This window comes from Neobacillus terrae, from assembly GCF_011393025.1.
Classification (GTDB): domain Bacteria; phylum Bacillota; class Bacilli; order Bacillales; family Cytobacillaceae; genus Neobacillus_A; species Neobacillus_A terrae.
In genome coordinates, this window is record NZ_JAAOEO010000025.1 from 1 (window position 1) to 56,485 (window position 56,485).

The window sequence follows — 56,485 nt, forward strand, 5'->3', positions numbered from 1 at the left end:
TAGTTGGGACATGCGTCCCTGTGAGAGTAGGACGTTGCCAGGCAAACGAAAGACAACCTGTATGGGTTGTCTTTTTTTGTGGTTAAAGATAACTGCGTGGGCATGGAATAACGGTAAATTTTGATAAATGTAGAAGCTTGCCTGAAATATGCAGAAGTTTTATCTAAAAGTGTAAAAGTGTAATCAAAAAATGTAGAACATAGGTTGAAATTTGTAGAAAATCAGTTGGAAATTGTAGAAGCAAGAAATAGACAAGAAGATTTCCTTTAATTTGAAGAAACTGTGAACAAAAATAGGCGACACTCCCCGAAAGTGCATTCTCATTTCCTCCGTGCGGTGTTTATTCGAGGTGTAAGTTCAATGTCCTGCAGAAAAACGGGCTGACAAGAACCCCCAGTGAGGAACAAACGAGGAGGCATTGCTAGTTCGTCCCCGGAAAGGTAGTAAATTCCCCTGATCCTTATTAAAATTTAAGAATTAATATATATCCGCCAATTGTCTCCTTCTAATCGCCATCAGTCTTCCATTCTTGAAAAAAACCCCCCGTAAATTTATTAATGTTTCCAATTAATTTCAAAAGGGTAGAAATTAAAGCCCATTTCCCTAAAAAAGAGGTTTCACGTTGGATAGATTTGGAGAAAATATCATAATACCAGATCGTTGCAACTACATAAGAATATCATGTATAATTTATGTCAAATATAGTCAAAGTCAGAAGGGGGTGGGCAGATGAGAAACATCTCCGATATTATCGAGAATTACTTAAAAAAGGTTTTGGAAATGAGCGACGAAGATCTGGTTGAGATTAAAAGGAGCCAAATTGCGGACAAATTTCAGTGTGTTCCTTCTCAAATTAATTATGTTATCAATACCCGCTTTACTGTGGAAAGAGGATATATTGTTGAAAGCAAAAGAGGCGGTGGTGGATATATAAGGATTATAAAGGTCCAGGCTCATGATCTTGCTGATGTAATTGACCAATTAATGTCTCTTTTCCAAAACCGTATCAGCCAGTCAAGTGCCGAAGATGTGATATACAGACTTGTACAGGAGGAGATTATTACTACTAGGGAAGCTAAAATTATGTTGAGTGTAATAGACCGCTCGGTTTTATATATTGATCTTCCTTATAGGGATGAATTAAGGGCGCGGATGTTAAAAGCAATGTTAACTGCTTTGAAATATAAATAATGATAGAGGAGCAGGAGAGGTGAGAAAATGATTTGCCAGGAATGCAATCTAAGGCCTGCAACGATGCATTTCACCAAAATAATAAATGGAGAAAAAACCGAAGTCCATTTGTGTGAAAAATGCGCTAATGAAAAAGGGGAAATGTTCATGGGCAGTTCTCCTACAGGATTTTCAATTAATAACCTGCTGGCAGGGCTGCTTAATATCAATCCTTCCTTCCAGCAAACTCCCCAGAAAACATTTCAACAGGAAAATGTTTTGCAGTGTGAACACTGCTCCATGACGTACCAGCAATTTGCCAAGATAGGAAGATTTGGCTGTGCTCACTGTTATGAAACATTTAAAGAACAGCTTACACCTATTTTAAGACGCCTACACGGAGGAAATTCGGCCCATAATGGGAAAATTCCAAAGCGAATTGGAGGCACGATCCACCTTCGAAAAAAACGGGATGAGCTAAAAGGGGAATTAAAGGAATTAATCAATAATGAGAAGTTTGAGCAAGCTGCTGAGGTTCGGGATGAGATTCGTTCCCTTAATAAAAGATTGAACAAGGATCAAGAGGGAGGGGAATAACGTGTCTCTGGAGAAATTTATAAACCAGGCAATTAGTTCTTGGATGAACGAAGATGGCCCCGATTCGGATATTGTATTAAGCTCCCGTATCAGACTGGCTAGAAATATACAGGATTATAAATTTCCTACAATTTTTTCACATGATGAGGCAAAAATGATTATTGTGAAAATGGAGGAAATAATTAATAAAGGCGAAATAACAAAATTTGGCCAACTGGAACTTTTAAAAATGGATGAACTTCAGCCCCTGCAAAAGCGTGTCTTGATGGAAAAACATCTCATAAGTCCAAACTTAGCAGAGGATTCCTCGCATGGTGCCTGTATTTTGACTGAAAATGAAGAGGTTAGCATCATGCTGAACGAAGAAGACCACATACGTATACAGTGTCTTTTTCCCGGGCTGCAGCTTACAGAGGCCCTGGAAGCCGCAGGGGAAATTGATGACTGGCTTGAAGAGCATGTTCAATATGCTTTTCATGAGGATTTTGGATATTTAACAAGCTGCCCAACCAACGTAGGAACCGGATTAAGGGCCTCAGTCATGATGCATTTACCGGGCCTCGTTCTTACTCAGCAAATAAATAGTATTATCCCGGCGATTAATCAGCTTGGTCTTGTGGTAAGAGGTATCTACGGAGAAGGAAGCGAGGCACTTGGCAACATCTTTCAAATCTCCAATCAAATGACACTTGGAAAGTCTGAAGAGGATATCACCGAGGATATAAAAAGTGTTGTAAGCCAGCTTATCGCACAGGAAAGGTCCGCCCGTGAAGCATTAGTAAAAACTTCTAACATACAATTAGAAGACAGAGTGTTTCGTTCATATGGAATCTTATCCAATAGCCGTATCATCGAAACGAAGGAAGCTGCACGCTGCCTCTCGGATGTTCGGCTTGGTATAGATATAGGTTATTTTAAAAACATGTCCAGGAGTATACTGAATGAATTAATGATACTCACCCAGCCAGGATTTTTGCAGCAATATGCAGGTGGGCCTTTGCGCCCTCATGAAAGGGATATAAGAAGGGCTGCTCTAATTCGAGAAAGATTAAGAATGGAAAAAGAAAAAGAAGAATGAGGAGGAAGAGACTATGATGTTCGGCCGATTTACAGAGAGGGCACAAAAAGTATTGGCATTGGCTCAGGAAGAAGCAATTCGCCTGGGACATAATAATATAGGAACAGAGCATATTTTACTGGGGTTGGTTCGTGAAGGCGAAGGGATTGCTGCTAAAGCATTGTATGGTCTTGGCCTTGGGGCTGAGAAAATCCAAAAAGAGGTTGAGAACCTGATTGGAAAAGGCCAGGACACTCCACAGTCCATTCATTATACACCTCGTGCCAAAAAAGTAATTGAGCTTTCCATGGATGAAGCGAGAAAACTCGGTCATTCTTATGTGGGAACTGAACATATTTTATTAGGCTTAATTCGTGAAGGTGAAGGCGTAGCAGCGAGAGTTTTAAATAATCTTGGTGTCAGCCTTAACAAGGCACGCCAGCAGGTACTTCAACTGCTTGGAAGCAATGAGTCAGGGGGACATCAAGGCGGATCATCTGCAACTGCCAATACTCCTACCCTTGATAGCCTTGCCCGCGACCTAACAGCAATTGCACGGGAAGGCAGTCTTGATCCAGTGATTGGACGCAGTAAGGAGATCCAGCGCGTTATTGAAGTTTTAAGCCGCCGTACAAAAAACAACCCTGTTCTCATTGGGGAACCTGGTGTAGGTAAAACCGCAATTGCTGAAGGCCTTGCCCAGCAGATTGTAAGTAATGAAGTTCCTGAGATTCTCCGTGACAAGCGGGTAATGACACTTGATATGGGTACTGTGGTTGCAGGAACTAAATACCGCGGTGAATTTGAAGACCGCTTAAAGAAAGTAATGGACGAAATTCGTCAAGCGGGAAATATCATTCTTTTCATCGATGAGCTGCATACACTTATTGGTGCAGGAGGAGCTGAAGGCGCAATCGATGCCTCCAATATCCTAAAGCCATCACTTGCCCGCGGAGAGCTGCAGTGTATCGGTGCCACCACACTTGATGAATATAGAAAATATATTGAAAAGGATGCAGCATTAGAGCGCCGTTTCCAGCCAATTCGTGTGGATGAACCGACTGCTGAAGAATCCGTTCAAATTTTAAAAGGATTGCGTGACCGCTATGAGGCTCACCATCGTGTAACAATTGGCGATGATGCGATTGATGCGGCAGTTAAATTATCAGACCGATATATTTCTGACCGTTTCCTTCCGGATAAAGCAATTGATCTTATTGACGAAGCAGGTTCAAAAGTACGCCTGCGCTCTTACACTACTCCTCCTAACTTAAAAGAGCTTGAAATAAAGCTGGAGGATGTTAGAAAAGAGAAGGATGCGGCAGTTCAAAGCCAGGAATTCGAAAAGGCAGCATCCTTGAGGGATACTGAACAGCGCCTGCGTGAACAACTCGAAGAAACTAAGAAGAATTGGAAAGAAAGACAAGGAAAAGAAAACAGTGAAGTAACAGTTGAAGATATTGCCAGTGTCGTATCCAGCTGGACTGGAATTCCTGTTTCAAAGCTTGCACAGACTGAAACTGAAAAACTTCTAAATCTAGAAGAGCTGCTTCATTCTCGTGTAATTGGCCAGGAAGAGGCAGTTAAAGCAGTTTCCAAGGCAGTTAGACGTGCAAGAGCGGGGCTTAAAGACCCTAAACGTCCAATTGGCTCCTTTATCTTCCTGGGACCTACAGGTGTAGGTAAAACAGAGCTTGCTCGTGCCTTAGCTGAAGCTATGTTCGGCGATGAAGATGCAATGATCCGTATTGATATGTCAGAGTATATGGAAAAGCACTCAACCTCCCGCCTAGTCGGTTCACCTCCAGGATATGTAGGTTTTGAAGAAGGCGGACAATTAACAGAGAAGGTCCGCCGCAAGCCATATTCTGTCATTCTTTTGGATGAAATTGAAAAAGCACATCCGGACGTATTTAATATTCTTCTTCAGGTGCTTGAAGATGGACGCCTTACAGATTCGAAAGGCCGTACGGTGGACTTCCGCAATACTGTCTTAATTATGACATCTAACGTAGGTGCTGAGGCGCTGAAACGAAATAAGTATGTCGGCTTTAATATTCAGGATGGAGAACATGATTATAAAGACATGAAAGGCAAAGTCATGGAGGAACTGAAAAAAGCATTCCGACCTGAGTTCCTTAACAGGATTGATGAAATCATTGTCTTCCATGCTCTTGAAAGGAAGCATCTTCAGGAAATTGTTACCCTTATGTCGGATGCCCTCATTAAGCGTCTTAATGAGCAAGACATCAAACTTGAGCTTACTGAGGCAGCAAAAGACAAAATTTCCAAAGAGGGCTATGACCCAGAATACGGAGCACGGCCACTTCGCAGGGCCATCCAAAGACATATTGAAGATCGTCTGTCTGAAGAACTGCTTAAAGGCACCATTTTAACCGGGCAGCATGTTATAATAGATATAGAAAATGATGACTTCGTTGTAAAAACAGAAAAAACAGCTGAAAAAACTGAATTAGCTAAGTAATGCTTTCAATGTATAGAACATAAACAAGGAGGAGGTACACAAAAGGAAAAACGTGTACCTCCTTTTTAGGTAAGTAATTTTATAGGGACAAGCGCCCCATCCACTAGTAATTCCTTAGTTCCTTTCCGCACTGCTCCACTTAAATGTTCCTTTTTTATGTACTTGTAGATTGTCGGATAGGTTACTGTTAATACGATGTCACTAATTGGGCCTTGCGCTTTTCTAATGAAAGGGAGAAAGAGATGGCTAAGAGAAAAACAAAGTTTATGTGCCAGGAATGCGGCTATGAATCTGCCAAATGGATGGGTAAATGCCCTGGTTGTGGTGCATGGAACACGATGGTAGAGGAAGTGGAGGCTACAGGGACAAAACGCCGAGGGGCATTTGCTCACTCAGAGGGCGGTGCAGCCATCCTGTCTAAGCCTGCTCCGATTACATCAATTGAAACAGTCAGTGAACCGAGAATATACACAGATCTGAATGAACTGAACCGGGTTTTAGGGGGAGGAGTTGTCAAAGGATCTTTAGTGTTAATTGGCGGAGATCCGGGTATCGGTAAATCTACTTTGCTTTTACAGGTTTCATCCCAGCTTGCCAATAAAAACCATTCTGTTCTGTATATATCTGGAGAGGAATCTATAAGGCAGACCAAGCTCCGTGCGGACCGCCTCGGTGTCTCATCTGAAAACCTGATGGTCTACTCAGAAACGAACCTTGAGGAAATAAGCCGTACGATTGAAACAGTTAATCCTGCTTTTGTTATTATCGACTCCATACAGACAGTGTTTCATCCAGAGGTAACATCTGCACCAGGAAGTGTTTCACAGGTTCGGGAATGTACAGCGGAGTTAATGCGTATAGGAAAAACAAAGGGTATAGCCATTTTTATCGTAGGGCATGTCACAAAGGAAGGCAATATAGCAGGCCCAAGGCTGCTCGAACATATGGTAGATACGGTTCTTTATTTTGAAGGAGAGCGTCATCATACGTATAGGATTTTAAGGGCTGTCAAAAATCGCTTCGGTTCCACTAATGAGATGGGAATTTTCGAAATGAAGGAATTTGGATTGGAAGAGGTAGAAAATCCATCGGAAATTTTCCTTGAGGAAAGGTCTCAGGGGGCCGCAGGGTCCACTGTAGTTGCATCAATGGAGGGAACCCGCCCGGTGCTTGTAGAAATCCAGGCGCTGATATCCCCCACCAGCTTTGGGAACCCAAGAAGAATGGCAACTGGTATAGATCATAATCGAGTACCTTTGCTAATGGCAGTTTTAGAAAAACGGGTTGGCATGCTTTTGCAAAATCAGGATGCCTACTTAAAGGTGGCTGGTGGAGTAAAATTGGATGAGCCTGCAATTGACCTTGCCATTGCGGTGAGCATTGCCTCAAGTTTCCGTGATAAGCCAACAAGGGCTACTGACTGCATTATCGGTGAGGTGGGCCTTACAGGGGAGATTAGAAGGGTTTCGAGGATTGAACAGCGTGTGCAGGAAGCCGCAAAGCTTGGTTTTGAAAGGGTCATCCTCCCTGCTAATAATTTAAGCGGATGGACCGGACCTAAAGGGATTGAATTGATCGGAGTTTCCTCTGTAAGTGAGGCTCTAAAAGCTGCATTAGGAGGGTAATGGATGGAAAATAAGAAGCCTGTCGAGCACAATATCAGTGATATTCTAAAATTAGTTGCACCAGGTACGCCGCTCAGGGAAGGGATTGATAATGTCCTCAGGGCAAAGACGGGCGGACTTATTGTCGTCGGATATAACGAAAAAACGAAAACAATCATTGATGGTGGATTTCAAATTAATTGTCCCTTTAGTCCCAGTTTTCTGTATGAACTGGCAAAAATGGACGGGGCAATTATCTTAAATGAATCCGGGACTAAAATCATAATTGCCAATGCACAGCTTGCTCCGGACCAGGGTGTTCCTTCTGCGGAAACAGGAATGCGCCATCGGACAGCTGAGAGGGTTGCCCGTCAGACAAAGTCACTTGTAATTGCTATTTCACAGAGAAGAAATGTTATAACCCTTTATCAGGGAAATTTTCGTTACGCACTCAGGGAAATTGGCGTCATTTTGGCAAAAGCAAATCAGGCAGTCCAAACCCTTGAAAAATATAAGACTGTTCTTGAGCAAAGTATCTCCTATCTGGGAATCCTGGAATTTGAAGAGTCTGTAACCTATAACGATATCCTCCAGGTTCTTCACAGATTTGAATTGATTTTTAAGGTTAAGAATGAGCTGCTTGCTTATCTAAGTGAGATGGGAACAGAAGGAAGATTAATCCGGATGCAAATGGAGGAAATCCTAACAGATCTTGAAGAGGAAGTCACTTTTATCATTAAGGACTATTCTATTAACCGGGAAATAAAGCCGCAGGATGTCATTAACCGCCTTCAGGCGATTTCAGGAAGCGAAGTTATTGAAGATATAGTTATTTTAAAGATGCTTGGTTATCAGGGGTATGTTCCATTGGATGAATTTAAAAGCCCCCGTGGATATAGGATTTTAAACAAAATTCCCCGGCTTCCTGCGGTCATAATAGAAAACCTTGTAAAAAGGTTCGAAGAGCTCCCGAATATTTTAGCAGCAACTGTGGAAGATCTTGATGATGTTGAAGGAATTGGAGAAGTAAGGGCCAGAAAAATAAAGGAAGGCTTTAAGCTGATTAAAGAAAGACTTTTTACCGGGCGTCTCCTTTAAATCAGGGGAACACCTATATGTTTGACAACTCATTTTTAGCGGTGCTAACCTAGAAGAGACTGCAAAACACTTTTTTGTCTGTTTTAACGAAAAATATATAAAATAGTCAGGTTTCAATTCTGCAATTTTGTTTATAATGATTAAAAGGAGGTGAAGGAATGTTAAGACGTATTGTTCAAGTTTGTTTTCTTATTATAGGAGGCACGCTTGGGATATTCTTGATTCCGGATTTATTAACATTGTTGAAGCTGAATGACATCTCAATAATTAGTAACTCATATGTCACGGCTATTGCTGGTGCAATTATATTTTATCTTATTACTTTTTGGGCAGTGGATTATGTTACTGACTTTATTAAGTGGCTGGAGGATTCACTTGTTAGAATTCCGGTTACGGACGTAATCTTTGGAAGTGTAGGCCTCATTGTAGGTTTATTCGTCGCTTTTTTAATTGGGTATGCCCTAAGTGGTTTGAAGGTCCCTGTTGTTAATACTGTTGCACCAATATTGCTGACTTTGTTGTTTGGCTATCTTGGTTTCCAGGTTGGATTTAAGAAAAGGGATGAAATGCTTGGCCTTTTTACAAGCCGCAAAAAGAAATCTGGGGAAGATGAAGGAGAAAAAGCTGAAGGGAAATCTCTGAAAATCCTGGATACAAGTGTTATTATTGATGGCCGTATAGCGGACATTTGCCAGACTGGGTTTTTGGAAGGAACGATTATTATTCCTCAATTTGTTCTGGAAGAATTGCAGCATATTGCCGACTCTTCTGATGTTTTGAAGCGAAACCGCGGCCGCCGCGGTCTTGATATTTTAAATCGAATTCAAAAAGATCTCCCTATTAAAGTTGAAATGTATGAAGGAGATTTTGATGATATACAGGAAGTAGACAGCAAGCTTGTAAAACTTGCTAAATTGATGAATGGGATTCTTGTAACAAACGATTTTAATTTAAATAAAGTTTGTGAGTTCCAAAATGTATCGGTGTTAAATATTAATGATTTGGCTAATGCGGTGAAACCGGTTGTTCTTCCTGGTGAAGAAATGAATATCCAGGTAATTAAAGAAGGAAAAGACCACCACCAAGGTGTAGCTTATCTGGACGATGGCACTATGATTGTTGTGGAAGAAGGCAGGGAGTATATCGGCAAGAGAATTGACGTACTGGTCACAAGTGTTCTTCAGACATCTGCCGGCAGAATGATTTTTGCTAAACCTAAACTATTAGAAAAAGCACTGTAAACAGATAGGAGTCAAATTATGTCTTACCAGGTTATCCTTCCTGCTGCAGGCCAGGGGAAGAGAATGGGAGCGGGGAAGAATAAGCTCTTATTAGAGCTGGATGGTATTCCTTTATTAATCCATACACTGAAGGTATTCGAAAAGGACCCGGATTGTGAGAAAATCATTCTTGCTATAAATCCCCAGGATGAAATTGAATTCAAAGGATTGATTGAACAGTTCGGTCTTAAAAAAATAGATGACCTTGTTCCCGGTGGAAAAGAGCGCCAGCAAAGCATTCATAATGCATTGAAGACTGTGGAAAAAGGGGAAATGATCCTTGTCCACGATGCAGCGCGCCCCTTCATCCAAACAGATGCTATTAGCAGGCTGACTGAAAAAGCGGGACAAACCGGGGCCGCTATTTTAGCTGTACCCGTAAAGGATACGATAAAAAAAGCGGAAAACGGCGAAGTTACAGAAACAGTCGATCGCTCAAGCTTGTGGGCCGTACAAACCCCACAGGCTTTTCGTATTTCGATCCTCCAGAGAGCTTATGAACTCGCTGAAGAGGATGATTTTCTGGGTACAGATGATGCAAGCTTGGTAGAACGGCTTCCTCATCCTGTTTCAGTTTTAGAAGGCGATTATGATAATATAAAATTAACGACGCCCGAAGACTTATTTTTTGCAGAAGCAATCCTAAAAAAGAGAGAAGCAGCAAAATAAAGGGCAGTTATCGAGGTAAATACCATGTTATTTTTAAAAAAGGAGAATGTTAAATGTTTCGGATAGGTCAAGGATTTGATGTCCACCAATTAACGGAGGGGCGGCCGCTTATTATTGGGGGAATTGAAATCCCTTATGAAAAAGGATTGCTGGGACACTCTGATGCAGATGTACTCTTGCATACAGTTGCGGATGCATGCCTGGGAGCTATTGGTGCAGGAGACATTGGCAAACATTTTCCTGATACAGATGAGAAATTTAAAGATGCAGATTCTTCAAAGCTATTGGCTCATGTATGGAAGCTTGTCCGAGAACAGGGATATGAGCTCATGAATGCAGACTGTACAATTATTGCTCAGAAGCCAAAGATGGCTCCATATATTGAACAAATGAAGGAACGTATAGCACAGCTGCTTGAAGCTTCTCCTGGCCAAATCAATGTGAAGGCAACAACTACTGAAAAACTTGGATTTGCCGGCAGGGGAGAGGGAATCGCATCCCAAGCAGTCGTTCTGCTGAAAAAGGCGGAAGGGTAATAGTCTTTTAAAAACGGCAGTGGTAAAATAGGAAAAGCGGAAAATGATTCCGATGCTATTACAGGAGGCACTTTGTATGTCAAAAGAAGTTAGAGTTCGATATGCTCCAAGTCCAACGGGACATTTACATATTGGTAACGCCCGTACGGCACTTTTTAACTATTTGTTTGCCCGCAGTCAGGGTGGAAAATTTATCATCCGTATAGAAGATACCGATAAAAAGCGGAATATTGAAGGCGGAGAACAAAGCCAGCTGAAGTACCTAAATTGGCTTGGCATGGACTGGGATGAAGGTGTGGATGTCGGAGGAGAGTACGGTCCTTACAGACAGTCTGAAAGAAATGATATTTATAAAAAATATTATACTCAGATGCTTGAAGAAGGCCATGCTTATAAATGCTATTGTACAGAAGAAGAGCTTGAAGCGGAGCGAGAAGCACAGCTTGAACGCGGAGAAACTCCAAAGTACTCTGGAAAATGCCGCCATCTGAGCAAAGAAGACCAGCAGCGCCTCGAAAGTGAAGGGCTTAAGCCGAGCATCCGGATTGTTGTACCGGAAGGAAAAGTATACACCTTTCATGATATGGTTAAGGGCGAAGTATCCTTTGAATCAGAAGGCATGGGCGACTATGTCATGATTAAAAAGGATGGAACTCCAACTTATAACTTCGCTGTTTCTATTGACGATCATTTAATGGAAATCTCACATGTATTGCGCGGGGACGACCATATTTCCAATACACCCAAGCAATTGGTTGTTTATGATGCACTTGGCTGGGAACCTCCTTTATTTGGGCATATGACATTGATTGTAAATGAAAGCAGGAAAAAATTGAGCAAACGCGATGAGTCGATTATCCAGTTTATCGAGCAGTATGAAGAGCTGGGTTATTTGCCTGAAGCTTTGTTTAACTTTATTGCTTTGCTCGGATGGTCGCCTTCAGGAGAGGAAGAGATTTTCTCAAAAGAGCAGTTTATTGAAATTTTCAATGCAGACCGTCTTTCCAAATCACCTGCACTTTTTGACAAGCAAAAGCTTGCCTGGATGAACAACCAGTATATTAAAAATGCAGACCTTGATGATCTTGTGAAAATTACACTTCCCCATCTAGTTAAATCGGGACTGCTTCCGGCCGAGATGACAGAAGAGGAAAAAGCTTGGGCAACAAACCTTATTGCGCTGTTCCAGGAAAAGATGAGTTATGGTGCCGAAATTGTTGAACTTGCGGATATGTTTTTTAAGGAAGATGCAGAATATGAAGAAGAGGCAAAAGAGGTTTTAGCCGGTGAAACAGTACCGCAAGTATTGAAGGCATTTTCAGAGGAACTTGAAAACCTTGCTGAATTTAAAGCAGAAGGTATTAAGGCTGCCATGAAAGCTGTCCAAAAATCAACCGGCCAAAAAGGTAAAAATCTTTTTATGCCAATCCGTGCGGCTGTTACTGGCCAGACACATGGCCCAGACCTGCCTCAGGCAATTGAACTTGTAGGAAAAGCTAAGGTTCAAAACCGACTTCAGAAATTAATTGGTTAACATTCAATGGAATATGTAATATAGTATAAGAAAAGCGGAAAGCACCCATTTCAAGTGCTGCAGCTAGACAGTTTTCAAATTTTATTAACTTTATATCTAAAGCGCCGATAAGGAAAAGTAAAAAAATGATGCTTTTTAGAGAAAACCATCACCGGCTGAAAGTGGTTTAAGCCTCTCATTTTTTGAAGTGCCCCTTTGAGTCCCATTTTGAAAGGATATCTATCCTAGTAGATTTGGGCGGAACCTTCCGTTACAAGGCTAAGTTGAGATCATTGATTCTGTGGTGTGCATGGGAACCTACAGCATCCGTAAAGGTCTAAACAGAGTGGAACCGCGCCTTCAGCGTCTCTGTCTATATGACAGGGACGCTTTTTATTTTTATCTAATTTAAGGGCCGTCGTGCTCTCATCACATGAAAAACTAGCAGGAACTTATTATTGTTAAACACTCAAGTCTGAAGGAGCCTATACAAAGTAATAATAAAAGGGGGAAGAGGGATGTTTAAAAGGTTTAAGGAGGATATTGAGGTCGTTTTTGAGCAGGATCCTGCTGCCCGCACTTATCTGGAAGTAATTTTAACTTATTCTGGTCTTCATGCCATTTGGGCACATCGGGTTGCTCACGCATTTTACAAACGTAAATTTTATTTTATTGCCAGAGTTATTTCCCAGGCAAGCAGGTTTATGACAGGAATTGAAATTCATCCCGGAGCCAAAATAGGCCGCCGATTTTTCATTGACCATGGAATGGGAGTCGTCATTGGTGAGACTTGTGAAATAGGAGATAATGTCACTGTCTTTCAGGGAGTTACCCTTGGCGGAACTGGCAAGGAAAAAGGAAAGCGGCATCCAACCATAAAAGATAACGCCCTGATTGCAACAGGTGCAAAGGTCCTGGGTTCCATTACGATTGGAGAAAACTCGAAGATTGGAGCAGGGTCAGTTGTGTTGAAGGAGGTTCCTCCCAACAGTACTGTTGTCGGCATACCAGGGAAAGTAGTAATAAGAGATGGAGTCCGTATAAAGAAGGACTTGAATCACTGTGATCTTCCTGATCCAGTTGCAGACAGATTCCAGGTTTTAGAAACTCAAGTTGAGCTATTAAAGCAGGAGATTAAAGAGCTACATGAAGAAAGGAGCAAGGTCAATGGCCATTCAGCTTTATAATACATTAACACGCCAAAAGGAGGTATTCGTGCCCCTGGAAGAAGGCAAAGTAAAAATGTATGTATGCGGACCAACCGTTTATAACTATATCCATATTGGAAATGCCCGTCCGGCGATTGTTTTTGATACAGTACGCCGCTATTTGGAATTTAGGGGATATGATGTTCAATACGTCTCCAATTTTACCGACGTTGATGATAAATTAATCCGCGCCGCCAAGGAGCTTGAAGAGGACGTACCAACTATAGCCCAGCGATTTATTGATGCGTATTTTGAGGATGTATCAGAATTGGGCTGCAAAAAGGCAGATATACATCCCCGTGTCATGGAAAACATGGATATTATTATTGAATTTATAGGCAAACTAATCGAAAAAGGCTTTGCATATGAGTCAAATGGTGATGTTTATTACCGTACCAGGAAGTTTGACGATTACGGAAAGCTTTCGCATCAGTCGGTTGATGAACTAAGAGTGGGTGCAAGAATTGAAGTGGGCGAAAAGAAACAGGATGCCTTGGACTTTGCCTTATGGAAAGCAGCAAAAGAGGGAGAGATTTACTGGGAAAGCCCATGGGGAATTGGTCGTCCGGGCTGGCATATTGAGTGCTCGGCAATGGCTAAAAAGTACCTGGGCGAAACAATTGATATCCATGCCGGCGGACAGGATTTAACTTTCCCGCATCATGAAAATGAAATTGCTCAGTCCGAAGCACTAAACGGCAAAACGTTTTCCCGTTATTGGATGCACAACGGCTATATCAACATCGACAATGAAAAAATGTCCAAATCACTTGGGAACTTTGTCCTTGTTCATGACATCATTAAAAAGCATAACCCACAAGTACTCAGATTTTTTATGCTGTCAGTTCACTATCGCAATCCAATCAATTACAGTGAAGAATTGCTTGAGAATACAAAAGCTGCTTATGACAGGCTGATGACTTCCTACCAGAACCTGAAGCACAGGAAGGAAGCCAGCACGAATTTGACGGAAAACAATCAGGAATGGCTGAATAAAATAAAGGCTTTACACCAGCAATTTATTGAGGATATGGATGATGATTTTAATACTGCAAAAGCAATTTCCGTATTATTCGATTTATCCAAGCTATCGAACTATTACCTGCTCGAAAAGAATACAGCAGCGGAAGTAATCGATACGTTCCTTAAGGAATTTGAAGACTTGTTCCAGGTTCTTGGCCTTTCAATTGAGAAAGAAGAATTGCTTGATGAGGAAATTGAAGAGCTTATTGAAAAACGGATCCAGGCCCGGAAAGACCGAAACTTCCAGCTTTCAGACCAGATTAGGGATCAGCTGAAGGAAATGAATATTATTTTGGAAGATACTCCACAGGGCACAAGATGGAAAAGAGGCTGATCCATGCTTCAATATGATGAAAATGTCGATGCAAAACAGCTAAACAGCCTTGCTCTTGCTTATATGGGTGACGCAGTCTTCGAGGTATATGTAAGGCGTCACCTTCTGCAAAGCGGAAGGGTAAAACCCCATCACCTCCACCGAGAAGGAACTAAGTATGTTTCTGCCAAGGCCCAAAGCCAGATACTTTTTGAAATAATGAATAAAGGTATATTAACGGAAATGGAAATGGCTGTAGTTATGAGAGGCCGAAATGCCAAATCAGGCACAGTGCCGAAAAATACGGATGTTCAGACATATCGATACAGTACTGCTTTTGAAGCATTAATGGGGTATCTATATTTAACAGGTGACATAGAACGCCTTGAAGAATTGATTTCTCTATCGTTAAAATATGTGGATGAAAAGAAAGGAGGAGCAAAAGGATGAGTGAGGAATACATCACCGGCAAAAATCCAGTTATTGAAGCTTTGAAGTCAAATCGGGATATCAACAAAATCCTTATTGCTGAAGGATCACAAAGAGGGCAAATGACTCAAATTATCCAGCTTGCCAAAGAAACAAACGTTCTGGTTCAGTTTGTTCCCAAGAAAAAAATTGACCAGCTGACAGACACCATTCACCAGGGTGTTCTCGCCTATGTTGCAGCTTACCAATATGCAGAAATAGATGACCTATTCCAGGAAGCGGAAAAAAGAAATGAACCGCCTTTCTTTTTGCTGCTAGATGAGATTGAGGATCCCCATAATCTCGGTTCCATCATGAGAACTGCTGATGCAGTTGGGGCTCATGGAATCATTATTCCTAAACGAAGAGCGGTCGGGCTGACGGCAACAGTTGCCAAGGCTTCGACAGGAGCTATCGAGCATATACAAGTCGTCCGTGTAACCAATATGGCTAGAACCATTGAAGAGCTAAAAGAGCGGGGCGTGTGGATTGCCGGTACAGATGCGAGCGGAAAAGAGGACTACCGACAAATGGATGGAACGATGCCATTGGGGCTCATTGTTGGAAGTGAAGGCAAGGGCATGGGCAGGCTTATAAAGGATAAATGTGATTTTCTCATCCGATTGCCAATGGCAGGAAAGGTAACATCTTTAAATGCCTCTGTTGCGGCAGCCCTGTTAATGTATGAGGTTTACCGGAAGCGCCATCCTCTTGAGGGATAAAAATGGACATCCTCCTTGTTGATGGATATAACATTATTGGCGCCTGGCCAGAGCTGCGAGTTCTGAAAGAGAAGGATCTCGCAGCAGCCAGGGACCGGCTGATAGAAAAGATGGCTGAATATCAGGGCTATTCCGGCTATCGGGTAATCATAGTTTTTGATGCTCATTATGTTCAGGGGAACGAAAAAAAATATAAAAATCATAGAGTAGAAGTTATTTTTACAAAAGAAAATGAATCAGCCGATGAGCGTATTGAAAAAATGGCAATCCGGCTAAATAGCAGAACAACACAAATTCACGTAGCAACATCCGACTACACGGAGCAGTGGGCAATTTTCGGTCAGGGTGCGTTAAGGATTTCGGCAAGGGAACTATTAAATGGGATGAACGAGGTTGAAAATAAAATAAATAAGAGAGTAAAGAAAATTCAGGAGAAAAGGCCATTCTCTAAGATACCGCTCTCGGATGAAGTGGCAGAAATTTTCGAAAAGTGGCGCAGAGGTGACAAATGAGCATTGACGCTAAAAAATGACCTACTGTATAATATTTCTAACTATGCGTGTCTGGTCGGAGGGGATCTGAGTGAGTTTAGACTTCAAATCAAAAATCAACGACAGGGTGTTTTTGCTTGAAGATGAAGAAATTGTTGATTTAGTTCATAAAGGCGATACTGAAGCACTCGATTATTTAATCCATAAGTACAGAAATTTTGTTCGAGCGAAAGCAAGATCCTATTTTTTAATTGGAGCAGACAAAGAAGATATTGTACAAGAAGGCATGATAGGGTTATATAAAGCCATTCGTGATTTTAAAGAAGACAAGCTTACATCCTTCAAGGCTTTTGCGGAATTATGCATCACGAGACAAATCATCACAGCTATTAAAACCGCCACAAGGCAAAAGCATATTCCCCTCAATTCCTACATTTCATTGGACAAGCCTATTTATGATGAAGAATCCGACCGCACTCTAATGGACGTTTTGTCCGGATCAAAAGTAATGGATCCCGAAGAGTTAATCATAAACCAGGAAGAGTTTGATCATATTGAAGTAAAAATGAGCGAACTATTGAGCGATTTAGAACGGAAGGTATTAGCTCTTTATCTTGATGGCCAATCCTATCAGGAAATCTCTGAGGAACTTAACCGTCATGTAAAGTCCATTGACAATGCTCTCCAGCGGGTAAAAAGGAAACTTGAGAGATATTTAGAGATTCGGGAGTTTTCTTTATAGAGTGTCTTGAAAGTTATGGCGGTTCTATGAAACCGTTATCTCCTCATATTGACATTAAATAGGGGGCATGTTACAGTTTTAAGGACTAAAAGCAGTACCTGGCAGGTGTGAAATATGACAAAAAAAATAATCCTTGCATGTGCAAATTGCGGATCGCGAAATTATACAACGGCCGGGAATAAACAAGCTAATCCTGAGAGATTGGAATTGAGCAAGTTTTGTAAAACATGCAACGCCCATACAATTCATCGTGAAACAAAATAACTCACATAAATTTTAGCAATTCCCATAGATGGAGGTCACAAAAATGCAGCGTTTAACCAAGTTCTTCCGTGAAATAGGCCGTGAAATGAGAAAGGTCAGCTGGCCAAGACGCAAGGAATTAACCCGCTACACCATCACTGTTTTATCAACAGTTGCATTCGTTGCTATATTTTTCGCTATTATTGATTCAGGTATTTCAAAATTGATTCGTTTAATTCTTGAATAACCATAACCATTTCATGGTATAATGGAGAATATCAAAGGAAATTTTTTGTAAAGCCCGTTTAACGGGTTTTTTAATTTGTCCAAAGAAAAGCGAAAGCACTAGTGTTTTAATGATGAAAGGCTAAGTACGCCACATCCTGTGGCAACGCCTTTCTGACCCACATCCTGTGGGCCTCCGACAGGCATAAGAAAAACCATGCAGGAAATCCAGATTTCTGGAGTGGGTTGGCTTATGACCCCGAGGGGGTAGGTGCTGGAGCTAGACATCATTAGTGGAAAACCAAGTTAATGCCGTTTGAAATAATAGATTTAAAACAGGGAGGGACGGACTAAAAGTCCTCTTGAATGGAAAAGAATTGGTATGTTGTTCATACGTACTCAGGCTACGAAAATAAAGTTAAAGCTAACCTTGAAAAACGTGTAGAATCAATGGGTATGGCAGATAAAATCTTCCGCGTGGTTGTACCGGAAGAAGAAGAAACCGATTTTAAAAACGGCAAAAAGAAAGTCGTTAAGCGTAAAGTTTTTCCTGGATATGTATTAGTTGAAATCATTATGACAGATGATTCCTGGTATGTTGTCCGGAATACTCCTGGAGTCACAGGCTTTGTAGGTTCTGCCGGTTCAGGATCTAAGCCTACACCGCTTTTGCCTGAAGAAGTTAATGTGATTCTGAAGAGAATGGGTGTAGAGGAAAGACGCGCAGACGTTGATTATGAGATTGGCGAGACTGTCAGAGTAAAAGAAGGTCCGTTTGCTAACTTCACAGGAAGCATTGAAGAAATGGACAAGGACAAGTCTAAATTGAAGGTTCTTGTTAATATGTTCGGGCGCGATACCCCTGTAGAGCTTGACTTCACACAGATTGATAAATTATAAAGGCTAAGCTTAAATGCCCGATAAGGTCGATAGACACTGGGCATTGGGGCTGGACAGTTACTGGTTTTAAAAGAAAAATCATCCTATATACCAAAATAACTTGAAATGAATTGTAAAAAGTGATAATATTTCATAGGTCAGTATGTCTTGGACAACGAGACTGGACATATGTTATCAAGTTCTTTATTTTATATAAAGGCTATTGTTGAGTGGGAGGGGTTTTCCCCTATTACCACATCACGGACTTTAAGGAGGTGTGTCTCGTGGCTAAAAAAGTAATTAAAGTTGTAAAACTGCAAATTCCTGCGGGTAAAGCTAATCCGGCTCCACCGGTTGGTCCAGCATTGGGTCAAGCAGGTGTTAACATCATGGGATTCTGTAAAGAGTTTAACGCTCGTACAGCAGATCAAGCTGGTTTAATCATTCCTGTTGAAATCACGGTTTTTGAAGACCGTTCATTTACATTTATTACGAAAACTCCTCCTGCTGCCGTTCTTTTGAAAGTAGCAGCTGGAATCCAGTCTGGTTCAGGCCAGCCTAACCGTAATAAAGTAGCAACAGTTAAACGTGATAAGGTACGCGAGATTGCTGAACAGAAAATGCCTGACCTAAACGCAGCTAGCGTTGAAAGCGCAATGCGCATGGTTGAAGGTACTGCACGCAGCATGGGTATCGTTATCGAAGACTAATCAAGGCGAAACTGTTTTGGTATGATTGGGGTTGCGAGGCTGAATTTGTTCACTCGCAACCTTTATTCGTACGGAAGAAAAGCCTGTGTTTTTCTTGATGCCCTGTAGGGTGTCGCAAGTGGGAGGTTATTCCGCTAAAACCACAATCTAGGAGGAAATAAAAATGGCTAAAAAAGGCAAAAAGTATGTAGAAGCTGCAAAGCTTGTTGACAATACTAAAGCTTATCCGATTGCTGAAGCAATTGAACTTGCGAAGAAAACAAACTTCGCTAAATTTGATGCAACTGTTGAAGCTGCTTTCCGTCTGGGCGTAGACCCTAAGAAAGCTGACCAGCAAATCCGTGGCGCAGTAGTTCTTCCAAACGGTACTGGTAAAACTCAACGCGTACTAGTTTTCGCTAAGGGCGAAAAAGTAAAAGAAGCAGAAGCTGCTGGTGCAGATTATGTTGGAGATGCAGAATACATCAACAAAATCCAGCAAGGCTGGTTTGATTTCGATGTAATCGTTGCTACACCTGACATGATGGGTGAAGTTGGTAAGCTTGGCCGTGTGTTAGGACCTAAAGGCTTAATGCCTAACCCTAAAACTGGCACTGTTACTTTTGATGTAACAAGAGCTATTAACGAAATCAAAGCTGGTAAAGTTGAATACCGCGTTGATAAAGTAGGAAACATTCATGTTCCTATCGGAAAAGCTTCTTTCGAAGATCAAAAACTTGTTGAAAACTTCAACACAATTTTTGATACTTTAGTTAAAGTTAAGCCTTCTGCTGCAAAAGGAACTTACATGAAGAACGTTACTGTATCTTCTACAATGGGACCTGGCGTTAAAGTAGATCCTTCAACTGTTACTGTAAAATAATACAAATTGACAATTTGAATTGTATTTTATATAATCAATTTTGTTGTTTGAATAAATTAAACATTTGTACCGAAGACAGCAGGTGCCATCCGGCTTAATTTCCTGCCGAGGTAATACGATATAAATTATTGTATTAAACCTCCATGTCTTCCAGATATGGGGGTTTTTATTTGCCCGGTATAAATGCATCAACTACAGGAGGTGTAAAGATGAGCAATGTAATTGAACTTAAACAGCAAATCGTTGACGAAATCACAGCTAAGTTCCAAGCTAGCCAATCAACTATCGTTGTTGACTACCGTGGATTGACTGTTGCTGAAGTAACTGAACTTCGTAAACAACTTCGTGAAGCAGGCATCGATTTCAAAGTTTACAAAAACTCAATGACTCGTCGTGCTGCTGAAGCTGCGGGCCTTTCAGGTCTGAATGATGCTTTAACAGGTCCGAATGCTATTGCATTCAGTAATGAAGATGTTGTAGCGCCAGCTAAAATCCTTAATGACTTCGCTAAGAAAAACGAAGCTTTAGAGATTAAAGCAGGTGTAATCGAGGGTAATATTACTTCTGTTGAAGAAGTTAAAGCTCTTGCTGAACTGCCATCACGCGAAGGCTTGCTTTCTATGCTGCTTAGCGTACTTCAAGCTCCAATCCGCAATCTTGCTCTTGCTGCAAAAGCAGTTGCAGATCAAAAAGAAGAACAAGGCGCGTAAGCTTCACTTTGCCTAAAAAATAAAAAACCTAAAATTCCAAGGAGGAAATATAATCATGACTAAAGAACAAATCATTGAAGCAGTTAAAAGCATGACTGTTTTAGAACTTAACGATCTTGTTAAAGCAATTGAAGAAGAATTCGGCGTAACTGCTGCTGCTCCTGTAGCAATGGGTGCTGTTGCTGGCGGCGCTGCTGTTGAAGAAAAAACTGAGTTTGATGTAATCCTAGCTAGCGCTGGAGACCAAAAGATCAAAGTTATCAAGGTTGTACGTGAACTTACTGGTCTTGGACTTAAAGAAGCAAAAGATCTTGTTGACAACGCTCCAAAACCAATTAAAGAAGGCGTTTCTAAAGAAGATGCTGAAGCAGCTAAAGCTAAACTTGAAGAAGTTGGAGCTGGCGTTGAAGTTAAGTAATCTGACTGTAAAAAAGCTCGCTGCATAAGCGGGCTTTTTTTGCCTGTTTAGATTTCCAGTTTTCATTTCAAACTCAAAATTTGAATACTGTCCAGCAAATGGCCAGCGAGTTTTTCATCTTTGAAAAGCACATTGATTATCTAAGTGCGCTTACGCTTTGATTCTACTTTTTTGCTTTTCTCTTTTGAATGAAATATAATTCATTTCGTATCTGTTTTTCCTCTATAGTATCTTCCTTACTTATTCACCGCTGGAGGTGATGATTTTGACTGAACATTATTATTCCCGAACCCAAAAAGCAGAGAGTGATCCAAAACATTGGGAGTATACCCTTTTGAATAATCGTTTCCGTTTTAAAACGGATAATGGAGTTTTTTCAAAAAGAGAGGTAGACTTTGGTTCGCAGCTTTTAATTGAAACATTCAATCTTCCGGAAATAGAAGGAAAGATTTTGGATGTTGGCTGCGGCTATGGCCCGATTGGACTCTCCATTGCGAAACTTCATGAGCAACGGTCTGTACATATGGTTGATGTAAACGAGCGGGCATTGGAATTGGCAAAGGAAAATGCAAAAATCAATAACGTTGCCAATGTGGAGATTTATGAAAGTGATCGGCTTAGTGGAGTGAAAGAAACAAAGTTTGCTGCAATTCTTACCAATCCTCCTATCAGGGCGGGAAAAAAGGTAGTCCATGACATTTTTGAACAAAGCCACGATCATTTAATGCAAGGCGGAGAATTGTGGGTTGTTATTCAAAAAAAGCAGGGAGCACCATCTGCAATTGAAAAATTAAAAGAATTGTTTGGTGATGCAGAGGTTGCGGCGAAAGAAAAAGGTTATTTTATCATAAAAGCTAAAAAAGATTGACTGTGAAATGTCACTATGTTAATATTGTAAAATGCCAACATAATAATTTCTGGATTTTTCCCTTTTTTACCCTTTTTTGTTGTATAAAAGTGGATAAAGACGGAAAAGATGACAAAATAATAGTCAAAAATGTGAAAATGTGGTTTTTAAGTAAAAAACCCTTTTTCTTTTTGTCTTATAGAAAGGCTGGACTTTTCCCTTTTTATAAGGCGCAAATAGATTTTAATAAAGCTTGATTTGAGGGGTGAATCAGTTGACAGGTCAACTAGTTCAGTATGGACGACACCGCCAACGAAGAAGTTACGCGCGAATCAGTGAAGTTTTAGAATTACCAAATCTAATCGAAATCCAAACCTCTTCTTATCAATGGTTTCTTGATGAGGGATTGCGTGAAATGTTCCAGGACATTTCTCCAATTGAAGACTTTACTGGTAACCTATCACTGGAATTTATTGATTATAGCCTTGGCGAACCAAAGTATTCCGTTCCGGAATCAAAAGAGAGAGATGTTACTTATGCCGCACCACTGCGTGTTAAAGTGCGTCTTTTAAACAAAGAAACAGGAGAAGTAAAAGACCAGGAAGTTTTCATGGGCGATTTCCCGCTTATGACTGAGACAGGCACCTTTGTAATTAATGGTGCGGAACGTGTTATCGTTTCTCAGCTGGTTCGATCTCCGAGTGTTTATTTCAGCGGAAAAGTCGATAAAAACGGAAAAAGAGGATTCACTGCTACTGTGATCCCGAATCGCGGCGCCTGGCTGGAATATGAAACCGACGCAAAAGACGTCGTGTATGTCAGGATAGATCGTACTCGGAAATTGCCCGTTACGGTTCTTTTGCGTGCCCTTGGGGTCGGCTCTGATCAAGAAATCATCGAGTTAATCGGAGATAATGAATATATCCGAAACACGCTTGAAAAAGACAATACCGAAAGTGTTGAAAAAGCACTGCTTGAAATTTACGAGCGACTTCGCCCAGGTGAACCGCCAACAGTTGATAATGCAAAGAGTCTTTTGGTTTCAAGATTTTTCGACCCTAAGCGTTACGACCTGGCAAATGTAGGCCGCTATAAAATTAATAAAAAGCTTCATATTAAAAACCGTCTGTTTGGACAGCGTCTTGCAGAGGCCTTGGTTGATCCGGATACAGGTGAAATTATTGCGGATAAAGGAACACTTCTTGACCGCCGTAATCTGGACAGAATCATCCCTGCACTTGAAAAGAACATTAATTTCGGTAATTTCCATCCATCGGGTGGGGTAGTAGAGGATGACATTCTCCTTCAATCCATTAAGATTTACGCTCCTAATGATGAGAATGAAAAGGTAATTAATGTAATTGGAAATGCTTATGTTGAAGAAGCGGTGAAGAATATTTCCCCTTCTGATATCATTTCATCCATCAGCTATTTCTTTAACCTGCTGCACGGGGTTGGAGATACAGATGATATTGACCATCTGGGTAACCGCCGCCTTCGTTCTGTTGGTGAATTGCTGCAGAACCAGTTCCGTATTGGCTTATCAAGGATGGAACGTGTTGTTCGTGAAAGAATGTCTATTCAGGATACAGCAACAATTACACCTCAGCAGCTGATTAATATTCGTCCAGTTATTGCTTCAATTAAAGAGTTCTTTGGAAGCTCTCAATTATCGCAATTTATGGATCAAACAAACCCGCTTGCAGAATTGACGCATAAGCGCCGTCTATCAGCACTCGGACCTGGTGGTCTTACACGTGAACGTGCCGGCTTTGAGGTGCGTGACGTACACTATTCTCACTATGGCCGTATGTGTCCGATTGAAACGCCTGAAGGACCAAACATTGGTCTTATCAACTCCTTATCATCTTTTGCAAAGGTAAATCGTTTTGGTTTCATTGAAACTCCATATCGAAGGGTTGACCCGGAGACAGGAAAAGTGACAACCAGGATCGACTACCTTACTGCGGATGAAGAAGATAACTATGTTGTTGCCCAGGCAAATTCACGCCTTGGTGAAGAGGGTTCATTCATTGATCAAGATATCGTTGCTCGTTTCCGTGGCGAAAACACTGTTGTTAATCGTGATAGAATCGACTACATGGATGTATCTCCAAAGCAGGTTGTATCTGCGGCAACAGCATGTATTCCGTTCTTAGAAAACGACGACTCCAACCGTGCCTTGATGGGTGCGAACATGCAGCGTCAGGCTGTTCCATTGCTGCAGCCTGAAGCACCAAGAGTTGGAACTGGTATGGAATATGTATCAGGTAAAGACTCCGGAGCGGCTGTTATTTGTAAATCTGATGGTATCGTTGAACACGTTGAAGCACGTGAAGTGTGGGTTCGCGAAACACATGAGGTGGACGGACAGGAAGTCAAAGGTGACCTTAAGAAGTACAGAATGCTTAAATTCATTCGTTCCAACCAGGGTACCTGCTACAACCAGCGTCCAATTGTAACAGTAGGAGATCGTGTAACAAAAGGTGAAATCCTTGCTGACGGACCTTCTATGGAACTTGGTGAACTGGCTCTTGGCCGAAACGTTCTCGTTGCTTTCATGACTTGGGACGGTTACAACTATGAAGATGCAATTATTATGAGTGAACGTCTTGTAAAAGACGATGTATATACTTCTATTCATATTGAAGAATATGAATCAGAATCCCGTGATACAAAGCTTGGACCTGAAGAAATTACCCGTGATATTCCAAACGTTGGAGAAGATGCACTTCGCAATCTGGATGAGCGCGGAATTATCCGAATTGGAGCCGAGGTTAAGGATGGAGATCTTCTTGTTGGTAAGGTAACTCCAAAGGGAGTAACTGAACTGACTGCAGAAGAAAGGCTGTTACACGCTATCTTTGGTGAAAAAGCCCGTGAAGTCCGAGACACTTCACTTCGTGTTCCGCATGGCGGAGGCGGAATCGTTCTTGACGTTAAAGTATTTAACCGTGAAGACGGAGATGAACTGCCACCAGGTGTTAACCAGCTCGTTCGTGCGTACATTGTTCAAAAACGTAAAATTCATGAAGGCGATAAAATGGCAGGACGCCACGGTAATAAAGGGGTTATCTCCCGTATATTGCCGGAAGAAGATATGCCATTCCTTCCTGATGGAACACCGGTTGATATCATGTTAAACCCATTAGGGGTTCCTTCTCGTATGAACATTGGACAGGTGCTTGAACTCCATCTTGGCATGGCTGCGAGGGCATTAGGAATCCACGTAGCAACTCCTGTATTTGACGGAGCCCGAGAAGAAGATGTTTGGGCAACTATCGAAGAAGCAGGTATGGCCCGTGACGCAAAAACAGTCCTGTATGATGGCCGATCAGGAGAGCCGTTTGATAACCGCGTCTCTGTTGGTGTCATGTACATGATTAAACTTGCCCACATGGTTGACGATAAGCTCCATGCGCGTTCTACTGGTCCTTACTCTCTTGTTACGCAGCAGCCTCTTGGCGGTAAAGCTCAGTTCGGCGGACAGCGTTTCGGAGAAATGGAAGTTTGGGCTCTTGAAGCTTACGGTGCCGCTTATACACTTCAGGAAATATTGACTGTGAAGTCCGATGACGTTGTCGGCCGTGTGAAAACATACGAGGCAATTGTTAAAGGTGAAAATGTTCCTGAACCAGGCATTCCTGAGTCATTCAAGGTATTAATAAAAGAACTTCAAAGCTTGGGCATGGATGTTAAGATGCTTTCCAGCGATGAGCAGGAAATTGAATTACGCGATACAGATGATGATGATGATATTCATCAATCAGATACATTAAACATTGCTCCGGAAACAAATAGTATTGAATCCGAAAAAGTAGGTTCCAAAGAGTAATAAGACGGAATGTAGGCCAAATAGCAAAAGTTGTTTGGCCTTATCCGCTCGTTTAGGGAAAACCTGGATATCGAAAGGGAGGTAGGCCCCTTGCTGGATGTTAATAATTTTGAGTATATGAAAATCGGTCTTGCTTCACCCGATAAGATCCGTTCTTGGTCTTTTGGAGAAGTAAAAAAACCGGAAACCATCAACTATCGAACACTGAAGCCTGAAAAAGACGGTCTCTTCTGTGAACGTATTTTTGGTCCGACAAAAGACTGGGAATGTCACTGCGGAAAGTATAAACGCGTCCGTTATAAAGGCGTTGTTTGTGACCGATGCGGAGTTGAAGTAACACGCGCTAAAGTACGCCGTGAGCGCATGGGCCATATTGAATTGGCTGCTCCTGTATCACACATATGGTATTTCAAAGGCATTCCAAGCCGTATGGGTCTTGTTTTGGATATGTCACCGCGTGCACTTGAGGAAGTTATTTACTTTGCTTCATACGTTGTAACGGAATCAGGCGACACTGCTCTTGAGAAAAAACAGCTATTATCAGAAAAAGAATATCGTGCATACCGTGAGAAGTATGGAAGTAAATTCCAGGCTGCCATGGGTGCTGAAGCGATCAAAAAGCTTCTTTCTGATATCGATTTAAATAAAGAGGCTGATACTCTTAAAGAGGAATTAAAAACTGCACAAGGCCAGCGTCGTACTCGTGCGATCAAACGCCTTGAAGTAATTGAGGCATTCCGAGGTTCAGGCAATGAGCCTTCTTGGATGATCCTTGATGTTCTTCCGGTAATTCCTCCGGAACTTCGTCCAATGGTTCAGTTGGATGGAGGAAGATTTGCCACTTCTGACTTGAATGATTTATACCGTCGTGTAATTAACCGTAATAACCGCTTAAAGCGTTTATTGGACCTTGGTGCTCCAAGCATTATCGTTCAAAATGAAAAGCGTATGCTTCAGGAAGCTGTTGACGCATTAATTGACAATGGCCGTCGCGGCAGACCGGTTACTGGTCCTGGTAACCGTCCGTTAAAATCTCTTTCACATATGCTAAAGGGAAAGCAGGGACGTTTCCGTCAAAACCTGTTAGGAAAACGTGTTGACTATTCCGGCCGTTCTGTAATCGTTGTAGGTCCAAATCTAAAAATGTATCAATGTGGTCTTCCAAAGGAAATGGCAATTGAACTCTTCAAGCCATTTGTTATGAAGGAACTAGTTGAAAAAGGATTGGCTCACAACATCAAGTCTGCAAAACGCAAAATCGAAAGATTATCACCTGAAGTATGGGATGTACTAGAAGAAGTTATTAAGGAACATCCGGTTCTTCTAAATCGTGCCCCTACACTTCACAGACTCGGTATTCAGGCATTTGAACCTACACTAGTAGAAGGCCGTGCAATCCGCCTTCATCCGCTTGTATGTACTGCGTACAATGCTGACTTTGACGGAGATCAAATGGCTGTTCACGTACCGCTTTCTGCTGAAGCTCAGGCGGAAGCACGTATGCTAATGCTTGCTGCCCAAAACATCCTTAACCCTAAAGATGGAAAGCCAGTTGTTACTCCATCCCAGGATATGGTGCTTGGTAACTACTACCTAACTCTTGAAAGAGAAGGTGCAGTAGGCGAAGGTATGGTCTTCAATGATACAAATGAAGCCCTTATTGCTTATCAAAATGGTTACGTTCATCTGCACACAAGAGTGGCAGTAAACGCTGGCTCATTGAATAATGAAACATTTACGGAAGAGCAAAACAACTCGCTTCTTCTTACAACAGTAGGAAAGCTAGTGTTTAATGAAATCTTGCCGAAATCGTTCCCATATATTAATGAACCAACCAGAGATAATCTTGAAGTAAAAACACCTGAAAAGTATTTTGTTGAAAAAGGTGCCGATATAAAAGCACGAATTAAAGACCTTCCATTGGTTGATCCGTTTAAAAAGAAAATTCTTGGAAATATCATTGCGGAAGTATTCAAGCGATTCAAAATCACTGAAACATCCAAGATGCTTGACCGAATGAAGGATCTTGGATTTAAGCATTCAACCAAAGCTGGTATTACCGTTGGTGTAGCTGATATCGTGGTACTTCCAGAGAAGCAGGAAATTTTGGAAGAAGCACAGCATAAAGTCGATAACGTTATGAAGCAGTTTAGACGCGGTCTCATTACAGAAGATGAGCGCTATGACCGTGTTATCTCTATCTGGAGCCAGGCAAAGGATGTTATTCAGGGTAAACTGATGAAATCCTTGAACAAGACGAACCCTATCTTTATGATGAGTGACTCTGGGGCGCGTGGTAACGCATCTAACTTTACACAGCTTGCTGGTATGCGTGGTCTGATGGCCAACCCGGCTGGACGTATTATCGAACTCCCAATCAAGTCAAGTTTCCGTGAAGGATTAACAGTATTGGAATACTTTATTTCGACTCACGGTGCTCGTAAAGGACTTGCCGATACCGCTCTTAAAACAGCTGACTCTGGTTACCTGACACGACGACTTGTTGACGTGGCGCAGGATGTAATTGTTCGTGAGGACGATTGCGGAACTGATAGAGGTCTTGTTATCAGGGCTTTAAAAGATGGAACTGAAATCATTGAATCTCTTGAAGAGCGCTTAATTGGCCGCTATGCACGCCGTGCCATTAAGAATCCAGAAACACAAGAGATTATGGTTCCGGAAAATGGTTTGATTACAGAGGATCTTGCTGAAACAATTGTTGGTGCAGGTGTAGAAGAGGTAAATATTCGTTCTGCCTTCACATGTAATACACGTCATGGTGTATGTAAGAAATGTTATGGCCGCAACCTGGCAACTGGCCAGGAAGTTGAAGTGGGCGAAGCTGTTGGTATTATCGCAGCACAATCAATCGGTGAGCCAGGAACGCAGTTAACAATGCGTACTTTCCATACTGGTGGGGTTGCCGGAGATGATATCACACAAGGTTTGCCTCGTATCCAGGAAATTTTTGAAGCTCGTAACCCTAAAGGCCAGGCAGTCATTTCTGAAATAGAAGGTGTGATTGTTGGCATTAATGAGGGACGGGACCGCCAGCAGGAAATTGTTGTACAAGGGGATGTTGAGTCAAGAACATATACGGCTCCTTACACAGCAAGACTCAAAGTGGCAGTTAATGATAAAGTACACCGTGGAACAGAAATGACTGAGGGTTCTATCGACCCTAAAGAACTTATCAAGGTCAGGGACGTTGGCGCTGTTCAGGAATACTTGCTTCGCGAGGTACAGAAAGTATACCGTATGCAGGGTGTTGAAATTGGTGACAAGCACATCGAGGTAATGGTACGCCAGATGCTTCGTAAAGTGCGCGTTATCGATGCTGGTGAAACTGATGTTCTTCCAGGTACTTTGCTCGATATACATCAATTTACTGATGCGAATGAAAAAGCGCTGCTTAGCGGTAAACTTCCAGCGACTGGCCGTCCAGTTCTTCTCGGAATTACCAAAGCATCTCTTGAAACTGACTCCTTCTTGTCTGCGGCTTCCTTCCAGGAAACTACTAGAGTTCTTACAGATGCAGCCATTAAAGGTAAACGTGATGAACTTCTCGGCCTAAAAGAGAATGTTATCATTGGTAAACTTGTTCCAGCAGGAACAGGAATGCAGCGTTACCGAAGGGCTGAACCTGTACTAGCTGGTGCGGAAACAGAAGAAATGACAATCGAGTAATTTATATTAGCGGCACTTGCGATTGAGCAGGTGCCGCATTTTAAAGAAACAAGATATTTATATGTTTTGAAAAATTTTGTTGATTTGAACAGCAGGTGCTAGACCCTGCGGGAAAACAGACCAAGGAAGACCCCATAGGCGCAGAGAGCCGAGGAGGCTCACGGACTACCCGCGGAAAGGGAGCGCCTGAAGTGAAATCTAGAGGAATCTTTAACTTTCATAAAAATGATTTTTCAAAGTTGTGTTGACATTAGATTGTCTAGATGTTAATATATCAAAGGTGCTCCTATTCACCTGATACTTTGGAGGATATCAAGAATGTCTTATGAAAAAGTATTACGGGCTAAAAAAGTCAGTATAGGGACAAAACAGACAGTCAAAGCACTAAATGAAGGTACTGCTAAAGAGGTTATTATAGCGGAGGATGCTGATCCAAAACTCACTGCTCCTGTTATAAAAATTGCTCTTGAGAAAGATGTGCCTTTCCATTATGCCGAAACGATGAAAAAACTCGGAAGAGCATGTGGAATAAAAGTTGGTGCGGCAGCTGTTGCTATTATCCGTTAAAAACTGTTTTTGTAGATAGATGAGTCTGCAAAAACTTTGTTTTTGCAAAAAAATGAACCACCTGGATGTGTGGGTCAACAAAGTCGTGAAAGGAGGAAAAAACATGCCTACTATTAACCAATTAGTGCGTAAACCTCGCCAAACAAAAGAGGAAAAGTCTAAATCACCAGCACTTAACAAAGGTTACAACAGCTTCAAGAAATCACAAACAAATGTATCTTCACCACAAAAACGCGGTGTATGTACTCGTGTTGGTACAATGACTCCAAAGAAACCGAACTCAGCGTTACGTAAATATGCTCGTGTACGTTTGACAAACGGTATTGAGGTGACTGCATACATTCCTGGTATTGGCCACAACCTTCAAGAGCACAGTGTTGTTCTTATTCGCGGAGGACGTGTAAAAGACTTACCAGGGGTACGTTACCACATCGTTCGTGGTGCGCTTGATACAGCTGGAGTTAACAATCGTATGCAAGGCCGTTCTAAGTACGGTACTAAGCGTCCGAAAGCAGCAAAGAAATAAAAAACTCTAAAAATAGAAGATTTTTCTGAAAGGAGGAAATTACATGCCTCGTAAAGGTCCTGTAGCAAAAAGAGACGTTTTGCCAGATCCGCTTTACAATTCAAAGTTAGTTACTCGTCTTATCAACAAAATGATGGAAGACGGTAAAAGAGGTAAGTCCCAGGCTATTCTTTATAATGCGTTCGATATCATTCGTGAACGTGCTGGAAAAGAGCCAATGGAAGTATTCGAAGCAGCGCTTAAAAATATTATGCCAGTTCTTGAAGTAAAAGCCCGCCGTGTTGGTGGAGCTAACTATCAAGTACCAGTTGAGGTGCGTCCTGACCGACGTACAACACTTGGTCTACGCTGGTTAGTAAACTATTCTCGTCTTCGTGGTGAGAAAACAATGGAAGAGCGTTTAGCTAACGAAATCCTTGATGCTGCCAACAATACTGGTGCTTCTGTTAAAAAACGTGAAGACACTCATAAAATGGCTGAAGCAAACAAAGCGTTTGCTCACTATCGTTGGTAATCTAACCTTCAAAATAAAATTTTTCATACTAGGAAGGAGAAAGACCCAATGGCAAGAGAGTTCTCCTTAGATAACACTCGTAATATCGGTATCATGGCTCACATCGATGCCGGTAAAACGACTACCACTGAGCGCGTACTTTATTATACTGGCCGTATCCATAAGATCGGTGAAACTCATGAAGGCGCTTCTCAGATGGACTGGATGGAGCAAGAGCAGGAACGTGGTATCACAATCACTTCTGCTGCAACAACAGCACAATGGAAAGGCCATCGCGTAAACATCATTGACACTCCAGGACACGTAGACTTCACAGTTGAAGTTGAACGTTCCCTTCGTGTTCTTGATGGAGCAGTGGCTGTACTTGATGCACAGTCTGGTGTAGAACCTCAAACTGAAACAGTTTGGCGTCAAGCTACAACTTACGGTGTACCACGTGTAGTATTTGTTAACAAAATGGATAAAATCGGTGCAGACTTCTTGTACTCTGTAAATACAATACATGATCGTCTGCAGGCTAATGCACATCCTATTCAACTTCCGATTGGTGCTGAAGATCAATTCGAGGCTATCATCGACTTAGTTGAAATGAATGCTGTATTCTACGGAAATGACCTGGGCACAGATATTGAAGTCCGTGAAATTCCGGAAGAGTATAAAGCACAAGCCGAAGAATACCGTGAAAAGCTTGTAGAAGCTGTTGCAGAATTAGATGAAGAGTTAATGGAAAAATATCTTGGCGGTGAAGAAATCACTAAAGAAGAGCTGAAAGCAGCGATTCGTAAAGGTACTGTTAACGTAGAATTCTATCCTGTAATTTGTGGTTCTGCTTTTAAAAACAAAGGTGTTCAGTTAATGCTTGACGCAGTTATCGACTATCTTCCATCTCCACTGGATGTTCCTTCAATTAAAGGTCATGCTGTTGATGATGAAGATGAACTGATTGAGCGTCATTCAAGTGATGAGGAGCCATTCTCTGCTCTTGCATTTAAAGTTATGACTGACCCTTATGTTGGTAAATTAACGTTCTTCCGCGTTTACTCTGGTACTTTAGAGTCTGGCTCATATGTCCAAAACTCTACAAAAGGCAAGCGTGAGCGTATCGGACGTATCCTTCAGATGCATGCAAACAGCCGTCAGGAAATCGCTAAGGTTTTTGCCGGTGACATTGCAGCAGCTGTAGGTCTTAAAGACACTACAACTGGTGATACTCTATGTGACGAGAAAAACCTTGTTATCTTAGAGTCTATGCAATTCCCTGAGCCAGTTATTCAGCTTTCAGTTGAACCAAAATCAAAAGCAGACCAAGACAAAATGGGTCAAGCTCTGCAAAAGCTTCAAGAGGAAGACCCAACGTTCCGTGCTCATACTGACCAAGAGACTGGTCAAACCATCATTGCAGGTATGGGTGAGCTTCACTTGGATATCATCGTTGACCGTATGCGTCGCGAATTCAAGGTAGAAGCAAATGTTGGTGCTCCACAGGTTGCGTACCGTGAAACTTTCCGTGGTTCTGCTCAGGTAGAAGGTAAGTTCGCACGTCAATCAGGTGGACGTGGACAATACGGACACGTTTGGATTGAGTTCTCTCCAAATGAAGAAGGAAAAGGTTTTGAATTTGAAAACGGAATCGTCGGCGGTGTAGTTCCTCGTGAATACATTCCTGCTGTACAAGCTGGTCTTGAAGATTCTCTTGATAGAGGTGTTCTTGCAGGTTATCCGCTAGTAGATATCAAAGCAAGATTGTTCGATGGATCATACCATGATGTTGACTCCTCTGAAATGGCGTTTAAAATTGCTGCCTCTATGGCTCTTAAAAACGCTGCATCTAAGTGTCAGCCTGTAATCCTGGAACCAGTAATGAGAGTAGAAGTTGTTATTCCAGAAGAATATCTTGGGGATATCATGGGCCAAATCACTGCACGCCGTGGTCGTGTTGAAGGTATGGAAGCTCGCGGTAACGCACAAGTTGTTCGCTCAATGGTTCCACTATCAGAGATGTTTGGTTATGCTACAGCACTTCGTTCAAGTACACAAGGCCGTGGAGTATTCTCTATGCACTTTGATCACTATGAAGAAGTACCAAAGTCAATTTCTGAAGAAATCATCAAAAAAAATAAAGGTGAATAATTGATTTTCACCTATATATCAAGTATAACTACTTATGTAAGCATGGAAACTGTGAAACTGAGTCGACCTTTTTCACAGTTCCATCTCTATAATACTTAACCTTATAATTTAAAGGAGGATTTCTCTAATGGGAAAAGCTAAATTCGACCGTTCTAAGCCCCATGTTAACATCGGTACAATTGGTCACGTTGACCACGGTAAAACAACTTTAACAGCTGCAATCACTTCTGTTCTTGCAAAGACAGGTAAAGCAGAAGCTCGTGCATATGATCAAATTGACGGAGCTCCAGAGGAAAGAGAGCGTGGTATCACAATCTCAACTGCACACGTTGAGTACGAAACTGATGCACGTCACTATGCACACGTTGACTGCCCAGGACACGCTGACTATGTTAAGAACATGATCACAGGTGCTGCACAAATGGACGGCGGTATCCTAGTTGTTTCTGCAACTGACGGCCCAATGCCACAAACTCGTGAGCACATTCTTCTTTCTCGTCAAGTAGGTGTACCTTACCTTGTAGTATTCATGAACAAGTGTGACATGGTTGACGACGAAGAACTTCTTGAATTAGTTGAAATGGAAATTCGTGACCTTCTTACTGAGTATGAGTTCCCTGGCGATGACATTCCTGTTATCAAAGGTTCTGCTCTTAAAGCTCTTGAAGGCGAAGCTGCTTGGGAAGAAAAGATCTATGAACTAATGGATGCTGTTGACAGCTATATCCCAACTCCAACACGTGACACTGAAAAGCCATTCATGATGCCAGTTGAGGACGTTTTCTCAATCACTGGTCGTGGAACAGTTGCTACAGGACGTGTTGAGCGTGGACAAGTTAAAGTTGGTGACGTTGTTGAAATCGTAGGTTTCACTGAAGAGCCAAAATCTACAACTGTAACAGGTGTAGAAATGTTCCGTAAGCTTCTTGACTTTGCTGAAGCTGGTGACAACATTGGTGCCCTTCTTCGTGGTGTAGCACGTGAAGAAATCGAGCGCGGCCAGGTATTGGCTAAGCCGAAATCAATCACTCCACACACAAAGTTCAAAGCTGAAGTTTATGTTCTTTCAAAAGAAGAAGGTGGACGTCATACTCCATTCTTCACAAACTATCGTCCGCAATTCTATTTCCGTACTTCTGATATTACAGGTATCTGTAATCTTCCTGAAGGCGTTGAAATGGTTATGCCTGGCGACAACATCGAAATGACTGTTGAGCTTATCGCACCTGTTGCGATTGAAGAAGGAACAAAGTTCTCTATCCGTGAAGGCGGCCGTACAGTAGGCGCTGGCGTGGTAGCAACAATCACTGAATAATAATTGTAACTATTAAAAACAGGCGGGTGACGATCCGCCTGTTTTTTTGTTGTTTTGAGATAAAAAACTTATCCTTAGGTTTTTGTACAGTTTAATTCACAGAAAAATGTTCTCTCCGTAGTAATAGCATAAGTGTATCCAGTATTTTTGGTAAGGCAGTTGCATGTTAATAAAATTTTTTTCAAAATGAATTCTAAATATCCAGTTTAGAGAGAGTAAGTAGAAAATCTTTAAAACATAATTTGATACTTCATGTTTTTCTAGATATATATTGTTTCGCATTGATTAAAACCAAAGTGCGGCAGGTTCTACATAGAGAAGTAAAATCGTGTTTCTTCTATATAATACATATTTTAAAACAGATTCTACCTAAGCGAGTGGTTATTTCTGGAGCTGCAGAAAATGCCTTGAAAAGTATGATGTTAGCCGTTATAATAATAAAAGTGTGTGAAGCATAAAAAAAAACAAAAACAGTGTTGCGTTTGGTTTATGTTTTATGTATAATAGACAATGTTGGTCTTTGACTGCGATGAAGTGGAAGGTTGCTGACACACCCGGCCGCTTTGCCATGGCGAGTGTGTGGGAAATTTTCACGGAGAAAATGTCTATTTTAAAAATAGGCGAAAAGGAGGGAAAATAATGGCAAAACAAAAAATTCGTATTCGTTTAAAGGCGTATGATCACAGGATTCTTGATCAATCTGCAGAGAAAATTGTGGAAACAGCAAAACGTTCTGGTGCAGCGGTGTCTGGTCCGATACCTCTTCCAACAGAAAAGACGATTTACACAATTCTGCGTGCGGTTCATAAGTACAAAGATTCTCGTGAACAGTTTGAAATGCGTACTCACAAGCGTCTAATCGACATCATCAATCCAACGCCACAAACAGTCGATTCGTTAATGCGTTTAGACTTACCGTCAGGCGTCGACATTGAAATTAAACTTTAATAGATATTTTATAAATTATAGGAGGTGTGACTAATGACCAAAGGAATCTTAGGAAGAAAGATTGGTATGACTCAAGTATTTGCTGAAAATGGTGACTTAATTCCGGTAACTGTAGTTGAGGCTGCATCTAACGTAGTTCTTCAAAAGAAAACTATTGAGAACGATGGTTATGAAGCAATCCAACTTGGTTTTGAAGACAAGCGTGAAAAGCTTTCAAATAAACCTGAAAAAGGCCATGTTGCAAAGGCGAATACTGCTCCTAAGCGCTTCGTTCGCGAATTACGCGAAGTTGAATTAGCTGGGTATGAAGTTGGTCAGGAAGTCAAAGTTGATATTTTCGCAGCAGGCGATGTAATTGATGTAACAGGAATTTCAAAGGGTAAAGGTTTCCAAGGCTCTATCAAGCGCCACGGACAATCACGCGGCCCAATGGCTCACGGTTCCCGTTATCACCGTCGTCCTGGTTCAATGGGACCTGTTGCTCCAAACCGCGTATTCAAAGGCAAAGCATTGCCAGGACGTATGGGTGGAGAACAAGTAACAGTACAAAACCTTGAGATCGTTAGAGTTGACGCAGAACGTAACTTGCTTCTGATCAAAGGAAATGTTCCAGGTGCGAGAAAAGCATTATTAAAAATTAAAAGTGCGGTTAAAGCATAATTAATTTATAAGAAAGGAGGAACAAAGGAATGCCTAAAGTAGCATTATTTAACCAAACTGGTTCACAGGTTGGTGAAATCGAACTTAACGATTCTGTATTCGGCATTGCGCCTAACCAACACGTATTATTCGAAGCGATTGTTATGCAAAGAGCTTCATTACGTCAAGGTACACATAAAGTAAAAACTCGTTCTGAAGTTGCCGGCGGTGGACGTAAGCCGTGGCGCCAAAAAGGTACTGGACGTGCGCGTCAAGGTTCTATCCGTTCTCCACAATGGCGCGGAGGTGGAACTGTATTCGGTCCTGTTCCACGCAGCTACAGCTATAAACTACCTAAGAAGGTACGTCGTCTAGCTATCAAATCTGCACTTTCTTCAAAAGTTCTTGAAGAAAACGTTCTAGTATTAGAAAGCCTTGCTTTCGATGCTCCAAAAACAAAAGAATTCAAAACAGTATTAGCAGGTCTTTCTGTTGATAGAAAAGCTCTTGTTGTAACTGCTGACCTTGATGAAAATGTAGCTTTATCAGCTCGTAACATTCCTGGTATAACAGTAGTAACAGCTAACAGCATTAATGTTTTGGATGTTGTTAACCATGACAAGCTGATCATTACTAAAGCAGCGGTTGAAAAAGTAGAGGAGGTGCTTGCATAATGGATGCACGCGATATCATTAAGCGCCCCGTTATCACTGAACGTTCTACTGACCTAATGGCTGAAAGAAAATATACTTTTGAAGTTGATGTAAGAGCTAATAAAACTCAAGTTAAAGATGCCGTTCAAGAAATCTTCGGTGTTAATGTTGAGAAAGTTAACATCATGAACTACAAAGGTAAATTCAAGCGTATGGGAAAATTCGGTGGTTACACAAACAAACGTCGTAAAGCTGTTGTTAAATTAACTTCAGACAGCAAAGAAATCGAATTTTTTGAAGCATAAGAACCTAACAAGAAGAGGAGGGAATAAAAATGGCGATTAAAAAGTACAAACCTACCTCCAATGGTCGTCGTGGAATGACAGTTTCTGATTTCGCTGAAATCACAACTAGCACTCCGGAAAAATCTCTACTAGCTCCGCTAAAGAGAAAAGGCGGCCGTAATAATCAAGGTAAGTTAACTGTTCGTCATCAAGGTGGCGGCCATAAGCGTCAATATCGTATTATCGACTTTAAGCGCGATAAAGATGGCATTCCAGGACGCGTTGCCACTATCGAATACGATCCAAACCGTTCTGCAAATATCGCACTAATCAATTATGTGGATGGAGAAAAGCGTTACATTCTTGCTCCAAAGAACTTGGAAGTAGGAATGCAAGTAACAGCTGGTCCTGAAGCAGACATCAAGGTTGGTAATGCTCTTCCACTGGCTAATATCCCAGTTGGTACAGTTGTTCACAACATTGAATTAAAGCCTGGCAAAGGCGGACAATTAGTTCGTTCAGCTGGTACATCTGCTCAAGTTCTTGGTAAAGAGGGCAAATACGTACTTGTACGTTTAAACTCTGGAGAAGTTCGTATGATTCTTGCAACTTGCCGTGCATCTATCGGTCAAGTAGGTAATGAACAACATGAACTTATCAACATCGGTAAAGCCGGACGTTCACGCTGGTTAGGCAAACGCCCAACTGTCCGTGGATCTGTTATGAACCCTAATGATCACCCACACGGTGGTGGTGAAGGTCGCGCTCCTATCGGTCGTAAATCTCCAATGTCTCCATGGGGCAAACCAACACTTGGTTATAAAACTCGTAAGAAGAAAAATAAGTCCGATAAGTTTATCGTACGTCGCCGTAAAAAATAACGGGATTGACCTACGGTTCCAAAAACGAGCCGTAGAACAATCACGAAGGGAGGTTCAATCATGGGTCGCAGTTTGAAAAAAGGACCTTTTGTTGATGAGCATTTAATCACAAAGATCGAAAAGTTAAATGAAACTGAAGGCAAGCAAGTTGTTAAAACTTGGTCACGCCGTTCTACGATCTTCCCACAATTCATTGGCCACACAATTGCAGTGTATGACGGACGTAAACACGTTCCAGTATACGTGACTGAAGACATGGTAGGCCACAAGCTTGGAGAATTTGCTCCAACTCGTGCTTATAAAGGCCATGGAAATGATGACAAGAAAACAAGACGTTAATGAGAGGAGGGCATCTTCATGCAAGCTAAAGCTGTTGCAAGAACAGTTCGTATTGCTCCTCGTAAAGCTCGTTTGGTAATAGATCTAATTCGAGGTAAGCAAGTTGGTGAAGCGGTAGCGATTCTTAACCTGACTCCTAAAGCAGCTTCTCCAATCGTTGAGAAAGTATTGAAATCCGCTATGGCTAATGCCGAGCATAATTATGAAATGGACGTTAATAGCTTAGTCGTTACTGAAGCTTTCGTCGACGAAGGACCAACTTTAAAACGTTTCCGTCCTCGTGCAATGGGCCGTGCGAGCGCTATTAACAAACGCACAAGCCATATTACAATCGTTGTATCAGAAAAGAAGGAGGGATAATCAGTGGGTCAAAAAGTAAATCCGGTCGGTCTGCGCGTCGGCATTATCCGTGACTGGGAATCCAAGTGGTACGCAGGCAAAGACTATGCTGATCTTTTACACGAAGACATTAAAGTTCGTGAATACATTACAAAACGTTTAAAAGACGCTTCTGTTTCTAAAGTAGAAATCGAGCGCGCTGCTAACCGTTTGAATGTTACTGTACACACTGCGAAGCCTGGTATGGTTATCGGTAAGGGCGGAACTGAAGTTGAAGCTCTTCGTAAAGCGTTAAACCAGCTTACTGGCAAACGTGTTCATATCAACATTCTTGAAATCAAAAAAGCAGATATCGATGCAAAATTGGTTGCTGAAAATATCGCTCGTCAATTAGAGAACCGTGTATCTTTCCGTCGTGCTCAAAAGCAAGTTATCCAACGTGCTATGCGTGCGGGAGCTAAAGGTATTAAAACAATGGTATCTGGTCGCTTAGGCGGAGCTGATATCGCTCGTTCTGAACACTATAGCGAAGGAACAGTTCCACTTCATACTCTTCGCGCTGATATTGACTATGCAACAGCTGAAGCTGACACTACTTATGGTAAGCTTGGCGTAAAAGTATGGATCTATCGTGGGGAAGTCCTTCCAACTAAGAAGAAAACTGCGGAAGGAGGCAAATAATATGTTATTGCCTAAACGCGTAAAATATCGCCGTCAGCACCGTGGGAAAATGCGTGGATTCACAAAAGGCGGCGCTGAAGTAACTTTCGGTGAATTTGGTCTTCAAGCAACTGAAGCTTCTTGGATCACAAACCGTCAAATCGAAGCTGCCCGTATTGCGATGACTCGTTACATGAAACGTGGCGGTAAAGTTTGGATCAAAATATTCCCTCATAAACCTTACACTGCTAAACCTCTAGAGGTACGTATGGGTTCCGGTAAAGGGGCGCCAGAAGGCTGGGTAGCGGTTGTAAAACCTGGTAAGGTTATGTTTGAAATTGCGGGCGTTTCTGAAGAAGTCGCACGTGAAGCTCTTCGTCTTGCAATGCACAAACTTCCTATTAAGTGTAAGTTTGTAAAACGAGAAGAAATTGGTGGTGAATCAAATGAAAGCTAATGAACTTCGTGACTTAACCACTGCTGAAATTGAACAAAAAGTAAAATCATTAAAAGAAGAGCTATTCAACCTTCGCTTTCAATTGGCGACTGGACAACTTGAAAATACAGCTCGTATCCGTGAAGTACGTAAATCTATTGCTCGTATGAAAACTGTAGTTCGTGAAAGAGAAATCGGCTTTAACAAGTAATAATCGAGAGGAGGTTCACACATGAGTGAACGTAACCAGCGCAAAGTTTACACTGGACGCGTTGTTTCTGACAAAATGGATAAAACAGTAACCGTTCTTGTAGAAACATACAAAAAGCATCCTCTTTATGGTAAACGCGTTAAGTACTCTAAAAAGTTTAAGGCTCATGACGAGCAAAACCAAGCAAAAGTTGGCGACATCGTACGCATCATGGAGACTCGCCCACTTTCAGCTACAAAACGTTTCCGTCTTGTAGATGTAGTAGAAAAAGCAGTTATCATTTAATTGTTCGGATAAGCTTCAATCCGAAGGGAGGTTACACGCATGATTCAACAAGAAACACGTTTAAAAGTTGCTGACAATTCTGGTGCACGTGAAGTACTTACAATTAAAGTTCTTGGTGGCTCTGGCCGCAAGTTTGCTAATATTGGCGATGTGATCGTTTGTACAGTGAAACAAGCAACACCAGGAGGCGTTGTTAAAAAAGGCGACGTTGTTAAAGCGGTTGTTGTTCGTACAAAAACAGGTGCCCGCCGTACTGATGGTTCCTATATTAAATTCGACGAAAACGCATGTGTAATTATCCGTGATGATAAGAGCCCACGTGGAACTCGTATCTTCGGACCAGTTGCACGCGAACTTCGCGAAAACAACTTTATGAAAATCGTTTCTTTAGCTCCAGAAGTAATATAATTATAAATTCAAATGCCTTTAAGGAGGTGCGCACAGATGCATGTAAAAAAAGGTGACAAAGTAATGGTCATCTCTGGTAAGGATAAAGGCAAAACAGGAACAATCCTTGCAGCCTATCCAAAACAAAGCCGTGTATTAGTAGAAGGTGTGAATATCGTTAAGAAACATTCCAAACCTTCACAGACTAATCCACAAGGCGGAATTAACAGCCAGGAAGCACCTATTCATGTATCAAACGTTATGCCTATCGATCCAAAGACTGGAACGCCAACTCGTGTAGGCTCTAAGACGGTTGATGGCAAAAAAGTACGCGTAGCAAAATCCGGTGAAGTTTTAGATAAATAGTTCATAGCAGAAGGGAGGTAAAATGATGAACCGCCTTAAAGAAAAGTACGTAAGTGAAATTACTCCTGCTCTTATGAGCAAATTCAACTATAAATCAGTAATGGAAGTTCCCAAGATTGAGAAAATCGTTATCAACATGGGTGTTGGTGACGCAGTAGCAAACGCAAAGGCTCTAGACAACGCTGTAGAAGAGCTTACAACAATTACAGGACAGAAACCTGTAGTTACACGCGCTAAAAAGTCCATCGCTGGATTCCGTCTTCGTGAAGGTATGCCAATCGGTGCGAAAGTTACTCTTCGTGGTGAGCGCATGTACCAATTCCTTGATAAATTGGTATCCGTATCATTGCCACGTGTACGTGACTTCCGAGGTGTTTCTAAAAAAGCATTTGACGGCCGCGGAAACTACACTTTAGGTGTAAAAGAACAATTGATCTTCCCTGAAATTGATTACGATAAAGTAAGCAAAGTTCGTGGAATGGATATTGTTATCGTTACAACTGCAAATACCGATGAAGAAGCTCGTGAACTTCTTACACAAGTCGGTATGCCTTTCCAAAAGTAATTGCTAAATAGAATGGAGGCGAAATCGTGGCTAAAAAGTCGATGATTGCGAAGCAAAAACGCACACCTAAATTCCCGGTTCAAGAGTACACTCGTTGCGAACGTTGCGGACGTCCACACTCTGTATACCGTAAATTTAAGCTTTGCCGTATTTGTTTCCGTGAATTAGCATACAAAGGACAAATTCCTGGTGTGAAGAAAGCTAGCTGGTAAAACCCAATTCTGGGAAGGAGGTAAAAATAATGGTCATGACAGATCCGATTGCAGATATGCTTACTCGCATTCGAAATGCGAACATGGTTCGTCACGAAAAGTTAGAAGTGCCTGCTTCTAACATCAAAAAACAGATCGCTGAAATTCTAAAGCGTGAAGGTTTTGTACGTGATGTTGAATATATCGAGGACAACAAACAAGGTATTATCCGTATCTTCTTAAAATACGGTGCGAATAACGAGCGTGTTATCACTGGTTTAAAACGTATCAGCAAGCCAGGGCTACGTGTATATGCTAAATCAACTGAAGTACCTCGCGTACTTAACGGTTTGGGTATTGCACTTGTTTCAACATCAACTGGTGTTGTAACTGACAAAGAAGCTCGTGCAAAGCAAATTGGCGGAGAAGTATTAGCATACGTTTGGTAATAGAGTTTCTGAATGAATGGAGGTGCACTAAATGTCTCGCGTAGGTAAAAAACCAATCGAAATTCCTGAAGGAGTTACGGTTACTTTAGATAATAACAATGTTACAGTTAAAGGAACAAAAGGCGAATTAACTCGTTCTTTTAATCCTAATATCGAAATCAAAGTTGAAGATAACGTGGTTACTGTAACCCGTCCATCTGATTCAAAAGAACACCGTGCGCTGCATGGCACAACTCGTGCTGTTATCGCTAACATGGTTGAAGGTGTTTCAAAAGGATTTGAAAGAGGCTTAGAATTAATCGGGGTTGGATACCGTGCTTCCAAGCAAGGATCCAAGCTAGTATTAAACGTTGGTTACTCTCATCCAGTTGAAATCGAGCCTGAACAAGGTTTGGAAATTGAAGTACCTGCAAATACAAGAGTAATTGTAAAAGGTACTGATAAAGAACGTGTTGGAGCTCTTGCTGCCAATATTCGTGGAGTACGTCCTCCAGAGCCATATAAAGGCAAAGGAATCCGTTATGAAGGCGAATATGTGCGTCGTAAAGAGGGTAAAACAGGTAAGTAATGCCGCATAGGTAAACGAAAGGAGTGACGGATATGATTTCGAAGCTTGATAAAAACGCTACTCGCAAAAAGAGACACGCCCGTGTTCGTGCGAAACTTAGCGGAACTTCAGCTCGTCCACGTCTAAATGTGTTTCGTTCCAATAAACATATTTATGCTCAACTAATTGATGATATCAATGGAGTTACTATCGCTAGTGCTTCTACATTAGATAAAGAATTAGCTCTTGAATCTACAAGCAATCTTGAAGCTGCTCAAAAGATTGGAGAACTAGTTGCAAAACGCGCAGTTGAAAAAGGCGTTTCAGCAATTGTTTTTGACCGTGGCGGATACCTATATCATGGTCGTATTAAAGCATTGGCTGATGCTGCACGTGAGAACGGCCTACAATTTTAATAGACAAAGGAGGGACACACACAAATGCGTCGTATTGATCCAAACAAACTTGAACTTGAAGAACGCGTAGTTACAGTTAACCGTGTTGCTAAAGTTGTTAAAGGTGGACGCCGTTTCCGTTTCACTGCTCTTGTAGTAGTTGGAGACAAAAACGGTCATGTCGGTTTCGGCACAGGTAAAGCACAGGAAGTTCCTGATGCAATCCGTAAAGCTATCGAAGATGCAAAGAAAAACCTTATCGAAGTACCTATCGTAGGAACTACTCTTCCTCACCAGGTAATCGGACGTTTTGGTGCGGGTGAAATTCTTCTTAAGCCTGCTTCAGAAGGTACAGGAGTTATCGCTGGCGGACCTGTCCGTGCGGTACTTGAACTTGCAGGTGTAGCAGATATCCTTTCTAAATCTTTAGGTACTAACACACCAATCAACATGGTTCGTGCTACTTTAGAAGGACTAAAACAATTAAAACGTGCTGAAGACGTAGCAAAATTACGCGGTAAATCAGTAGAAGAACTGTTAGGATAAGGGGGGGAAATCAAATGGCGAATAAACTAGAAATTACCCTCACTCGCAGCGTGATTGGTCGTCCTCAAGACCAGCGCGAAACAGTAAAGGCTCTGGGATTACGCAAAGTTAACCAAACTGTTGAACAACAAGACAATGCTGCTATTCGCGGTATGATCAATAAAGTTGCTCACCTTGTAACAGTTAAAGAACTATAATTTGATTCTTTTCTTTCATAAGGAGGTGCCAATATGAAACTTCATGAATTAAAACCTGCTGAAGGTTCTCGTAAAGAACGCAAACGTCTAGGACGTGGTATCGGTTCTGGTCAAGGTAAGACAGCTGGTAAAGGTCATAAAGGTCAAAATGCCCGATCCGGTGGCGGTGTTCGCCTTGGATTTGAGGGTGGACAGACACCTTTATTCCGTCGTTTGCCTAAACGTGGATTTACAAACATCAATCGTAAAGAGTACGCAGTTGTTAATCTTGATGCATTAAACCGTTTTGAAGAAGGTACAGAAGTTACTCCAGAACTTCTTATCGAATCAGGGGTTGTTAGCAACGAGCGTGCAGGAATTAAGATTCTTGCAAAAGGGAACGTTGAGAAAAAGTTAACTGTTAAAGCTCATAAATTCTCCTCTGCTGCCAAGGAAGCAATCGAAGCTGTCGGTGGAAAAACTGAGGTGATCTAATGTTCCAGTCAATCTCCAATTTTATGCGCGTGGGTGATATTAGACGAAAGATTGGTTTCACCCTTTTAATGTTAATAGTATTTCGTCTTGGTACGTTTATTCCTGTACCAAACGTAAATGCCGATATTCTTGGTGCCCAGGATAAGCTAAGTGTATTCGGCATCCTGAATACCTTTGGCGGTGGCGCCCTAAAAAAATTCTCTATTTTTGCAATGGGAATCATGCCGTATATCACAGCATCGATCATCATTCAGCTTTTGCAGATGGATGTCGTGCCTAAATTTACGGAATGGTCCAAGCAAGGAGATGCGGGCCGCCGCAAGCTTGCTCAATTTACCCGTTATTTCACTGTTGTGCTTGGATTTATCCAGGCATTAGGCATGTCTTACGGGTTTAATAATTTAGCAGGTAATCAATTGATTCAAAACCCGGGAATAGGTACTTACTTGCTAATTGCGACAGTTTTAACTGCCGGTACATCTTTCCTGATGTGGCTTGGTGAACAAATCACTTCTAAAGGCGTTGGAAATGGTATTTCCATTATCATTTTTGCTGGTATTGTGGCAGGAATTCCTACTACAGTAAACCAAATATATGTACAGCAATTTGAAAATGCTGGGGACAAATTGTTTATGAATATCGTAACATCTGTCCTCATTTTGATTGCCGTTATTGCGATTGTTGTTGGTGTTATCTTTATCCAACAAGCAAACCGCAAGATTCCAATTCAGTATGCAAAGCGTGTAGTTGCAGGCCGTAATCCTGTTGGCGGACAATCAACACATATGCCGTTGAAGGTTAACGCAGCTGGAGTTATTCCTGTAATCTTTGCAATTTCCTTTATTGTGACACCAAGGACAATTGCGTCCTTCTTCCCATCCAATAATGTGACACTCTGGATTCAAAAGATCTTTGATTACTCTCATCCTATTGGTATGGTTTTATATGCAGCGCTAATTATCGCGTTTACTTATTTCTATGCTTTTATTCAGGTTAACCCTGAGCAAGCAGCAGAAAATCTGCAAAAGCAGAGCGGCTATATCCCAGGCATTCGTCCGGGAAAAAGCACACAGGAATATTTAACACGTGTTTTATATCGTTTAACATTTGTTGGATCTTTATTCCTGGCTGTTATTGCCGTTCTTCCGGTTATCTTTATTAAAATAGCGAATTTGCCTGCTACTGCCCAAATCGGCGGAACCAGCCTGCTAATCGTTATTGGTGTTGCGCTTGATACAATGAAGCAGCTGGAAGCGCAGTTAGTTAAACGCCAATATAAAGGTTTCATTAAATAAATGGATTTAGGGGGAATGTTCCCCTTAAACCCAATTTTTAAACCTGAGGGGGTACACGTGTGAATTTAGTTTTAATGGGGCTACCTGGTGCCGGCAAGGGTACTCAGGCCGAAAAAATTGTCAATAAATACGGCATCCCTCATATTTCGACTGGAGATATGTTCCGTGCAGCTATGAAAGAAGAAACGGAGCTTGGTTTAAAAGCTAAGTCTTACATGGATAAAGGTGAACTTGTTCCTGATGAGGTGACAATTGGAATAGTTCGGGAACGTCTAAGCAAAGAGGACTGCGAAAGTGGGTTCCTGCTTGATGGCTTTCCAAGAACAGTTCCCCAGGCAGAAGCTCTTGAAGAAATCCTGAATGATTTAAATAAAAAAATCGATTACGTCATTAATATTGATGTAGACCAGGATATTTTGATGGAACGTCTGACAGGACGCCGAATTTGCAAAAATTGTGGCGCAACCTATCACCTGGTATTTAATCCTCCTGCAAAGGAAAATGTTTGTGACCGCTGTGGCGGTGAACTTTATCAAAGGGCAGATGATAATGCTGAAACTGTTCAAACTCGTTTGGAAGTTAACATTAAACAATCTCAGCCTTTGCTAAACTTCTATGAAACAAAAGGGTACTTACGCAATATTGACGGCCAGCAAGATATCAACAAAGTTTTTGCGGATGTTGATCAATTGCTTGGGGGCTTAAAGTAATGATCATTTGCAAAACCCCACGCGAGATTGAGATCATGCGTGAAGCAGGCAGGATTGTTGCTCTTACCCATCAGGAGCTTAAAAAACATATTGCTCCTGGTATAACAACAAAAAAGCTTGATCAGATTGCTGAGGAATTTATTTGCGGTAAGGATGCAATTCCTTCGTTCAAAGGGTATAATGGTTTTCGCGGCAGCATTTGTACGTCAGTGAACAATGAACTTGTTCATGGAATCCCTGGAAGCCGAGTTTTAAATGAGGGCGACATTATCAGTATTGATATTGGAGCTAAGTTTTACGGATATCATGGCGATTCAGCATGGACCTATGCTGTTGGAAGCATTGATGAAGAATCCCAGCGTCTTTTAGACGTTACGGAAGAATCTCTTTATCAAGGTTTGAAAGAAGCAAAACCTGAAGAGCGTCTTTCAAATATCTCTCATGCGATTCAAAAATATGTGGAAGCAAATGGATTTTCTGTTGTGCGCGAGTATGTCGGGCACGGAGTAGGGCAAGACTTACATGAGGATCCAGATATTCCTCATTATGGACCGCCCGGTAAAGGCCCACGTCTAAAGCCTGGGATGGTACTGGCAATTGAACCAATGGTTAATGCAGGAAGTCGGTATGTAAAAACGCTGGCTGATGACTGGACCGTTGTCACACAAGACGGTAAGGTGTGTGCCCATTTTGAGCATACCATTGCAATCACTGAAACAGGTTTTGAGATTCTTACAAAAGCCTAAAAAGCAGGTGATTACATGATCAATGCAGCTTCTCTCCCTATACCTGGACAATTTGTTAGAGTTTCCAGAGGACGGGATGCAGGTCAGTATGCTATAATAGTAAGGTTGGCTGATGATAAATTTGTTTTTCTGGCGGATGGGGATAAACGGAAGTTTGATTCTCCCAAAAAGAAGAACATTCTCCACCTTCGCTTATTTGATCAAGTATCTCCTGAAGTTCATAACAGTATTATGGAAACAGGTCGTGTAACAAACGGAAAACTTCGTTATGCTCTTACGAAGTTTTTGAATGAACACCTATCTGAAATAGAGAAGGGAGACGAGATCAATGGCGAAAGACGATGTTATTGAAATTGAAGGTAAAGTAATAGAAACTTTGCCAAACGCAATGTTTAAGGTAGAATTAGAAAATGGTCATAGTGTGCTTGCTCATGTTTCCGGTAAAATTCGAATGCACTTCATTCGTATTCTTCCAGGTGACAAAGTCACTGTAGAGCTTTCCCCGTATGACTTAACACGCGGAAGAATTACTTACCGCTTTAAATAATTACTTGCACTCCGTACTATTAAGGAGGTTAGGATAATGAAAGTAAGACCATCAGTTAAGCCGATCTGCGAGAAATGTAAAGTTATCCGTAGACGCGGTAAAGTCATGGTTATCTGTGAAAACCCTAAACATAAACAAAAACAAGGCTAAAATTGAAGGAGGTGCGCTATTTCAATGGCACGTATTGCAGGTGTAGATATTCCACGTGAAAAACGTGTAGTAATCTCTTTGACTTACATTTATGGAATTGGTAAAAATACAGCACAAAAAATTCTTGCAGAAGCTGGTGTTTCTGAAGATACTCGTGTTCGTGACCTTACTGAAGACGAATTAAACAAAATCCGTGATATCATCGACCGACTAAAGGTTGAAGGTGACCTTCGCCGTGAAATTTCCCTTAACATTAAACGTCTAATGGAAATCGGATGCTATCGTGGTTTGCGTCATCGCCGTGGCTTACCGGTTCGCGGACAAAACACAAAAAACAACGCTCGTACTCGCAAAGGTCCTCGTAAGACTGTAGCGAACAAGAAGAAATAATCGGTAAAGGAGGTAACTTTTTAAATGGCACGTAAAACTAATACACGTAAACGTCGTGTGAAAAAGAATATCGAAGCTGGTATTGCACACATTCGTTCTACATTCAACAATACTATCGTAACGATTACTGACGTTCATGGTAACGCTATTTCCTGGTCAAGTGCAGGTGCGCTTGGATTTAGAGGCTCTCGTAAATCCACTCCGTTTGCAGCTCAAATGGCTGCTGAAACTGCAGCTAAGACTTCTATGGACCATGGCATGAAAACATTAGAAGTAACGGTTAAAGGACCTGGTGCAGGACGTGAAGCAGCGATTCGTGCTCTTCAAGCTGCAGGACTAGAAGTTACAGCTATTAAAGACGTAACACCTGTTCCGCATAATGGATGCCGCCCACCAAAACGCCGCCGTGTTTAATTTTTCTGTATAGAATTTGTATCCATGTCTATAATGGGATATGATACTATTATTTTCAAATCTTGCAGAAAACATTTTTCCAGTTGTTGTGCACAAAACGGGGACGTATACATGGGGGAATTTCGGTTGGCATATGAACCCGGCCGGGGTTTCGACGTTTTGAAGGAGGGTATATTTTATGATCGAAATAGAAAAACCAAAAATTGAAACGATTGAGATCAACGATGATGCCAAGTTTGGGAAATTCATCGTAGAGCCACTTGAGCGTGGATATGGTACCACTTTGGGTAACTCCTTACGTCGTATCCTGCTATCTTCACTCCCAGGTGCCGCTGTTACATCGATTCAGGTCGATGGGGTACTTCATGAGTTCTCAACAATTGAAGGCGTCGTAGAGGATGTAACATCCATCATTTTAAACATTAAAAAACTAGCTTTAAAAATCTACTCTGATGATGAGAAAACTCTTGAAATTGATCTTCAGGGAGAAGGCCCAGTTAAAGCTGCAAATATTACGCATGACAGTGATGTTGAAATTCTAAATCCAGATCTTCATATTGCGACTTTAGGATCAAACGGACATTTACGTATGCGTCTTACTGCCAGACGAGGCAGAGGCTATACACCTGCTGAACAAAACAAGAGAGAAGATCAGCCGATTGGTGTTATTCCTATTGACTCTATTTACACTCCGGTCTCTCGTGTAACATATCAGGTAGAAAACACCCGTGTAGGTCAAATGACTAACTACGATAAGCTAACGCTTGATGTTTGGACAGATGGAAGCACTGGGCCAAAAGAAGCGATTGCTCTTGGTTCTAAGATTTTGACCGAGCATTTGAATATTTTCGTTGGTTTAACTGACGAAGCGCAAAATGCTGAAATTATGATAGAAAAAGAAGAAGACCAAAAAGAAAAAGTTCTTGAAATGACTATTGAAGAATTGGATCTTTCTGTTCGTTCTTATAACTGCTTAAAACGTGCTGGAATCAACACTGTTCAGGAATTAGCCAATAAGACTGAAGAAGACATGATGAAAGTACGTAACTTGGGACGTAAATCACTTGAAGAAGTGAAAGCGAAACTTGAAGAGCTGGGATTAGGCCTTCGCAAGGATGACTGAATAGCAGTTCCTTGATCTTCACGGATTTTCTTGTGAGCCTATGATAGCCAATTAATGACTTCAACAAAGGAGGGAACCCTTCATGGCATACAGAAAGTTAGGACGCACTTCTGCACAGCGTAAAGCAATGCTGCGTGATTTAACAACAGATTTAATAATTAATGAGCGTATTGAAACAACAGAAACCCGTGCGAAGGAAATTCGCGGAACTGTTGAAAAAATGATTACTCTTGGCAAACGCGGAGATATTCATGCACGCCGTCAGGCAGCTGCTTACGTACGTAACGAGATTGCGGATGCTGAAACCAATGTTTCTGCAATTCAAAAACTATTCACTGATATCGCTCCACGTTATCAAGAGCGCCAAGGTGGATACACTCGAATCATGAAAGTTGGTCCTCGCCGCGGCGACGGTGCACCAATGGTAATTATCGAGTTAGTTTAATACCTTTCAACAGACAACAAGGGCGTGGACAGTTTAGAACAAACTTGTTCTCTGCCCTTTTTCTGCAGAAAGAACTGAATACAAAAACGAACCAAGCCCAAACGAGCGTTACGATGAGCGTGATAGTTTTACAGATGGGTGGAACAGCTCCATAACTGCTTTTTACTTGCGGCCTTCTGATCACGCCCCGTCTAGCTCATGCACCTCCTCCATTATTGCGAGGACTTATCTTGCAGCAGAAGAAATCCTTCTGCCGGAGGGAGGTGCAGGCTTTTTTTGTATTCAGAGAAAAAGTCAGCTTAGCAGAGAGAGATTAGATGAGGAGAGAGGGGAATAATTCATTGAAAAAGTCTGTCATAGCATTAAATAATGTATCTTTTCAATACGATTCCCAGGAAAACTATGCCCTAAAAGACGTTTCTTTTGAAATCTATGAAGGTGAATGGCTTGCCATTGTCGGTCATAATGGTTCAGGAAAGTCTACCATGGCAAAGCTTTTAAATGGATTGCAGTTTCCACTAAAAGGGTGCATAACAGTGTGCGGCCAGGAACTGAATGAGGAAACGGTGTGGGATGTGCGCAAGCAAATTGGTATGGTTTTTCAAAATCCTGATAATCAGTTTGTTGGAACAACTGTACAGGATGATGTGGCTTTTGGTTTAGAAAATAACGGCATTCCTCGGGAAGAAATGGTTCTCCGTGTTCTAGAGTCCCTTAATAAAGTAAAAATGGACCTGTTTCTCGATCAAGAGCCGCACCATCTTTCAGGAGGACAGAAACAGCGAGTCGCCATTGCAGGCGTTCTTGCGCTTCAGCCTTCGATTATTATTTTAGACGAAGCAACCTCTATGCTTGACCCTCGGGGTAGAGAAGAGGTTTTAGAGACCGTCAGGGAGTTAAAGGGAAAAACGGATATTACCGTAATATCTATTACTCATGACTTGGAGGAGGCTGCTAAAGCAGATCGAATCATCGTTATGAACAAAGGCCATCTTTACAAACAAGGAACACCTGAAGAGATATTCCAAATGGATGAAGAATTGGTTTCTCTGGGGCTGGATATTCCATTCTCAATAAAGATGAGCAAAGCATTTCGTGAAAAAGGCCTGAAATTATCCAAATATTACTTAACAGAAGAAGAGTTGGTGACTGAGCTATGGACATCTCAATCCAGCAAGTAGAATACCGTTACCAGGTAAATACGCCTTTTGAGAGACTCGCCATTCAGGATGTCTCTATCGATTTTCCGACAGGTATCTATATGGCTGTCATAGGACATACTGGCTCCGGTAAGTCCACTCTTCTCCAACATTTAAATGCTCTCTTGCAGCCGACAAAGGGTATGGTCAAAATAGGAGACCGGGAGATTCGGGCAAATAGGAAAGAAAAGAATCTAAAAGAGGTTCGCCAAAGGGTTGGAATCGTCTTTCAATTTCCAGAACATCAATTATTTGAAGAGACAGTGGAAAAGGACATATGCTTTGGACCTCTTAATTTCGGTGTACATGAACCTGCAGCTAAGGAGCGGGCAAGACAGGCAATAAAACAGGTCGGTTTAAGCGAAGAAGTTCTTCAAAAGTCACCGTTTGACCTTTCAGGAGGCCAAATGCGCCGGGTAGCTATTGCTGGAGTGCTTGCCATGGAACCGGATGTAATCGTCTTGGACGAGCCTACAGCAGGACTCGACCCACGCGGCAGAAAAGAAATTATGGATATGTTTTATCGTCTTCATAAGGAAAGAAATCTTTCAACCATCCTTGTTACTCACAGTATGGAAGATGCTGCACGATATGCGGATCAGATTGCTATTATGCAAGATGGAAGACTAGTAAAGCAGGGGACTCCTCAAGAGATTTTTTCTTCTCCGGAAGGCCTGGTTAAAATGGGTCTTGATGTTCCCGAAGTAGTTAGATTCCAGCTTAAATTGGAAAAACAGTTTGGCATTCGGCTGGATAAAACATACCTGACCATAGAACAATTGTCAGAGGCTTTCACCCGCTTACTGTCCGGGGGTGAAAAATGATGATGGAAAAAATGATTTTTGGCCGTTATGTTCCTGCAGATTCTGCCATTCACAGGATGGACCCCCGTGCCAAAATTTTGATTGTATTTTTATTTGTTTGCGTGGTATTCCTGGCCAATAATGGGGTTACCTATCTTCTTCTTGGGATTTATACATTCTTAATGATCGCCATGTGTAAAATACCTGCCCGATTCTTGTATGCTGGTCTAAAGCCTGTGCTATGGCTTGTTATTTTTACTTTAATCCTTCAGTTGTTTTTTACAAAAGGAGGGAACCTGGTTTTTAGCTACGGGCCAATTAAGATTTATCAGGAAGGTATCAGACAGGGAATTTTCATCTCTTTCAGGTTTTTTTTCCTTATTTTGATGACATCCCTGCTTACTTTGACCACTACCCCCATTGAAATTACTGATGGGTTAGAATCGTTATTGCATCCTTTGAAAAAAATTCGTTTTCCTGTACATGAAATGGCCTTGATGCTGTCGATTTCGCTTCGTTTTATTCCAACTTTAATGCAGGAAACCGACAAGATCATGAAAGCGCAAATTGCACGGGGAGTAGAATTTGGGAGCGGGCCGATTAAGGACAGGATCAAGGCAGTAGTCCCTTTGCTTATCCCTTTGTTTGTCAGCTCTTTTAAACGTGCAGAAGAACTGGCAATTGCTATGGAAGCTAGAGGATACAAAGGCGGAGAAGGACGCACAAAATACCGGCTATTGGACTGGAAAGCAGCAGATACACTTATTCTGTTAATATTATTGGTTTTGACCTTGCTGCTGTTTTTATTTCGAACATAATGGTGAAGGAAAATGCAGAGATATAAATGCTTAGTTTCGTATGATGGCACAGGGTTTGAAGGATATCAGATACAGCCTAATGGCAGAACGGTCCAGGGAGAGCTGGAAAGGGTACTGAATAAGCTTCATAAAGGTGGTCCAGTCAAAGTATCTGGATCAGGTAGAACGGATGCAGGAGTGCATGCAAAAGGCCAGGTTATCCACTTTGATTCAGCGCTTTCCATTCCTGAAGAAAAATGGGGGATGGCTCTTAACTCGCTCTTGCCCAAGGATTTAACTATTTTAAAGGTTGAAAAAGCGGATCCGGAGTTCCATGCAAGATTTAACGCGGTGGGAAAAGAATACCGGTATCAATTACTTCTATCAAAAAGCAGGAGTCCATTCCTCCGCAATTATGCATACCATTATCCATACCCATTGAATTTGGAAGCAATGGAGGAAGGTTTTAATTATTTAAGAGGTACCCATGACTTTACTAGCTTCTGCTCCGCTAAAACAGAAGTGACAGATAAAATCAGAACGATTAGAGAAATCGACTATTTTATTAAAGATAATCTTTTGGTACTGAGATTTGCCGGTAATGGCTTTTTATACAATATGGTCCGTATTCTGACCGGTACTTTGCTGGAAGTAGGAGCAGGTGAGAGAAAGCCAGAGGAGTTGGCAGAGATTCTCAAGGGGAAAGACCGCAGGCTGGCAGGTAAAACCGCCCCACCACACGGGCTTTATCTCTGGAAAGTATTTTACGAGTAGTTCTTAATGACTTTAGTATAAAAATCGCAAAAACAACTAATCCGGGTGTAACATCTTCTTGACATATTGACTGCAAGGCTTTATTATAGCATATGTATGTATTTTAATCCCACGATAAAGCCCCGGAAAGTCTTCATCGTGATTGAAAATATATGATTGAAAATGCTAGCGCACGAATCTGTCAGCGGATGATTCCGGAACAAATCAAATGCTGAAAGCTCATATAAAGCGCGGTCGAAAAAAATATCTTTTAAAGGATCTATTAGGAGGGAAACTCATGCGTACAACGTTTATGGCAAATGCAAACAATATTGAGCGTAAATGGTACGTTATTGATGCTGAGGGCAAAACTCTTGGACGTCTTGCTTCAGAAGTAGCATCAATCTTACGTGGAAAAAACAAACCAACTTTTACACCACATGTTGACACTGGTGATCATGTTATCATTCTTAACGCTTCAAAAGTACACCTTACAGGCAAAAAGCTTACTGATAAAATCTACTACAGACACAGCTTGCACCCAGGCGGTTTGAAAACTAGAACAGCTCTTGAAATGCGTACTAACTACGCTGAAAGAATGCTTGAGCTTGCAATTAAAGGCATGCTTCCAAAGAATTCTCTTGGCCGTCAAATGTTCAAAAAGCTGCACGTTTATGCAGGCAGCGAGCATCAACACCAAGCACAACAACCGGAAGTTTACGAACTTCGCGGATAATTTAAAGGGAGGGTATTAACTTGGCACAAGTTCAATATATCGGCACAGGCCGTCGTAAGAGCTCTGTTGCACGTGTACGTTTAGTACCAGGTAACGGACAAATCTTAATCAATGATCGTGAAATTGAAAACTATATCCCATTCGAAGCTTTGCGTGAAGTTCTTAAGCAGCCATTAGTGGCTACTGAAACACTTGGAAGCTATGATGTAGTTGTAAACGTAAATGGCGGTGGTTACACTGGCCAAGCTGGAGCAATCCGTCACGGTATCGCACGTGCATTGCTTCAGGCTGATCCAGAATTCCGTCCAACACTTAAGCGTGCAGGACTATTAACTCGTGACGCTCGTATGAAAGAACGTAAGAAATACGGTCTTAAAGGCGCTCGTCGTGCACCTCAGTTCTCAAAACGTTAATTTTATTATTCAACCTCATCCAGCCTTGGATGGGGTTTTTATTTTTTATCCTTCCTTATCACCTATAAAACAATTTCTCCTGCCCCAATTATGCTTTTTTTCAAATGTATGAAGAAATGGAAATGGAAAACACCGCGGATGCTGTATTTCTCCACCAGAGAGGTTAAAGACTATCTGTAAGAGGTGAATACAGTTGAATTTGATAACAACCTTACAGGAAAAGAGAAAAGAAAGACAGATAAAATATGAGCGGTCTGTTTTAAAAGACCTTTCAATAAATGTGTTAAAAGAAAGAGTACAGAAGTACTTTGGATCCTTTAGACTGACATCAAGTTTGCTGATGAATTCCGGAATCCAGGAGGCCTGCTACGATGTTGCGCTGGAATCTTATTTGCTCGGTGCTAATTTAAGTAAGTTTGGAGTTTATGGTGAATCAGTTACAGAGGTGAAAAGACGATGCACCAGCGAAGAAAAACATTTGATTGATACACTTTATAACTTCTTCCTTTACTGGAGTACTGAGGAGGACGGGGTTCTTAGCGAATCACTTTATTATTTATGTGAACAATATGTTGAAGTCTGGTGGATGGAGGGATTTGAGAAAGGCAAAAAGCGCCAAAAGCTTCGGCTGCATTAATTTCCTTGAAGGAAAGGCAACATCCATGGGTATTTTCATCCTTCCATGGGATGATGAATTCTAACGCCCCGCCAGGCTTGGTCCTTCATATCCCCGATGAGAGACTTTTTCCTTTCAGGAAGACTTGACTTAGTGCTTAAAACATCCTGCGTGAAGGTAATTATATCGTTACGCCATAGTTACTGATTTTACTCAAATACTTCCTGTTCTAAATTCCTTTTGCTGGCCATATAGTGAAGTGAAAAGGGACGAGCAGGAAGGAATGATATAGTTGTTGAGGAGAAAGGTGAAAATAACAGCAATAGTGGTCGGGGTTATCCTATTGTTTTTAATCATTCAATACGACTTTACCGAGAATAAATCCTGGAATACTTGGAATCTCCCTCTTACTGGAAAAGTGATACTAATTGATCCTGGTCATGGCGGTCCCGACGGGGGAGCAGGCAATGAAAAGGCGCTTGAAAAGGATATCGCACTCGATGTTTCTCTTAAGGTCCGTGATTACCTTCAGCAGCAGGGAGCCATGGTTGTCATGACAAGAGAAACGGATAAAGACCTTGCTCCGGAAGGAATGAAGGGATACAGCCGAAGAAAGGTTGCCGATTTAAAAGAACGGCTAAAAATGATCAATGAATCTGATGCCGATCTATTTGTTAGTGTTCATTTAAATTCAATCCCTTCTGCCAGATGGAGCGGTGCTCAAACCTTTTATGCTCCTCAGTTCAAGGAAAACCAAAAGGCTGCCAGATTTATTCAGGCCGAGCTCCGCCGCAACCTTGAAAATACAACTAGAAAAGCAAAGCCTATAAGTCAGGTGTATATTTTAAAGCATGCTAAGAGGCCAGGCGCCCTTGTTGAAATTGGATTTCTCTCCAATCCACAGGAAAGATCAAATTTAAAGAGTGAAGCATATCAAGATATGATAGCTGCATCCGTTTATAAAGGGGTCCTTCGATTTTTTACAAATGAAAAGGGATTAAAGGAGACTGAGTAGGAAGGTGGAAAACATCTTCCCTTTTTTTGTATAATTGTCGTACTCCCTCATAAGGCATCTTTCTTCTATTGCGATCGGGGCATGTGATTCATTTAAC

70 protein-coding genes and 2 other annotated features are annotated in these 56,485 nt (G+C 41.6%); all 70 genes read left to right on the forward strand.

Going from position 1 to position 56,485, the window contains the following annotated elements; translation table 11 throughout:
* The first annotated feature begins 729 nt into the window (after positions 1–729).
* The 70 genes from G8761_RS22615 (at position 730) to cwlD (ending at position 56,388) form a co-directional block, all read left to right on the forward strand.
* The gene (locus G8761_RS22615) at positions 730–1,191 is read left to right on the forward strand and encodes a CtsR family transcriptional regulator (protein ID WP_166030222.1); all 462 of its coding nucleotides are present in this window, start codon (positions 730–732) and stop codon (positions 1,189–1,191) included.
* Between the two features lie 27 nt (positions 1,192–1,218).
* Positions 1,219–1,767, forward strand: coding sequence for a protein-arginine kinase activator protein McsA (locus tag G8761_RS22620; RefSeq protein WP_166030223.1), 549 nt, complete (start codon positions 1,219–1,221; stop codon positions 1,765–1,767).
* A gap of 1 nt (position 1,768) precedes the next feature.
* Entirely contained in the window at positions 1,769–2,845 is a 1,077-nt protein-coding gene (locus G8761_RS22625; protein ID WP_166030224.1) for a protein-arginine kinase McsB, read from the forward strand.
* A 13-nt stretch (positions 2,846–2,858) separates the two neighbouring features.
* Complete coding sequence (gene clpC / locus G8761_RS22630; protein WP_166030225.1) at positions 2,859–5,309, forward strand: ATP-dependent protease ATP-binding subunit ClpC; 2,451 nt, start codon at positions 2,859–2,861, stop codon at positions 5,307–5,309.
* Between the two features lie 242 nt (positions 5,310–5,551).
* Positions 5,552–6,934 carry a DNA repair protein RadA gene (gene radA, locus G8761_RS22635; RefSeq protein ID WP_166030226.1) on the forward strand — a complete coding sequence of 461 codons (1,383 nt, stop codon included), beginning with the start codon at positions 5,552–5,554 and terminating at the stop codon, positions 6,932–6,934.
* Positions 6,935–6,937: 3 nt separating this feature from the next.
* Complete coding sequence (gene disA / locus G8761_RS22640; RefSeq protein WP_166030227.1) at positions 6,938–8,011, forward strand: DNA integrity scanning diadenylate cyclase DisA; 1,074 nt, start codon at positions 6,938–6,940, stop codon at positions 8,009–8,011.
* A gap of 158 nt (positions 8,012–8,169) precedes the next feature.
* A complete protein-coding gene (locus G8761_RS22645) occupies positions 8,170–9,252 on the forward strand; it encodes a PIN/TRAM domain-containing protein (protein ID WP_166030228.1) in 1,083 nt (360 codons plus the stop codon).
* Positions 9,253–9,270: 18 nt separating this feature from the next.
* Positions 9,271–9,960, forward strand: coding sequence for a 2-C-methyl-D-erythritol 4-phosphate cytidylyltransferase (gene ispD / locus G8761_RS22650; protein ID WP_166030229.1), 690 nt, complete (start codon positions 9,271–9,273; stop codon positions 9,958–9,960).
* A gap of 53 nt (positions 9,961–10,013) precedes the next feature.
* Positions 10,014–10,496, forward strand: a complete 483-nt coding sequence (ispF, locus tag G8761_RS22655) for a 2-C-methyl-D-erythritol 2,4-cyclodiphosphate synthase (RefSeq protein ID WP_166030230.1) — start codon at positions 10,014–10,016, stop codon at positions 10,494–10,496.
* A gap of 76 nt (positions 10,497–10,572) precedes the next feature.
* Positions 10,573–12,030, forward strand: coding sequence for a glutamate--tRNA ligase (gltX, locus tag G8761_RS22660; RefSeq protein WP_166030231.1), 1,458 nt, complete (start codon positions 10,573–10,575; stop codon positions 12,028–12,030).
* Positions 12,031–12,125: 95 nt separating this feature from the next.
* Positions 12,126–12,383 (forward strand) — a binding site (T-box leader).
* Positions 12,384–12,527: 144 nt separating this feature from the next.
* Positions 12,528–13,196 (forward strand): serine O-acetyltransferase, encoded by a 669-nt coding sequence (gene cysE, locus G8761_RS22665; protein ID WP_166030232.1) that lies wholly within the window; start codon positions 12,528–12,530, stop codon positions 13,194–13,196.
* The gene (cysS, locus tag G8761_RS22670; protein WP_166030233.1) at positions 13,177–14,574 is read left to right on the forward strand and encodes a cysteine--tRNA ligase; all 1,398 of its coding nucleotides are present in this window, start codon (positions 13,177–13,179) and stop codon (positions 14,572–14,574) included. The genes cysE and cysS overlap by 20 nt, the downstream gene beginning before the upstream one ends.
* A 3-nt stretch (positions 14,575–14,577) precedes the next feature.
* Complete coding sequence (locus tag G8761_RS22675) at positions 14,578–15,003, forward strand: Mini-ribonuclease 3 (protein ID WP_166030234.1); 426 nt, start codon at positions 14,578–14,580, stop codon at positions 15,001–15,003.
* Positions 15,000–15,743, forward strand: coding sequence for a 23S rRNA (guanosine(2251)-2'-O)-methyltransferase RlmB (rlmB, locus tag G8761_RS22680; protein ID WP_166030235.1), 744 nt, complete (start codon positions 15,000–15,002; stop codon positions 15,741–15,743). The genes G8761_RS22675 and rlmB overlap by 4 nt, the downstream gene beginning before the upstream one ends.
* Before the next feature lie 2 nt (positions 15,744–15,745).
* Positions 15,746–16,255 (forward strand): NYN domain-containing protein, encoded by a 510-nt coding sequence (locus G8761_RS22685; protein WP_166030236.1) that lies wholly within the window; start codon positions 15,746–15,748, stop codon positions 16,253–16,255.
* A 70-nt stretch (positions 16,256–16,325) separates the two neighbouring features.
* Positions 16,326–16,976, forward strand: coding sequence for an RNA polymerase sporulation sigma factor SigH (sigH, locus tag G8761_RS22690; RefSeq protein ID WP_166030237.1), 651 nt, complete (start codon positions 16,326–16,328; stop codon positions 16,974–16,976).
* Positions 16,977–17,090: 114 nt separating this feature from the next.
* Entirely contained in the window at positions 17,091–17,240 is a 150-nt protein-coding gene (gene rpmG, locus G8761_RS22695; protein WP_166030238.1) for a 50S ribosomal protein L33, read from the forward strand.
* 43 nt (positions 17,241–17,283) lie between these two features.
* Positions 17,284–17,466 carry a preprotein translocase subunit SecE gene (gene secE, locus G8761_RS22700; RefSeq protein WP_166030239.1) on the forward strand — a complete coding sequence of 61 codons (183 nt, stop codon included), beginning with the start codon at positions 17,284–17,286 and terminating at the stop codon, positions 17,464–17,466.
* Between the two features lie 344 nt (positions 17,467–17,810).
* A complete protein-coding gene (gene nusG, locus G8761_RS22705; RefSeq protein ID WP_166030240.1) occupies positions 17,811–18,344 on the forward strand; it encodes a transcription termination/antitermination protein NusG in 534 nt (177 codons plus the stop codon).
* 263 nt (positions 18,345–18,607) lie between these two features.
* Positions 18,608–19,033, forward strand: coding sequence for a 50S ribosomal protein L11 (gene rplK / locus G8761_RS22710; RefSeq protein WP_166030241.1), 426 nt, complete (start codon positions 18,608–18,610; stop codon positions 19,031–19,033).
* 163 nt (positions 19,034–19,196) lie between these two features.
* The gene (gene rplA / locus G8761_RS22715) at positions 19,197–19,895 is read left to right on the forward strand and encodes a 50S ribosomal protein L1 (RefSeq protein WP_166030242.1); all 699 of its coding nucleotides are present in this window, start codon (positions 19,197–19,199) and stop codon (positions 19,893–19,895) included.
* Positions 19,896–19,946: 51 nt separating this feature from the next.
* Positions 19,947–20,073, forward strand: a sequence feature (ribosomal protein L10 leader region).
* A 31-nt stretch (positions 20,074–20,104) separates the two neighbouring features.
* Positions 20,105–20,605: a 50S ribosomal protein L10 gene (gene rplJ / locus G8761_RS22720; protein WP_166030282.1), complete on the forward strand. Its 501-nt coding sequence runs from the start codon at positions 20,105–20,107 to the stop codon at positions 20,603–20,605.
* 55 nt (positions 20,606–20,660) lie between these two features.
* Complete coding sequence (gene rplL, locus G8761_RS22725; RefSeq protein ID WP_166030243.1) at positions 20,661–21,023, forward strand: 50S ribosomal protein L7/L12; 363 nt, start codon at positions 20,661–20,663, stop codon at positions 21,021–21,023.
* Positions 21,024–21,288: 265 nt separating this feature from the next.
* A complete protein-coding gene (locus G8761_RS22730; RefSeq protein WP_166030244.1) occupies positions 21,289–21,891 on the forward strand; it encodes a class I SAM-dependent methyltransferase in 603 nt (200 codons plus the stop codon).
* 253 nt (positions 21,892–22,144) lie between these two features.
* The gene (rpoB, locus tag G8761_RS22735) at positions 22,145–25,705 is read left to right on the forward strand and encodes a DNA-directed RNA polymerase subunit beta (RefSeq protein WP_166030245.1); all 3,561 of its coding nucleotides are present in this window, start codon (positions 22,145–22,147) and stop codon (positions 25,703–25,705) included.
* Positions 25,706–25,795: 90 nt separating this feature from the next.
* Positions 25,796–29,392 carry a DNA-directed RNA polymerase subunit beta' gene (gene rpoC / locus G8761_RS22740; RefSeq protein WP_166030246.1) on the forward strand — a complete coding sequence of 1,199 codons (3,597 nt, stop codon included), beginning with the start codon at positions 25,796–25,798 and terminating at the stop codon, positions 29,390–29,392.
* A gap of 318 nt (positions 29,393–29,710) precedes the next feature.
* The gene (locus G8761_RS22745; RefSeq protein WP_166030247.1) at positions 29,711–29,959 is read left to right on the forward strand and encodes a 50S ribosomal protein L7ae-like protein; all 249 of its coding nucleotides are present in this window, start codon (positions 29,711–29,713) and stop codon (positions 29,957–29,959) included.
* A gap of 103 nt (positions 29,960–30,062) precedes the next feature.
* Positions 30,063–30,485, forward strand: a complete 423-nt coding sequence (gene rpsL, locus G8761_RS22750; RefSeq protein ID WP_027322663.1) for a 30S ribosomal protein S12 — start codon at positions 30,063–30,065, stop codon at positions 30,483–30,485.
* Positions 30,486–30,528: 43 nt separating this feature from the next.
* Positions 30,529–30,999, forward strand: a complete 471-nt coding sequence (gene rpsG / locus G8761_RS22755; RefSeq protein WP_166030248.1) for a 30S ribosomal protein S7 — start codon at positions 30,529–30,531, stop codon at positions 30,997–30,999.
* A 48-nt stretch (positions 31,000–31,047) separates the two neighbouring features.
* Positions 31,048–33,129, forward strand: coding sequence for an elongation factor G (gene fusA / locus G8761_RS22760; protein ID WP_166030249.1), 2,082 nt, complete (start codon positions 31,048–31,050; stop codon positions 33,127–33,129).
* Between the two features lie 127 nt (positions 33,130–33,256).
* The gene (tuf, locus tag G8761_RS22765; protein WP_166030250.1) at positions 33,257–34,444 is read left to right on the forward strand and encodes an elongation factor Tu; all 1,188 of its coding nucleotides are present in this window, start codon (positions 33,257–33,259) and stop codon (positions 34,442–34,444) included.
* A 639-nt stretch (positions 34,445–35,083) separates the two neighbouring features.
* Positions 35,084–35,392 (forward strand): 30S ribosomal protein S10, encoded by a 309-nt coding sequence (gene rpsJ / locus G8761_RS22770; RefSeq protein ID WP_027322659.1) that lies wholly within the window; start codon positions 35,084–35,086, stop codon positions 35,390–35,392.
* A gap of 33 nt (positions 35,393–35,425) precedes the next feature.
* The gene (gene rplC, locus G8761_RS22775) at positions 35,426–36,052 is read left to right on the forward strand and encodes a 50S ribosomal protein L3 (protein WP_166030251.1); all 627 of its coding nucleotides are present in this window, start codon (positions 35,426–35,428) and stop codon (positions 36,050–36,052) included.
* A 29-nt stretch (positions 36,053–36,081) separates the two neighbouring features.
* Entirely contained in the window at positions 36,082–36,705 is a 624-nt protein-coding gene (gene rplD, locus G8761_RS22780; RefSeq protein ID WP_166030252.1) for a 50S ribosomal protein L4, read from the forward strand.
* On the forward strand, positions 36,705–36,989 hold the full coding sequence (gene rplW / locus G8761_RS22785) for a 50S ribosomal protein L23 (protein ID WP_166030253.1): 285 nt from the start codon (positions 36,705–36,707) through the stop codon (positions 36,987–36,989). Before rplD ends, rplW begins: the two co-directional genes overlap by 1 nt.
* 29 nt (positions 36,990–37,018) lie before the next feature.
* Positions 37,019–37,849, forward strand: a complete 831-nt coding sequence (gene rplB / locus G8761_RS22790; RefSeq protein WP_166030254.1) for a 50S ribosomal protein L2 — start codon at positions 37,019–37,021, stop codon at positions 37,847–37,849.
* A gap of 60 nt (positions 37,850–37,909) precedes the next feature.
* Positions 37,910–38,188: a 30S ribosomal protein S19 gene (gene rpsS / locus G8761_RS22795; protein WP_027322654.1), complete on the forward strand. Its 279-nt coding sequence runs from the start codon at positions 37,910–37,912 to the stop codon at positions 38,186–38,188.
* A gap of 18 nt (positions 38,189–38,206) precedes the next feature.
* Positions 38,207–38,548: a 50S ribosomal protein L22 gene (gene rplV / locus G8761_RS22800; RefSeq protein ID WP_166030255.1), complete on the forward strand. Its 342-nt coding sequence runs from the start codon at positions 38,207–38,209 to the stop codon at positions 38,546–38,548.
* A 3-nt stretch (positions 38,549–38,551) separates the two neighbouring features.
* Positions 38,552–39,208 carry a 30S ribosomal protein S3 gene (gene rpsC, locus G8761_RS22805; protein ID WP_166030256.1) on the forward strand — a complete coding sequence of 219 codons (657 nt, stop codon included), beginning with the start codon at positions 38,552–38,554 and terminating at the stop codon, positions 39,206–39,208.
* A 1-nt stretch (position 39,209) separates the two neighbouring features.
* Positions 39,210–39,644 (forward strand): 50S ribosomal protein L16, encoded by a 435-nt coding sequence (gene rplP / locus G8761_RS22810; protein WP_027322651.1) that lies wholly within the window; start codon positions 39,210–39,212, stop codon positions 39,642–39,644.
* Complete coding sequence (gene rpmC, locus G8761_RS22815) at positions 39,634–39,834, forward strand: 50S ribosomal protein L29 (RefSeq protein ID WP_027322650.1); 201 nt, start codon at positions 39,634–39,636, stop codon at positions 39,832–39,834. The genes rplP and rpmC overlap by 11 nt, the downstream gene beginning before the upstream one ends.
* 21 nt (positions 39,835–39,855) lie before the next feature.
* Positions 39,856–40,119, forward strand: a complete 264-nt coding sequence (gene rpsQ, locus G8761_RS22820; RefSeq protein WP_166030257.1) for a 30S ribosomal protein S17 — start codon at positions 39,856–39,858, stop codon at positions 40,117–40,119.
* 39 nt (positions 40,120–40,158) lie between these two features.
* A complete protein-coding gene (gene rplN / locus G8761_RS22825) occupies positions 40,159–40,527 on the forward strand; it encodes a 50S ribosomal protein L14 (RefSeq protein WP_027322648.1) in 369 nt (122 codons plus the stop codon).
* A gap of 36 nt (positions 40,528–40,563) precedes the next feature.
* Positions 40,564–40,872 (forward strand): 50S ribosomal protein L24, encoded by a 309-nt coding sequence (rplX, locus tag G8761_RS22830; protein ID WP_166030258.1) that lies wholly within the window; start codon positions 40,564–40,566, stop codon positions 40,870–40,872.
* A gap of 25 nt (positions 40,873–40,897) precedes the next feature.
* Entirely contained in the window at positions 40,898–41,437 is a 540-nt protein-coding gene (rplE, locus tag G8761_RS22835; protein ID WP_027322646.1) for a 50S ribosomal protein L5, read from the forward strand.
* Positions 41,438–41,463: 26 nt separating this feature from the next.
* Entirely contained in the window at positions 41,464–41,649 is a 186-nt protein-coding gene (gene rpsN / locus G8761_RS22840) for a 30S ribosomal protein S14 (protein WP_027322645.1), read from the forward strand.
* Positions 41,650–41,678: 29 nt separating this feature from the next.
* A complete protein-coding gene (gene rpsH / locus G8761_RS22845) occupies positions 41,679–42,077 on the forward strand; it encodes a 30S ribosomal protein S8 (protein ID WP_166030259.1) in 399 nt (132 codons plus the stop codon).
* A gap of 31 nt (positions 42,078–42,108) precedes the next feature.
* Positions 42,109–42,645, forward strand: a complete 537-nt coding sequence (gene rplF, locus G8761_RS22850) for a 50S ribosomal protein L6 (protein ID WP_166030260.1) — start codon at positions 42,109–42,111, stop codon at positions 42,643–42,645.
* Positions 42,646–42,677: 32 nt separating this feature from the next.
* Positions 42,678–43,040, forward strand: a complete 363-nt coding sequence (gene rplR / locus G8761_RS22855) for a 50S ribosomal protein L18 (RefSeq protein ID WP_166030261.1) — start codon at positions 42,678–42,680, stop codon at positions 43,038–43,040.
* A gap of 24 nt (positions 43,041–43,064) precedes the next feature.
* Positions 43,065–43,565, forward strand: coding sequence for a 30S ribosomal protein S5 (gene rpsE, locus G8761_RS22860; RefSeq protein ID WP_166030262.1), 501 nt, complete (start codon positions 43,065–43,067; stop codon positions 43,563–43,565).
* 14 nt (positions 43,566–43,579) lie between these two features.
* On the forward strand, positions 43,580–43,762 hold the full coding sequence (rpmD, locus tag G8761_RS22865) for a 50S ribosomal protein L30 (RefSeq protein ID WP_027322640.1): 183 nt from the start codon (positions 43,580–43,582) through the stop codon (positions 43,760–43,762).
* Positions 43,763–43,795: 33 nt separating this feature from the next.
* Complete coding sequence (rplO, locus tag G8761_RS22870; protein ID WP_166030263.1) at positions 43,796–44,236, forward strand: 50S ribosomal protein L15; 441 nt, start codon at positions 43,796–43,798, stop codon at positions 44,234–44,236.
* Positions 44,236–45,531 (forward strand): preprotein translocase subunit SecY, encoded by a 1,296-nt coding sequence (gene secY, locus G8761_RS22875; RefSeq protein ID WP_166030264.1) that lies wholly within the window; start codon positions 44,236–44,238, stop codon positions 45,529–45,531. Before rplO ends, secY begins: the two co-directional genes overlap by 1 nt.
* A 59-nt stretch (positions 45,532–45,590) precedes the next feature.
* Complete coding sequence (locus G8761_RS22880) at positions 45,591–46,241, forward strand: adenylate kinase (RefSeq protein WP_166030265.1); 651 nt, start codon at positions 45,591–45,593, stop codon at positions 46,239–46,241.
* Positions 46,241–46,987: a type I methionyl aminopeptidase gene (map, locus tag G8761_RS22885; RefSeq protein WP_166030266.1), complete on the forward strand. Its 747-nt coding sequence runs from the start codon at positions 46,241–46,243 to the stop codon at positions 46,985–46,987. The genes G8761_RS22880 and map overlap by 1 nt, the downstream gene beginning before the upstream one ends.
* Before the next feature lie 15 nt (positions 46,988–47,002).
* On the forward strand, positions 47,003–47,338 hold the full coding sequence (locus tag G8761_RS22890; protein WP_166030267.1) for a KOW domain-containing RNA-binding protein: 336 nt from the start codon (positions 47,003–47,005) through the stop codon (positions 47,336–47,338).
* Positions 47,316–47,534 carry a translation initiation factor IF-1 gene (infA, locus tag G8761_RS22895; RefSeq protein ID WP_027322634.1) on the forward strand — a complete coding sequence of 73 codons (219 nt, stop codon included), beginning with the start codon at positions 47,316–47,318 and terminating at the stop codon, positions 47,532–47,534. The genes G8761_RS22890 and infA overlap by 23 nt, the downstream gene beginning before the upstream one ends.
* Positions 47,535–47,570: 36 nt before the next feature.
* Positions 47,571–47,684 (forward strand): 50S ribosomal protein L36, encoded by a 114-nt coding sequence (gene rpmJ, locus G8761_RS22900; protein ID WP_000868344.1) that lies wholly within the window; start codon positions 47,571–47,573, stop codon positions 47,682–47,684.
* Positions 47,685–47,708: 24 nt separating this feature from the next.
* Entirely contained in the window at positions 47,709–48,074 is a 366-nt protein-coding gene (gene rpsM / locus G8761_RS22905; RefSeq protein ID WP_027322633.1) for a 30S ribosomal protein S13, read from the forward strand.
* A gap of 24 nt (positions 48,075–48,098) precedes the next feature.
* Positions 48,099–48,488 (forward strand): 30S ribosomal protein S11, encoded by a 390-nt coding sequence (gene rpsK / locus G8761_RS22910; RefSeq protein ID WP_166030268.1) that lies wholly within the window; start codon positions 48,099–48,101, stop codon positions 48,486–48,488.
* Between the two features lie 178 nt (positions 48,489–48,666).
* On the forward strand, positions 48,667–49,611 hold the full coding sequence (locus tag G8761_RS22915; RefSeq protein WP_166030269.1) for a DNA-directed RNA polymerase subunit alpha: 945 nt from the start codon (positions 48,667–48,669) through the stop codon (positions 49,609–49,611).
* A gap of 82 nt (positions 49,612–49,693) precedes the next feature.
* Positions 49,694–50,056 carry a 50S ribosomal protein L17 gene (gene rplQ / locus G8761_RS22920; RefSeq protein WP_166030270.1) on the forward strand — a complete coding sequence of 121 codons (363 nt, stop codon included), beginning with the start codon at positions 49,694–49,696 and terminating at the stop codon, positions 50,054–50,056.
* A gap of 341 nt (positions 50,057–50,397) precedes the next feature.
* Positions 50,398–51,237: an energy-coupling factor ABC transporter ATP-binding protein gene (locus G8761_RS22925; protein ID WP_166030271.1), complete on the forward strand. Its 840-nt coding sequence runs from the start codon at positions 50,398–50,400 to the stop codon at positions 51,235–51,237.
* Positions 51,213–52,079, forward strand: coding sequence for an energy-coupling factor ABC transporter ATP-binding protein (locus G8761_RS22930; RefSeq protein ID WP_166030272.1), 867 nt, complete (start codon positions 51,213–51,215; stop codon positions 52,077–52,079). Before G8761_RS22925 ends, G8761_RS22930 begins: the two co-directional genes overlap by 25 nt.
* Positions 52,079–52,876: an energy-coupling factor transporter transmembrane component T family protein gene (locus G8761_RS22935; RefSeq protein ID WP_166030283.1), complete on the forward strand. Its 798-nt coding sequence runs from the start codon at positions 52,079–52,081 to the stop codon at positions 52,874–52,876. The genes G8761_RS22930 and G8761_RS22935 overlap by 1 nt, the downstream gene beginning before the upstream one ends.
* Before the next feature lie 12 nt (positions 52,877–52,888).
* A complete protein-coding gene (truA, locus tag G8761_RS22940) occupies positions 52,889–53,629 on the forward strand; it encodes a tRNA pseudouridine(38-40) synthase TruA (protein WP_166030273.1) in 741 nt (246 codons plus the stop codon).
* Positions 53,630–53,906: 277 nt separating this feature from the next.
* A complete protein-coding gene (gene rplM, locus G8761_RS22945) occupies positions 53,907–54,344 on the forward strand; it encodes a 50S ribosomal protein L13 (RefSeq protein WP_166030274.1) in 438 nt (145 codons plus the stop codon).
* A gap of 20 nt (positions 54,345–54,364) precedes the next feature.
* Entirely contained in the window at positions 54,365–54,757 is a 393-nt protein-coding gene (rpsI, locus tag G8761_RS22950) for a 30S ribosomal protein S9 (protein ID WP_166030275.1), read from the forward strand.
* Positions 54,758–54,950: 193 nt separating this feature from the next.
* A complete protein-coding gene (locus G8761_RS22955; protein ID WP_166030276.1) occupies positions 54,951–55,394 on the forward strand; it encodes a YbaK family protein in 444 nt (147 codons plus the stop codon).
* Between the two features lie 274 nt (positions 55,395–55,668).
* A complete protein-coding gene (gene cwlD / locus G8761_RS22960; protein WP_166030284.1) occupies positions 55,669–56,388 on the forward strand; it encodes an N-acetylmuramoyl-L-alanine amidase CwlD in 720 nt (239 codons plus the stop codon).
* Positions 56,389–56,485 lie beyond the last annotated feature (97 nt).

Coding starts and splice junctions, on each gene's coding strand:
- G8761_RS22615 (WP_166030222.1), top strand. CDS start 730: ATGAGAAACATCTCCGATATTATCGAGAATTACTTAAAAAAGGTTTTG.
- G8761_RS22620 (WP_166030223.1), top strand. CDS start 1,219: ATGATTTGCCAGGAATGCAATCTAAGGCCTGCAACGATGCATTTCACC.
- clpC (WP_166030225.1), top strand. CDS start 2,859: ATGATGTTCGGCCGATTTACAGAGAGGGCACAAAAAGTATTGGCATTG.
- radA (WP_166030226.1), top strand. CDS start 5,552: ATGGCTAAGAGAAAAACAAAGTTTATGTGCCAGGAATGCGGCTATGAA.
- disA (WP_166030227.1), top strand. CDS start 6,938: ATGGAAAATAAGAAGCCTGTCGAGCACAATATCAGTGATATTCTAAAA.
- G8761_RS22645 (WP_166030228.1), top strand. CDS start 8,170: ATGTTAAGACGTATTGTTCAAGTTTGTTTTCTTATTATAGGAGGCACG.
- ispD (WP_166030229.1), top strand. CDS start 9,271: ATGTCTTACCAGGTTATCCTTCCTGCTGCAGGCCAGGGGAAGAGAATG.
- ispF (WP_166030230.1), top strand. CDS start 10,014: ATGTTTCGGATAGGTCAAGGATTTGATGTCCACCAATTAACGGAGGGG.
- gltX (WP_166030231.1), top strand. CDS start 10,573: ATGTCAAAAGAAGTTAGAGTTCGATATGCTCCAAGTCCAACGGGACAT.
- cysE (WP_166030232.1), top strand. CDS start 12,528: ATGTTTAAAAGGTTTAAGGAGGATATTGAGGTCGTTTTTGAGCAGGAT.
- cysS (WP_166030233.1), top strand. CDS start 13,177: ATGGCCATTCAGCTTTATAATACATTAACACGCCAAAAGGAGGTATTC.
- G8761_RS22675 (WP_166030234.1), top strand. CDS start 14,578: ATGCTTCAATATGATGAAAATGTCGATGCAAAACAGCTAAACAGCCTT.
- rlmB (WP_166030235.1), top strand. CDS start 15,000: ATGAGTGAGGAATACATCACCGGCAAAAATCCAGTTATTGAAGCTTTG.
- G8761_RS22685 (WP_166030236.1), top strand. CDS start 15,746: ATGGACATCCTCCTTGTTGATGGATATAACATTATTGGCGCCTGGCCA.
- rpmG (WP_166030238.1), top strand. CDS start 17,091: ATGACAAAAAAAATAATCCTTGCATGTGCAAATTGCGGATCGCGAAAT.
- secE (WP_166030239.1), top strand. CDS start 17,284: ATGCAGCGTTTAACCAAGTTCTTCCGTGAAATAGGCCGTGAAATGAGA.
- nusG (WP_166030240.1), top strand. CDS start 17,811: ATGGAAAAGAATTGGTATGTTGTTCATACGTACTCAGGCTACGAAAAT.
- rplA (WP_166030242.1), top strand. CDS start 19,197: ATGGCTAAAAAAGGCAAAAAGTATGTAGAAGCTGCAAAGCTTGTTGAC.
- rplJ (WP_166030282.1), top strand. CDS start 20,105: ATGAGCAATGTAATTGAACTTAAACAGCAAATCGTTGACGAAATCACA.
- rplL (WP_166030243.1), top strand. CDS start 20,661: ATGACTAAAGAACAAATCATTGAAGCAGTTAAAAGCATGACTGTTTTA.
- G8761_RS22745 (WP_166030247.1), top strand. CDS start 29,711: ATGTCTTATGAAAAAGTATTACGGGCTAAAAAAGTCAGTATAGGGACA.
- rpsL (WP_027322663.1), top strand. CDS start 30,063: ATGCCTACTATTAACCAATTAGTGCGTAAACCTCGCCAAACAAAAGAG.
- rpsG (WP_166030248.1), top strand. CDS start 30,529: ATGCCTCGTAAAGGTCCTGTAGCAAAAAGAGACGTTTTGCCAGATCCG.
- fusA (WP_166030249.1), top strand. CDS start 31,048: ATGGCAAGAGAGTTCTCCTTAGATAACACTCGTAATATCGGTATCATG.
- tuf (WP_166030250.1), top strand. CDS start 33,257: ATGGGAAAAGCTAAATTCGACCGTTCTAAGCCCCATGTTAACATCGGT.
- rpsJ (WP_027322659.1), top strand. CDS start 35,084: ATGGCAAAACAAAAAATTCGTATTCGTTTAAAGGCGTATGATCACAGG.
- rplC (WP_166030251.1), top strand. CDS start 35,426: ATGACCAAAGGAATCTTAGGAAGAAAGATTGGTATGACTCAAGTATTT.
- rplD (WP_166030252.1), top strand. CDS start 36,082: ATGCCTAAAGTAGCATTATTTAACCAAACTGGTTCACAGGTTGGTGAA.
- rplW (WP_166030253.1), top strand. CDS start 36,705: ATGGATGCACGCGATATCATTAAGCGCCCCGTTATCACTGAACGTTCT.
- rplB (WP_166030254.1), top strand. CDS start 37,019: ATGGCGATTAAAAAGTACAAACCTACCTCCAATGGTCGTCGTGGAATG.
- rpsS (WP_027322654.1), top strand. CDS start 37,910: ATGGGTCGCAGTTTGAAAAAAGGACCTTTTGTTGATGAGCATTTAATC.
- rplV (WP_166030255.1), top strand. CDS start 38,207: ATGCAAGCTAAAGCTGTTGCAAGAACAGTTCGTATTGCTCCTCGTAAA.
- rplP (WP_027322651.1), top strand. CDS start 39,210: ATGTTATTGCCTAAACGCGTAAAATATCGCCGTCAGCACCGTGGGAAA.
- rpmC (WP_027322650.1), top strand. CDS start 39,634: ATGAAAGCTAATGAACTTCGTGACTTAACCACTGCTGAAATTGAACAA.
- rpsQ (WP_166030257.1), top strand. CDS start 39,856: ATGAGTGAACGTAACCAGCGCAAAGTTTACACTGGACGCGTTGTTTCT.
- rplN (WP_027322648.1), top strand. CDS start 40,159: ATGATTCAACAAGAAACACGTTTAAAAGTTGCTGACAATTCTGGTGCA.
- rplX (WP_166030258.1), top strand. CDS start 40,564: ATGCATGTAAAAAAAGGTGACAAAGTAATGGTCATCTCTGGTAAGGAT.
- rplE (WP_027322646.1), top strand. CDS start 40,898: ATGAACCGCCTTAAAGAAAAGTACGTAAGTGAAATTACTCCTGCTCTT.
- rpsH (WP_166030259.1), top strand. CDS start 41,679: ATGGTCATGACAGATCCGATTGCAGATATGCTTACTCGCATTCGAAAT.
- rplF (WP_166030260.1), top strand. CDS start 42,109: ATGTCTCGCGTAGGTAAAAAACCAATCGAAATTCCTGAAGGAGTTACG.
- rplR (WP_166030261.1), top strand. CDS start 42,678: ATGATTTCGAAGCTTGATAAAAACGCTACTCGCAAAAAGAGACACGCC.
- rpsE (WP_166030262.1), top strand. CDS start 43,065: ATGCGTCGTATTGATCCAAACAAACTTGAACTTGAAGAACGCGTAGTT.
- rpmD (WP_027322640.1), top strand. CDS start 43,580: ATGGCGAATAAACTAGAAATTACCCTCACTCGCAGCGTGATTGGTCGT.
- rplO (WP_166030263.1), top strand. CDS start 43,796: ATGAAACTTCATGAATTAAAACCTGCTGAAGGTTCTCGTAAAGAACGC.
- secY (WP_166030264.1), top strand. CDS start 44,236: ATGTTCCAGTCAATCTCCAATTTTATGCGCGTGGGTGATATTAGACGA.
- map (WP_166030266.1), top strand. CDS start 46,241: ATGATCATTTGCAAAACCCCACGCGAGATTGAGATCATGCGTGAAGCA.
- G8761_RS22890 (WP_166030267.1), top strand. CDS start 47,003: ATGATCAATGCAGCTTCTCTCCCTATACCTGGACAATTTGTTAGAGTT.
- infA (WP_027322634.1), top strand. CDS start 47,316: ATGGCGAAAGACGATGTTATTGAAATTGAAGGTAAAGTAATAGAAACT.
- rpmJ (WP_000868344.1), top strand. CDS start 47,571: ATGAAAGTAAGACCATCAGTTAAGCCGATCTGCGAGAAATGTAAAGTT.
- rpsM (WP_027322633.1), top strand. CDS start 47,709: ATGGCACGTATTGCAGGTGTAGATATTCCACGTGAAAAACGTGTAGTA.
- rpsK (WP_166030268.1), top strand. CDS start 48,099: ATGGCACGTAAAACTAATACACGTAAACGTCGTGTGAAAAAGAATATC.
- G8761_RS22915 (WP_166030269.1), top strand. CDS start 48,667: ATGATCGAAATAGAAAAACCAAAAATTGAAACGATTGAGATCAACGAT.
- rplQ (WP_166030270.1), top strand. CDS start 49,694: ATGGCATACAGAAAGTTAGGACGCACTTCTGCACAGCGTAAAGCAATG.
- G8761_RS22930 (WP_166030272.1), top strand. CDS start 51,213: ATGGACATCTCAATCCAGCAAGTAGAATACCGTTACCAGGTAAATACG.
- G8761_RS22935 (WP_166030283.1), top strand. CDS start 52,079: ATGATGGAAAAAATGATTTTTGGCCGTTATGTTCCTGCAGATTCTGCC.
- truA (WP_166030273.1), top strand. CDS start 52,889: ATGCAGAGATATAAATGCTTAGTTTCGTATGATGGCACAGGGTTTGAA.
- rplM (WP_166030274.1), top strand. CDS start 53,907: ATGCGTACAACGTTTATGGCAAATGCAAACAATATTGAGCGTAAATGG.